Raw genomic sequence first — 55,936 nt, 5'->3', positions numbered from 1 at the left:
GTCAGCACCACGGCGCGGAATTCCTCCATCAGCGCGTTGATGCCGAGGACGATGGTGTCGCCCTCGGCCACGGCCAGCGCGCCGCCGGGGCAGAAGTCGTTCTGCATGTCGATGACGATCAATGCCTCGTTGGCGGGGCGCATGGGCTTTTCCTCCGGTCTTTCATCCGAGGTAAGCCCCCCGCCGCCCAGCGTCAAATGTCGCGCATCGCCGCCGCGATCGCGTCGGCCGCGCGTGTCAGCCCCTCGGCGTCGAGCGTCCCGGCCTCGACATGGGCGGCGAAGACCGGCGCATGCGCGGCGCGCGAGCGGGCATAGGCGGGGTCGTAATGCTCGACCATCAGCGCCGCCGACAGCTCGACCATGCGGCCCTCGGCCAGAAGCTTCTGCCAGCCATCGACCACCGCGTGACCGCGATGCGCGCGCAGCTGGTCGAGGAGATGCGACAGCCGCGCGGGATCGGCGCTGACATCCTCGTATTGCCGCGCGAGGAACTCGGCGCGTGCCCCGATCGGCGCGGTGATCTCGATGCGCGGCGCGCGGGTCATCAGCGCCCAGAGCGACGGCGGCAGGGTGATGCGGCCGATCTTGGAGCTTTCGGCCTCGACCAGCACCGGGCGTTCGGGGTCGAGCCGGGCCAGACGCGCCGCCAGCGCGCTCTCGAAACCCTTCTGCGCGGGCTGCTCGTCCGGATCGCCCCCGAGGAGCGAGCCGCGATGGTTGGCCAGCCCCTCGAGGTCGAGCACCTGCCCGCCCCGCGCCTCGACCAGCGGCAGCAACGCCGTCTTGGCGGTGCCGGTGAAGCCGTCGAGCAGCACGAGACGATGCGGCAACGCCGTCTCGTAGAGCGCATCATGCACCAGCCTGCGCCATGTCTGGTAGCCGCCCTCGACCACCTCGGCGCGCCAGCCGATCTGGGTCAGGATCGAGGCGAAGGAGTTCGACCGCTGCCCGCCGCGCCAACAATAGACCAAGGGCTTCCAGCGATATTCCCGGTCCGCCAGCGGCCCCGCGATATGCGCGGCGGCGTTGCGCGCCACGATCGCCGCGCCGATCTTGCGCGCGTCGAAGGGCGAGACCTGCTTGTAGATCGTGCCGACCTCGGCGCGCTCGGCGTTGGACAGCACCGGCAGGCTGATCGCGCCGGGCACGTGGTCCTCGGCGAATTCGGCGGGGCTGCGCACGTCGATCACGTCGTCGAAGCCGTGATCGAGAAAGGCGGGGATGGTGTCGAAGCGGGTGCTCATGCGGGTCTCTCTACAGCCCTCGCGTTCAGGCGGGAAGCGGCGCGCCGACCGCGAGGGCGGGATCTGCGTATCTGGAGACAGATGAACCGAGAAGCGCGCCTCCCCTTTCATCTTTCTTCAAATACGCAATCCGGAACACAGGGGTCGGGAACGACGAAGGGGCCGCGGCGTGCAACCGCAGCCCCCCCCTGCCCCCGTCCCTCGCGGGCGGATTATTCCTCGACGTCGAAGGTCAGCGCCTTTACCTGCTGGAACTTGCCGGTGTCGCGCAGCTTCTGCAGCACCTCCTCGGAGACCGCCTCGTCGGCGTAGAGGATGGCGATGGCCTCGCCCGCGCGCTGGTTCCGGCCGAGGGTGAAGTTGGCGATGTTGACGCCGTTCTCGCCCATCATGGTGCCCAGCACGCCGATGATGCCCGGCACGTCCTGATTGGTGGTGTAGACCATGTGGCGGCCGATCTCGGCGTCGATGTTGATGCCCTTGATCTGGATGAAGCGCGGCTTGCCGTCCGAGAACACCGTGCCCGCGACCGAGCGCTCGCGCTTTTCGGTGACGACCGTGACCTTGACGTAGCCTTCGAAGGTGCCGGACTGGTCCTGCTTGGTGGTCGAGATCTGGATGCCGCGTTCCTTGGCGATCACCGGGGCGGAGACCATGTTCACGTCCGGATTCACCTTGCGCATGATGCCCGCGACCAGCGCCGAGTTCAGCGCCGCGAGGTTCATCTCCGAGACGACGCCGTCATAGAGGATGTTGATCGCCTTGATCGGCTCATCGGTCATCTGGCCGATGAAGTTGCCCAGATGGCCCGACAGGCCGATCCACGGGCCCATGATCTTCGCTTCCTCGGCGGTGATCGAGGGCATGTTGATCGCGTTGGTGACGGCACCGGTCAGCAAATAGTCCGACATCTGCTCGGCCACTTGCAGCGCCACGTTCTCCTGCGCCTCGGTGGTGGCGGCACCCAGATGCGGGGTAACGACGACGTTGGGCAGGTTGAACAGCGGCGAGTTCGTCGCCGGCTCCTCGGCGAAGACGTCGAAGGCAGCGCCGGCGACGCGGCCTTCGGTGATCGCCTCGGCCAGAGCCGCCTCGTCGACGAGACCGCCGCGGGCGCAGTTGACGATGCGCACGCCGGGCTTGAGCTTGGCGATGTTTTCCTTGGACAGGATGTTCTTCGTCTGATCGGTCAGCGGCACATGCAGCGTGATGAAGTCGGCGCGCTTGAGCAGCTCGTCCAGTTCCAGCTTCTCGACGCCGATCTCGGTGGCGCGCTCTTCCGACAGGAAGGGGTCATAGGCCACGACCTTCATCTTGAGGCCATGCGCGCGGTCGATCACGATCGAGCCGATATTGCCGGCGCCGATCACGCCCAGCGTCTTGCCGGTGACCTCGACGCCCATGAAGCGCGACTTTTCCCACTTGCCCGCATGGGTCGAGGCGTTGGCCTCGGGGATCTGGCGGGCGACGGCCATCAGCATCGAGATCGCGTGCTCGGCGGTGGTGATCGAGTTGCCGAAGGGCGTGTTCATCACGATGATGCCCTTCTTCGACGCCGCCGGGATGTCGACATTGTCGACGCCGATGCCGGCGCGGCCGATCACCTTGAGGTTGGTCGCGGCCTCGATCAGCTTCTCGGTGGCCTTGGTGGCCGAACGGATCGCGAGGCCGTCGTAGTTGCCGATGATCTCGGCCAGCTTTTCCTTGTCCTTGCCGAGCTTCGGCTGGAAATCGACCTCGATGCCGCGATCGCGGAAAATCTGCACGGCGGCGTCGGAGAGGGCGTCGGAGATGAGAACCTTGGGCATGGAATGCTCCTGTGGCGGTCGGACGGCTGGCGTCCGGGGAATAGGGAAGAAGGGGGCGCGTCAGCACGCCCCCGAAGGGGATCAGGCGGCTTCGGCCTGCGCCGCGATCTCGGCCTCGAAGGCCCAGTCGAGCCAGGGCATCAACGCCTCGAGATCGGCGGTCTCGACCGTGGCGCCGCACCAGATGCGCAGGCCCGCGGGCGCGTCGCGATAGGCGCCGATGTCGAGGGCCACGCCCTCCTTCTCGAGCCGCTTGGCGACGGCCTTGGCAAAAGCGGCCCCGTCCTTGATGCGCTCATCGGTGAATTTCAGGCAGACCGAGGTATTCGAGCGGGTCGCCTCGTCCTCGGCGAGGTTGGCGATCCACGGCCGCGCGTCGCAGAAATCCCAGATCACCTTGGCGTTGGCGTCGGCGCGGGCCTTCAGCCCCTCCAGCCCGCCGACCTCACGACCCCAGGCCAGCGCCACGAGGTAATCCTCGACGCAGAGCATCGACGGCGTGTTGATGGTTTCGCCCTTGAAGATGCCCTCGATCAGCTTGCCGCCCTTGGTCATGCGGAAGATCTTCGGCAGCGGCCAAGCGGGGGTGTAGCTCTCCAGCCGCTCGACGGCGCGGGGGCTCAGGATCAGCATGCCATGCGCCGCTTCGCCGCCCATCACCTTCTGCCAGGAGAAGGTGGTGACGTCGAGCTTGTCCCAGGGCAGGTCCTGCGCGAAGGCGGCCGAGGTGGCGTCGCAGATGGTCAGGCCCGCGCGATCCGCCGGGATCGCGTCGCCGTTCGGTACCCGCACGCCCGAGGTGGTGCCGTTCCAGGTGAAGACGACGTCGGTGTCGTAATCGAGCGCGGCCATGTCGACGATCTGGCCGTAATCGGCGGTCTTCACCTCGGCGTCGATCTTGAGCTGCTTCACGACGTCGGTGACCCATCCCGCGCCGAAGCTTTCCCAGGCGACCATCGTGGCCTTGCGGGCGCCGAGCAACGACCACATCGCCATTTCGACGGCGCCGGTGTCCGAGGCGGGCACGATGCCGATGCGGTAATCGGCGGGCACGCCGAGGATCTCGCGCGTTTCCTCGATCGCGGCGGCGAGCTTAGACTTGCCGATGGCGGCGCGGTGCGAACGGCCGAGCGGTGCGTCGGAGAGCTTGTCGAGGCTCCAATGAGGGGGTTTGGCGCAGGGGCCGGAGGAAAAACGCGGATTCGACGGACGGGCGTCCGGAGTCGTTTTGACCATTGCTGGTATCCTTGCAGATAAGCGCCTCTCGTTGGGGAGAGGTGTCCCGCCGCCGCAGATACGCCCCCTCATGCGCTTTCACAACGGGGAAATTGCCGTTAAGGCAGCGCCAAACGTCGCAAGCGGGCCGTCCCGCGCCACTATCGGAAACTTTTCCCCATGTTCACCGCGCTCCTCCTCTCCGCCCCCGGCACCCGGCTCGACACGATTCTCGCCGAGAACCTGCGCAGCGCCTGGGGCGGCAGCGCGCTCGACTGGTTGTCGCCCGGCGAAGCGGCGGAGTTCGGTCTCCCGGCGATGCCGGACAATCGCTGGGACGTCTGGGCCGATCTGCAGCAGGCGCGCGTCGATCTGGTGATCCAGAAGACCGAGGGCCGCCGCAAGAAGATGCTGCTCGCCGACATGGACAGCACGATGATCCAGCAGGAATGCATCGATGAGCTGGCCGCCGAGGCCGGCGTCGGCGAACGCGTGGCCGAGATCACCAAGCGGGCGATGAATGGCGAGCTCGATTTCAAGGGCGCGCTGATCGAGCGCGTGGGCCTGCTCAAGGATCTCGACGAGGCGGTGATCGCCCGGGTGCTGGAAAGCCGCATCACCCATATGCCCGGCGGCCGCGAGCTGATCGCGACGATGAAGGCCCATGGCGGCCACGCGGCGCTGGTCTCCGGCGGCTTCACGGCCTTTACCGAGGTGGTGGCCGAGGCGCTGGGCTTTCACGAGCATCGCGCCAACACGCTGCTTGCCACGGGCGGCAAGCTCACCGGCGACGTGGCCCGTCCGATTCTCGGGCGCGAGGCCAAGGTGCAGGCGCTGCACGAGATCACCGCGCGGCTCGGCATCACGCCCGATGACGTCATCGCCGTGGGTGACGGGGCCAACGATCTCGGCATGCTCGGCCTCGCCGGGACCGGGGTGGCGCTGCACGCCAAGCCGGTGGTGGCCGAGCAATGCGAGGTCCGGGTGAACCACGGCGACCTGACGGCGCTGCTTTATATCCAGGGTTATCGCCGCGCCGAGTTCTCTGCCTGAGGGCACGGTTCTCCGCTCGGGCGCACAACCAAAGTTCACGTTTTGATCTTGCTCGAATCGCCGTCTCGTCGGAGACTGGGGGGCAAGGCAGGATCGGGCGTCGAAACCGGCGGGCAGCAGCCACCACAAGGGGGAAGATGGCCATGGCCGACAAGCGTTTCATGTATATCTATCACGGCGGCAGCGACATGCGGCAGCCAGAGACGGAAGAGGCCCGCAACGCTGAGATGGCACGCTGGCAAAGCTGGATGGACGGCATCCGCGACCATATCGCCGACGAGGGCGCGCCGGCCGGGAAATCGCACACGGTCAGCCGTGACGGCGTTGCCCATGACGGCGGACCGAACCCGGTCTTCGGCTACACGCTGGTCAATGCCACCGATATCGACGAGGCGATCGCGATGGCAAAGGATTGCCCGATGGTGCTCGACGGCGGCAGCATCGAGGTCTGCGAGGCGATGCAGATGTGAGCCTTGCGGCCGGCCCGGCGCTGTACGGGGCCGGCCGCGCGCGGTACGACCGCCGGGATTTGCGTATTTCCGGAACAAAGTTGCCGGCGATGGCCCTTCGGGCTGTCGCCGGGCGCTCTGGCTCAGCCAAGCAGCGCGGGCGCCGGGCGGATCGCGCCGACCTCGGTGCCGCGCCAGTTCCTGAGCATCGGCCGCATCCGCCTGACCGTGGCCGGATGCGCGGGATCGAGCACGCCGAGCCGTACCAGCAGCGCCGCGATGGCGCATTCGCTGGCCCGTGTGGTGCCGTCGGTGATCTTCACCGCGACCCCGAGCCGCTGCGCCGGGAGAATCGCCACGAAGACCCCCTCGGCCCCGGTCTTGATCGCAACGCCGTCCATCGCGCGCATCAACTCGGTGCAGGCGCGGCCCTCGCCCGCCACCAGTTCGGGATGCGCGACCATCGCCTCGCGCAGCCGCACCATCGCGCGCTCGCGGGCATCGCCACCGGGCCGCGCGGCGGAAAATCGCGCCATGGCACGTGCCAGCCCGGTCATCGATGTGGCGAAGTTTGGCGCCGAGCAGCCATCGATGCCGTAGAACGGGCTCGGTTCGCCGGTCACCTCCTCGAAGGCGGCGCGCACCGCCTGCTGCACCGGGTGATCGGGCCGCTCGTAATCCGGGCCGCCCCGGAGATGGCGGTTCAGGGTGAGAAAGCCCGCATGTTTGCCGGAGCAGTTGTTGTGAATCTGCCGGGGCGCGCCATGGGCGCGGATCAGCGCCTCGCGGGTCGGCTTGTCGCGCGGCGTCTCGGCGCCGCAGCGGTAATCCTCATCCGCGAATCCCTGACGCGCCAGCCATTCCGAGATCGGCCCGGAATGGATCGCCGCGCCCTGATGGCTGGCGCAGGCCAGCGCCAGTTCGCGCGGACCCAGCCCCGCCGCATCCGCCGCGCCGCTTTCGATCAGCGGCAGCGCCTGGATCATCTTGCACGACGAGCGCGGATAGATGATCGCCTGCGGATCACCCAGCGACCACGACACCCGGCCGTCGGCGTCGCAGATCACCGCATGCCCGCGATGCACGCTCTCGACGCGGTCGCCGCGCGTGACCTCCACCAGAACCGCGTCGTTCCGTGCAGGGCTTTCGATTTCGTGGTCGATCGGTTCCGTACCAAGCATCTGGTCCTCCGGCCATGAGCCACCCCGTGACAAATGCGCCACGGTTCCGGTCACGGAGGATCGCGCCCCTGTTTGGGCGGAGATCCGCGCAGACATGTGACCGCGCGGGGCTTTCCCACGGGACGGGAATCTTGATAAGCCTCTGGCTATCGAGTTGAACCCGCCCCTTCCAGTCGAAAAGGCGCCGGGGGCATCCACGAGGCCAGACAGCTGGAGGCTGCTAAATGATGTCACGACTTTTCCGCGCGTTCGGGTCCCTGACGGCAGGTGCGCTCATCGCCGCCGCCGCCACGAGCGCCGTCGCGCAGGAGGCGTCGAACCGCGTCGCCGCGGAAACCGATTGGAGCGTGTTTCAGGAAACCGATCCGGTCGAGTGCTTCGGCGTCTCGGCCCCCAAGAGCCAGCTCAATACCAAGGATGGCCAGCCGGTCACCGTCAATCGCGGCGAGACGCTGCTCTTCGTGTTCTACCGTCCGGCGCAGGGCGTGAACGGGCAGGTGACCTTCACCGGTGGTTACCCCTTCGCCTCCGGCTCCACCGTGACGCTCGAGGTGGGTGGGCAGGACTTCCAGCTCTTCACCGAGGGCGACTGGGCCTGGCCCGCGACGCCGCAGGACGACGCGGCCATCGTCGCGGCGATGAAGCGCGGCGCCGAGGCGACGCTGACCGGCATGTCGGGCCGCGGCACCCAGACCAAGGACACCTTCTCGCTCCTGGGCTTCACCGCCGCGGTGGACGAGGCGGCGAAACGCTGCACCAGCTGATTCCACGCCCTCCGGGGCATGGCATGTTATACAGAAGCGGGGCCGGTTTTCCTTGATGACCGGGCCCGCTTTCCCATATGAGCCGGGCACCCCCGGCCCCGAGGTACCCCGATGACCGCAACCGCCCCGATCACCCAGGACGTGATGACCATCCCGCGCAAGGCCGCCGAAGGGCTGCCGAACCTCGTCGGCATGCGCCGCGAGACGATGCGCGACGCGCTGATCGCGGCGGGCACGCCCGAGAAACAGGCGAAGATGCGGGTGAACCAGATCTGGCAGTGGATCTATCACTGGGGTGTGCGCAGCTTCGACGAGATGACCAACCTCGCCAAGCCCTATCGCGAGCTTCTGGCCGCCAACTTCACCATCGGCCTGCCCGAGATCGTCTCCAAGCAGGTTTCGACCGACGGCACCCGCAAATACCTCGTCCGGATCGCCGGGGGGCACGAGGTCGAGACCGTCTACATCCCCGAGGACGAGCGCGGCACGCTGTGCATCTCGTCTCAGGTGGGCTGCACCCTGACCTGCTCGTTCTGCCACACCGGCACCCAGAAGCTGGTGCGCAACCTGACGCCCGGCGAGATCATCGGCCAGGTGATGCTGGTGCGCGACGACCTCGCCGAGTGGCCGCGCCCCGGCGTGCCCAAGGAGGAGCGGCGGCTTCTGTCGAACATCGTGCTGATGGGCATGGGCGAGCCGCTCTACAATTTCGAAGGCGTGCGCGACGCGATGAAGATCGCCATGGATGGCGAGGGCATCGCCCTGTCACGCCGCCGGATCACGCTGTCGACCTCCGGCGTCGTGCCCGAGATCGCCCGCACCGCCGAAGAGATCGGCTGCATGCTCGCGGTCAGCTTCCACGCCACCACCGACGAGGTGCGCGACAAGCTGGTGCCGATCAACAAGAAGTGGAACATCGAGAAGCTCCTGGAGGCGCTCAGGGCCTATCCCAAGCTGTCGAACTCCGAGCGCATCACCTTCGAATACGTGATGCTCAAGGACGTGAACGACAGCGACGAGGATGCGCGGCGGCTGGTGAAGCTGATCGAGGGCATCCCGGCCAAGATCAACCTGATCCCCTTCAACGAATGGCCCGGCTCCCCCTATGAGCGGTCGTCCAACAACCGGATCCGCGCCTTCGCCGACATCATCTACAAGGCGGGCTATGCCAGCCCGATCCGCACGCCGCGCGGCGAGGACATCATGGCCGCCTGCGGCCAGCTCAAATCCGCGACCGAGCGCGCCCGCAAGAGCCGCGCCGAGATCGCGGCCGAAGTTCAGGGATAAGGCGCCGGACACACCGCGCCACGAGGGGAGAGAGCAGTGCAGATCAAGCTCAACGGGATCGAGTTCGAGGTGGCGGCGGTGGAGGGGAGCCTGCGCGAGGCGATCCTTTCCGACCCGGTGATCGCCAAGGCGGTCTGGCGCGACGTCTACGCCTGGGACGCAGGGGCGCAAGAGGGCAAGTTCACCGGCCCGGTGACCCAGACCGGAGCGATCCCGCTTGCCAACGGCATCTCCTTCTACGTGGCCCGCGGCGACGTGCTCGAGAAGAACGAGAGCGCGTCGAAAACCTCCGGCGAGCGGTTCCTGAAGGCGCTTGGCGTGAAATCGACCCTCGACGTGCTCAAGGCGATGGCGCGACTTCTGGGGATGCCGCAAAAGACCCTGCCCAAGGAGTTCGACCCGCTCAAGCCGGTGGCCTCCTACGCGCTCAAGATGCATGTGGAGCATTCGGTGCTGCGGCTGCGCAATGCCAGCCGCAACCTGCAGGCCTATCTGCTGCTGCCCGGCCAGGTCGGCTTTCACCACGAGATCACGGCGATCAAGGACCAAGAGGGCTATGACGCGCTGGTGGCCGAAAAGCCCGAATTGAAGACGCTGACGCCGCTGTTCCTCGTTCCTGCCCGCTCCAAGGCCAACCGCGAGATGCGCGCCACGGCGCTGATGGCGCAGACACGCGAACTGGCCGCGCAGGCGCAGGGCAAGACACCCGAAGAGTTGCCAGAGGCGCTGCGTATGCGGATCGGCCGCAATCAGGCCGAATTGCGCATGCTGTCGCAGGCCGCGGCGCAGGCGCGGGCCCAAGGCGGGCAGCAACCGGTGCGCCGCGCGACCGCCTGAGGCGGGAACATCCCTATCGTCGGGCCGTTGGCCGTGCATCCGTAACAGGAGGCACGGCCATGAGCTATTCCGAGGGCGACAAGGTGAAGTGGAACTGGGGCAACGGCACCGGGACCGGCAAGATCACCAAGGTCTATCACCAGAAGATCACCAAAACGATCTCGGGGGCCGAGATCACCCGGAACGCCAGCGAAGACGACCCCGCCTACCTGATCGAGCAGGAGGATGGCGACGAGGTGCTCAAGGGCCACTCCGAGGTTTCCAAGGCCTGAGGGGCGCGCGCATGGCCAATGCGACGCCATGCGTATTCTTGGAAAGATGAATTTGGGAGGCGCGCCCTATCCCGGGAGCGCCGCACCCTTTCATATTTCTTCAAATACGCAAATCCTGCGACTGGCCCCTACTCGTCCCGGCCCGGGATGTGTTCGCGACGCTCACCTGCATGGGTCCATGTGCGCATCGCCTCGAAGGCCTCCTCGGCGGTCTCCACGAACTTGAACAGCTGCAGGTCCTCGTCGGCGATGGTGCCGGCATCGGCCAGCGCCTGCCAGTCGACGATCTTCTCCCAGAAGGCACGGCCGAACAGCAGGAACGGCACCCGCTTCATCCGCCCGGTCTGGATCAGCGTCAGCGCCTCGAACAGCTCGTCGAGCGTGCCGAAGCCACCGGGGAACACGCACACCGCCTTGGCGCGCATCAGGAAATGCATCTTGCGGATCGCGAAGTAGTGGAAGTTGAACGCCAGCTCCGGCGTCACATAGGGGTTCGGCGCCTGCTCGTGCGGCAGCACGATGTTGAGGCCGACCGAACGGCCCCCCGCCTCCTGCGCGCCGCGATTGCCCGCCTCCATCACGCCGGGACCGCCGCCCGTGACGATGACGTTCTCGGTGCCGCCCGATTGCAGGGACCACTCGGTGACCCGGCGCGCGAATAGCCGCGCCTCCTCGTAGAAGGCCGACAGCTCCGCCAGCGTCTCGGTGCGGGCGGTGTGCTTCTTCGCGGGCTCGGGAATGCGGGCGCCGCCGAACAGCACCACGGTGGAGTTCACCCCGGCCTCGTTCATCAGCAGTTCGGGCTTGAGAAGCTCGAGCTGCCAGCGCACCGGGCGCAGATCGTCGCGCAGCAGGAACTGCTCGTCGGCAAAGGCCAGACGGTAGGAGGGCGACATGGTCTGCGGCGTCTGGGGCACCTGTCCTGCGGTGCGCTGGTCCTCTTGGCTGTCGCGCATCAGGTGTCGTCTGTCCTTGGTCATGCCGTTCCCTTACCCTGGGGCGCGTTGCGCCGATTGCCGCATCCGGTCTATAGCCGCCCCCGAGCCGCATCACAAACCGGAGCCCGCCCCATGGCCGATACGAACACTGCCCAGCTCGAAACCGCGATCGAGGCCGCCTGGGAGGCGCGCGACACGATCACCCCCGCGACCGGCGGTGAAACCCGCGAAGCCATCCTCGACACGCTCGACGCGCTGGATTCGGGCACGCTGCGGGTCGCCGAAAAGCGCGGCGACGACTGGCACGTGAACCAGTGGGCCAAGAAGGCGGTGCTCCTGGGCTTCCGCATCAAGGACATGGAAATGCAGCCCGGCGGCCCGCAGGGCAGCGGCTGGTGGGACAAGGTCGACAGCAAGTTCGCCGGCTGGGGCGAGAACCGTTGGCGCGATGCGGGCTTTCGCGCCGTGCCCAACGCCGTTGTCCGCAAATCGGCCTATATCGCGCCGGGCGTGGTGCTGATGCCCTCCTTCGTGAACCTCGGCGCCTATGTCGATTCGGGCACGATGGTCGACACTTGGGCCACGGTCGGCTCCTGCGCCCAGATCGGCAAGAACGTGCACCTGTCCGGCGGCGTCGGCATCGGCGGCGTGCTCGAGCCGCTGCAGGCCGACCCGACCATCATCGAGGACAACTGCTTCATCGGCGCCCGCTCCGAGGTGGTCGAGGGCTGCATCGTGCGCGAGGGCTCGGTGCTGGGCATGGGCGTCTATATCGGCAAGTCGACCAAGATCTTCGACCGCGAGACCGGCGAGGTCTCCTATGGCGAGATCCCGCCCTATTCGGTCGTGGTCTCGGGCTCGCTGCCCTCGAAGGGCGGCGTGAACCTTTACTGCGCCGTGATCGTCAAGAAGGTCGATGCCCAGACCCGCTCCAAGACCGGCATCAACGAACTGCTGCGCGACTGATCCCGGGATCGCGGTGGCGGGGTGGAACCGCGCCGCCGCCGCGACCCTTGGGAGGGCATGATCCAGAACCTGCCCCTGCCCTATCTGCTGGCCGTCTTCGCTCTCGCGGGGGCGGCCGTCATCTATTCATCGATCCGCGCCACGCGGCTCGCCGACATCATCGCCGACCGCACCTCCATGGGCGAGGCGATGGCCGGCGGCATCATTCTCGGCGGCGCGACCTCGCTGGCGGGGGTGGTGGTCTCGATCAACGCCGCGCTGGACGGCGACGCCTCCTTCGCCTTCTCGAACGCGGTCGGGGGGATCGCGGCGCAGACCCTGTTTCTCGCCATCGCCGACCTGATCTATCGCCGCGCCAATCTCGAGCATGCGGCGGCCGAGCCCGCCAACCTGATCCAGGCGGTGATGCTGATGGTCCTGCTCAGCCTGCCGCTTTGCGCCATCGCCGGGCCGAACATCTCCTATCTCGGGGTACACCCGGTCTCGGTAGCGCTGTTCCTCGCCTATCTCTACGGGGTGCGGCTCTCGGCCCAGGTGTCGGAGCACCCGATGTGGCGCCCGGTAATGACCTCCGAGACCCGCACCGACGAGCCCGAGGACGAGGACGAGGCGAACCGCTCCGTCACCGGCCCGGCCCTGCGCTTCGCGGCGCTGGTGGCGGTGATGGGCCTTGGCGGCTGGGTCATCAGCCAGGTCGGCGGCGCCTTCATCGAGCGCTTCGGCCTGCGCTCCAGCCTTGTCGGGTCGCTGATCACCGCCGTCGTCACCTCGCTGCCCGAGTTCGTCACCACGATCGTCGCGGTGCGGCGCGGCGCTTTGCAGCTCGCGGTGGGCGGCATCATCGGCGGCAACACCTTCGACACGCTGTTCCTCGTGGCCTCCGACCTGAGTTTCCGCGAGGGGTCGCTCTACCACGCGGTGGGCACCACGGACCTTTACTGGCTCGGCACCGGGTTGCTGATGACCGGGATCCTGCTGGCCGGCCTGATCGCCCGGCAACGCGAGGGCCCGGCCCGGATAGGCTTCGAGAGCGTCGCCATGCTGGGGGTCTACGCGATAGCCGCGACGATCGAAGTGATTGGTTGAGGTCGAGCGGGGCGCGGAACGCATCCTCACCTTCGCGTGTTCAGACCCTGAAGGGCCGGGGGGACCGGTCGGAATACTGGAGTGGACGACATGAGCGGTGTGGGTTGGTTCACGGCGATCATCATCGGCGCGATCGCCGGGTGGTTGGCCGAAAAATTCATGAAGGCCGATATGGGCCTGCTGATGAACATCATCCTCGGCATTCTCGGGGCGATGCTGTTCAATTTCCTCCTCGGTCTCGTGGGCGCCGGGCTCACAGGATTCTGGGGTTCGCTGATCGCCGGCTTCATCGGCGCCTGCATCCTGATCGGCATCGCGCGGATGATCCGCGGCAGGAAGCACGGCTGATCCGCAGTCTCGACGAGACCTTCTGGACCCCGCGCCGGTGGCGCGGGGTCTTGCGCATCGCGCGCATGGGTGCCACCTGCGTCGGGACGGGAACGGAGACGATCATGGCCCAGAAGCAGGACAAGCCCAGGCGCACCCAGCAGGTCTACACGCTGCTGGTCGAGGTCGGCCGCAGGACCGGCGACGGTCTGCCCGAAGGCGCCACCGGCGCCGCGCTGATGTGCTACGCCTCGGGCGTCGACGAGGCCGAGGCGGTGCGCGAGACCGTCGCCATCCTCAAGCAGGCCGACCTCGCGCCGCTCGACGTCACCGGCTACGGCACGCTCGACGAGCGGCTGGCCGAAGGGCACGACATCGACGACGACGAGCGGGCGCTGATGGGCCGCGCGCTCGAGGAGAACTCGGTGATCGTGGCGCAGATGACGCCGTTCTTCGAGGACGCCAAGGGCGGCACGGACACGCTGCACTAGCCCCGATTGAAACCGTCCTTCCCCCGCGCTACCCCTTCCTCAACCGAAGGAGCGACCGGATGTCCCAGACCACAGACCCCGCCGATCTGACCGCGCGGCTGATCCGCTGCGCCTCCGTCACCCCGGAGGAGGGCGGCGCGCTGGTGCTGCTGCAGGGGATGCTGGAGGCGGCCGGTTTCGACTGTACCCGCGTCGATCGCGGCGGCATCGCCAACCTCTTCGCCCGCTGGGGCGAAAAGGGCGCGGCGCGGAGCTTCGGCTTCAACGGCCATACCGACGTGGTGCCGGTGGGCAATCGCGACGATTGGTCGGTCGATCCCTTCGGTGCCGAGGAGAAGGACGGCCAGCTCTACGGGCGCGGCGCCTGCGACATGAAATCCGGCGTCGCGGCCTTTGTCGCGGCCGCCATCGACTTCGTGCGGGACACGCCCCCCGACGGCGCGGTGATCCTCGCCATCACCGGCGACGAGGAGGGCGAGGGCGTCGACGGCACCCGGGCGCTGCTCGACTGGATGGCCGAGACCGGCGAGAGGATGGATCTGTGCCTCGTCGGCGAGCCGACCTGCCCCGAGCGTTTCGGCGACATGATCAAGATCGGTCGGCGCGGCTCGCTCAACGCCTTCCTGACGGTGACCGGCACGCAGGGGCATTCCGCCTATCCGCACCGGGCGAACAACCCGATCCCGGCGATGGCGCGGCTGGTGGACCGGCTGTCGAGCCACCCGCTCGATCAGGGCACCGACCATTTCGACGCCTCGACGCTGGCGGTAGTGACGATGGACACCGGCAACCCCGCCACCAACGTGATCCCGCGCCAGACCCGCGCCACGCTCAACATCCGCTTCAACGACCTGCACTCGGGCGCCAAGCTGACCGAGTGGCTGCGCGCCGAGGCCGATTGGGTGGCCGAGGAGTTCGGCGTCGAGATCGGCGTCGAGGTGAAGATCTCGGGCGAATCCTTCCTGACGCCGCCGGGACCGCTGTCGGATCTGGTTGCGGCGGCGGTCGAGGCCGAGACCGGGCTGCGGCCGGAGCTCTCGACCACGGGCGGCACCTCGGATGCGCGCTTCGTCAAGGAGCACTGCCCGGTGGTCGAGTTCGGGCTGGTCGGCCAGACCATGCACCAGGTCGACGAGCGGGTGGAGATCGCACAGATCCACCGGCTGAAATCCGTCTATGCCCGGATCCTCAAGGACTACTTCACGTGAAACACGAGATCACCGAGACCACCGACCTCACCCATTGCCACGCGCTGCGCCGTACCGTCTTCATCGAGGAGCAGAACGTCTCCGAGGCGGACGAGATGGACGGGCTCGACGCCGAGGCGATCCATCTCATCGCCACCTGCGACGGCAAGCCCGCCGGCACCGCGCGGCTGCTGATCCGCGGCGAGACCGGCAAGATCGGTCGCGTCGCGGTGCTGCGCGAGCATCGCGGCACGGGCTTGGGCGCGGCGATCATGCGGCAGGCCGAAGAGGCGCTGCGCTCGCGCCCGGGCGTGACGCGGCTCTATCTCTCGGCCCAGACCCACGCCCTGCCCTTCTACGAAAAGCTCGGCTATGTCGCCTATGGCCCGGAATACGACGACGCCGGCATCCCGCATCGCGACATGGAGAAGCGGCTGGACCGCTAGGGCGGGTCACCTGATCGCGTGACGACCCCCCATGCGCGTGCTACCTGCTGCACATGAACAGATTGCCCTCCCGCGAGGAGGTCCTGCAATGGATCTCCGACAACCCGACCCAGACCGCGAAACGCGACATCGCCCGTGCCTTCGGCATCAAAGGCGCGGCGCGGATCGACCTCAAGCGCCTGCTGCGCGAGCTCGAGGACGAAGGGCACCTGCAGAAGAAGCGCAAGACCTACCGCGACCCGGACCGGCTGCCGCCGGTCTCGGTGCTTTCGGTACTGCCGCCCGATGCCGATGGCGATCTCTGGGCCCGACCGCTCGAATGGCATGGCGACGGCGAGGAGCCCAAGGTTCTGATCCTGACGCGCGAAAGCGACGCGGGTCTGGGCGCGGGCGACCGCATCCTCGCCAAGCTCACCGCCACGCCAGGCGAGGAGCACGACTATACCGCGCGGCTGATCCGCAAGATCGGCACCAACCCGCTGCGCATCCTCGGCATCTTCAAGAAGGCCAGCGAGGGCGGGCGCATCGTGCCGATCGACAAGGGCGTCGACAAGCAGTGGATCGTTCCCGAAGGCGCCGAGCACGGCGCCAAGGACGGTGAGCTGGTCGAGGCCGAGCAGTCGGGACCCAAGGGCCGCCTCGGCCTGCCCAAGGCGCGCGTGATGTCGCGGCTGGGCGATCCCACCGCGCCGCGCGCCGTCTCGCTCATCGCGATCCACCAGCACGGCATCCCGGACCACTTCTCCGACGCGGTGCTGGCCGAGGCCGATGGCAAGAAGCCCGCCGGGCTCAAGGGGCGCACCGATCTGCGCGAGCTGCCGCTGATCACCATCGACCCCAGCGACGCGCGCGACCACGACGACGCGGTGCTGGCGCAACCCGACGACGCGCCCGACAACGAGGGCGGCCATATCCTCTGGGTCGCCATCGCCGACGTCGCCCATTACGTGACGCCGGGCTCCGAGCTCGACCGCGAGGCGCGCAAGCGCGGCAACTCCACCTATTTCCCCGACCGGGTCGTGCCGATGCTGCCCGATCGGCTCTCGGGCGACCTGTGCTCGCTGCACGAAGGTGTGCCGCGCGCGGTGATCGCGGTGCGCATCCGCATCGACGCGAATGGCGAGAAGATCGGCCACCGCTTCGAGCGGGCGCTGATGCGCTCGGCCGCCTCGATGTCCTACGAAGAGGCGCAGAGCGCGATCGACGGCCAGCCCACCGACCGCGCCGCCACCATGCTGGACGAGGTGCTGCGCCCGCTCTGGGCCGCCTATGGCGCGCTCAAGAAGGCACGCGAGCGGCGCCAGCCCCTGGAACTCGACCTGCCCGAGCGGCGGATCGAGCTGAACGAGATGGGACAGGTCACCTCGATCTCCTTCAAGGACCGGCTCGACGCGCACCGGCTGATCGAGGAATTCATGGTGCTGGCCAATGTCTGCGCCGCCGAGACGCTGATCGCCAAGCGCCAGCCGCTGCTGTTCCGGGTCCACGAGGAGCCCAACCCCGACAAGCTCGACGCGCTGCGCGAGGTGGTGAAGGGCTCGGGGCTGACGCTGGCCAAGGGTCAGGTGCTCAAGACCGCGCATCTTAACCAGCTTCTGGCGCAGGCCGAGGGCACCGAGCAGGACGAGCTGATCAACCTCGCGACGCTGCGCTCGATGACGCAGGCCTATTACAACGCCGAGAATTTCGGCCATTTCGGCCTCGCGCTCAGGGACTACGCGCATTTCACCTCGCCGATCCGGCGCTATTCCGACCTGATCGTGCATCGCGGCCTGATCTCGGCGCATGGCTGGGGCAAGGTCGGTCTCAGCGACACCGATCTCGAACGGCTCGACGAGACCGCCAAGCAGATCTCCGACACCGAGCGCCGCTCGATGCTGGCCGAGCGCGACACCACCGACCGCTACCTCGCGGCCTTCATGTCCGAACGGATCGGCGCCGAGCTTCCGGGAAGGATCAGCGGCATCGCCCGCTTCGGCGTTTTCGTGAAGCTCGACGAGACCGGCGCCGACGCGCTGGTGCCGATCCGCTCGCTCGGGAACGAGTTCTTCCACTTCGATGCCGAAAGCCAGACGCTGATGGGCTCGGATAGCGGCCGGGTGATCGGGCTGGGGCAGCGCGTCACCGCGCGCTTGGTGGAGGCGGCGCCGATCTCCGGCGGGCTGATCGCCGAGCTGGTCGAGATCGATGGCGCGACGATGCCGCGCGGCCCCTCGCGCCGCCCCGGCAAGCCGCCGCGCCGCAAGGCGGGCGTCGCCAAGAAGAAGGCGGCCGTGCGCGCCAAGAAGGAAAAGCGCAAGGTCACGCGCAAGCGCTGATCCGTTCCGCGTGGAACTCTCCCACCCTTCGCCGGTTCGCCCAGTGGGAAACCGGCGGAGGGACGATCATGGCACGGCACGATATCGGCGCGCTCGAGGATCTCGAGGAGAACCGCCCGCTCAAGGTCATGGCCGGCGAGACCGCGATCCTCGTGATCCGGCGCGGATCGGAGGTCACCGCGCTGGCCCATGCCTGCCCGCATTTCGGCCTGCCGCTCTCCAAGGGTCATCTCGACGGCGACCGGCTGATCTGCGCCTTTCACCACGCCTGTTTCGACGTTTCCTCGGGCAAGCAGACCCAGCCGCCGGGCCATGGCGACCTGCGCCGCTACGCGGTGGAGCAGCGCGATGGCCACGTCTTCGTGGAGATGCCGGAGGCGGCCGACCCCCACCCCGCTCCGGCGCATGTCCGGCGCGGCAAGGAAACGCGCCGCATCGTCATCGCTGGCACCGGAGCGGCGGCCGATGCCTGTGCCCTGACGCTGCGCGAAGAAGGCTTCGAGGGATCGATCTCGATGATCTCGCCGGAGGGGCAACCGCCCTATGACCGGACGCTGCTCAGCAAGGGAGTGCTGGCGAGCGGCGAGTTGCCGCGCCATCTTACCCTCACCCCGCCCGAGGCGCTGGCCGAGCGCGATATCGACCTCGTCGAAGGACGCGTGGCAGCGATCGACGCCGCCGCGAAGGAGGTCCACACCGAGACCGGCGCGACCCATGGCTATGATGCGTTGCTGATCGCCACCGGCGGCACCGCCAACCTGCTCGACCTGCCCGGCGCCGATCTCGGCAGGCTGTACCACCTGCGCTCGCGGCAGGAGGCCGAGATCCTCACTCGCGCCGCCGGCGAGGCCAAGCGCGCGGTGGTGGTCGGCGGTGGCTTCACCGGGCTGGAAGCGGCGCTGAGCTTCGCCAAGCGCGGGCTGGAGGTGACGGTGGCGCTGCGCGAGGAGACGCCCCTCGCGAAGATCGTCGGCGAGGAGGTCGGCCGCGCGATCCGGGCCGAGCACGAGGCCAAGGGCGTGCGCTTCGTCACCGGCGCCAATGTCGCGGGCTTCGAGGGCGAGGGGCGCCTCTCGGCGGTGCGGCTCGAAAACGGCGAGCGGTTGGAGAGCGATCTGGTATTGCTCGCGATCGGCGTCCGCCCGGCCACCGCGATCGAGGGGCTGTCGCCCGATGAGGATGGCGGGCTGCGCACCGGGCCGGACCTCGCCATTGAGGCTCTCGATGGCGTCTGGGCCGCCGGCGACGTGGCGCGCGTACCGACGCCATGGGGCCGGGTCCGGATCGAGCATTGGCGGGTCGCGCGTCAGCACGGCGCCCGCGCGGCCCGCGCCATGCTCGGCAAGCCCGCGAGCGAGATCGACGTCCCCTTCTTCTGGACCGCTCTGGGGCGGCAATACCGCTATCTCGGCCATGCCCAGGACTGGGACGAGATCCGTATCGACGGCGACCCCACCGCCGATTTCACCGCCCGCTACGTCAAGGACGGCCGGGTGATGGCGCTGCTCGGTGCCGGGCGCGACGCCGAGATCGCGCGCGCCCATGCCGAGATGATCCGGGCCGCCGGTCCGCTGCCCGGTTGAGCCGCGCGACTGAGCGGTTTCCCGCCGCCCCGCCCGTCCCCCCTGTGGCGACTCACCCGCATCGCGGTAGTGCTGCCACAAACGAAAAGGAGCAGTCGGTGCGGATCTTGACGACACTTCCACGGGCGGGCCTTCTGGGCCTCGCACTCGCGGCCTTGGCATCATGCGGGGCGGTCTCGGGCCCTCTCGACAGTTCGCCTCGCCCTCCGGCCCGTGCGGAACAGATGGACGAGAACATGCGCCCCCGCCCCAATTCCGGCTTTTCCAACTGGGTCGCGGGCTATCGCCCCCGCGCGCTCTCGGCTGGCGTCTCCGGCACCACATTCGACCGCGCCTTCGCCTCCGCCGGCTACATCCCCGGTGTGATCGAGAAGGATCGCAACCAGGCCGAATTCACCAAGACGCTCGGCGAATACCTCTCCACCGCCGCCTCCGACACGCGCGTCGAGACGGGCCGCGCGATGCTGTCGCAATATGCGAGCCTGCTGTCCGAAATCGAGGCTCGTTACGGCGTCGACCGGCAGACCGTGCTCGCGGTCTGGGGCATGGAGAGCAATTTCGGCAAGCGGCGCGGCGACGTGCCGGTGGTCTCGGCTCTGGCGACGCTGGCATATGAGGGGCGGCGCGGTCGCTTCTTCGAGCAGCAGCTCACCTCGGCGCTGAAGATCCTGCAGAACGGCGATGTCAGCCCCGAGAACATGAAGGGCAGCTGGGCCGGGGCGATGGGCCACACCCAGTTCATCCCCACGAGCTACGAGGCCTATGCCGCCGATTTCCGGGGCGACGGCCGCCGCGACATCTGGTCCGACGACCCGACCGACGGGCTCGCCTCGACGGCCAAGTACCTGTCGAATTTCGGCTGGCGCAAGGGCCAGCCCTGGGGGGTCGAGGTGGTGCTGCCGCAAGGCTTCAACTACGGTCTCGCGGGCGGCACCAAGAAGAGCGCGGCCGAGTGGCAGAGCCTGGGCGTGCAGGCCGCCAGCGGCGGGCGGATCGGCGATTTCGGCGCGGCCGAGATCCTCGTGCCCGAGGGCGCGCAGGGCGCGGCCTTCATGACCTTCCGCAATTTCGACGTGATCAAGCGCTACAACGCCGCCGACGCCTACGCGATCGGCGTGGGCCATCTGGGCGACCGGATCGCCGGTGCCGGGCCGCTCAGGACCAAGATGGCGACGGGCCGGGCGCTCAAGCGCGCCGAGCGGGCCGAGATCCAGAGCCGCCTGACCGCGCTAGGCTATAACACTGGCGGCGCCGACGGCATCATCGGCCCGAACTCGATCGAGGCGATCCGCGCCTACCAGCGGGCCAACGGCCTGCCAGTGGACGGCTTCGCCTCCGAGAGCCTGCTGAAACGGCTGCGCTGAGCGCGCGGCGGGCTCAGCCCGCCGCCCCCTCCTCGGGCCAGACCAGCCCCATGATCAGCAGGTCGTCGAACACGCCATCGACATAGTAGGCCGCCACCTTCCGGCCCTCGTGGCGAAACCCCATGCGCTCGTAGAGGGCGATCGCGGATCCGTTGCGGGCCCGCACGTCGAGCTCCACCCGGCGCAGCCCCGCCGCGCGCGCTGCCGCGAGCGTCGCGCGCAGCAGCGCCCGGCCAATCCCGGCACCGCGGCGATCGGCGACGACGCCCATGCCCAGGACGCCGCAATGCGTGTGGACCGGCCGGACCGACCTCTTGATGTCGCACCATCCGACGATGCGGTCGCCCTCATGCGCCACGAATTGCGGGTTGCCCTCGTGCAGGTTCGCCTCGACGAAGGCCCGCGCGGCGTCGAGCGGCGGGGCCTCGAAGGAGGCGAGGAAGCGCCGCTCGCGCGCCACTCCGTCGAGCGCGGCATGGAAGCCCTCGACGTCGTCGAGGGTGATCGGCGCGATCCGTGCCGCCATGGCCTCATCCTTCATTCGACCGCCCTGCAATCTTCGCCGCGCATGCAGGCGGCCAGCCTTTCGCGCATGGCGGCGTCCGGCGCGGCCTGCACCTTGCCCGGGCAGGGGTCGAGATCGACGATGAGCCGCCCGTCCTCGACCCGCGCGAAGACCAGCACCTCGTCGCCCGGCGCGAGGCTGCCGCACCACGGGCCCGCGCAGGAGGGTTGCAGCACCATCGCCGTCTCGACCGGCGTGTCGAAACCGGTGGGGCCCAGCTGGTGGCCTGTGAAATCGGCGGGCACCGGGTTCGGCGTGGCGCTCACCGGTTGGGAGAGGTCCTGCATGGGCGGCAGCTTCGATGCGTCGAACGCGAACCGTCCGACATAGGCGCGGTAGGTCTCGGGCGCGGCATGGATCTCGGCGAAGCTCCGCACCGGGTCGGGCACGAGGCAGGAGAGCGCCGAGGCCGGGCCGGCGGCGAGGAGCGCCAGCCCGGCGGCGATCAGATGAGCGGCCCGAGCCGCTCCAGCACCTGCTCGTAGACGTGGCGCTTGAACGGCACGATGGCCTCGGGCAGCTCGGCGGGGTCGATCCATTTCCATGCGCTGAACTCCGGGTGCTTGGTGGCGATGTCGATGTCGCGCGCCTCGCCCCGAAAGCGCGCCAGAACCCAGGTCTGGGCCTGGCCGCGATAGCGCCCGCCCCAGATATGCGGCACCACCTCCATCGGCAGGTCGTAGCGCAACGGCTCCTCGGTCTGGGCCACGATGTCGACCTTGTCGGCGGTGATGCCGGTCTCCTCCTCGAGCTCGCGCAGCGCCGCGGCGCGGGCGTCCTCGCCCGCGTCGATGCCGCCCTGTGGCATCTGCCAGGCCTCCTGGTCGCGGTCGATCCGCTGGCCGACGAAGACCCGGCCCTCTTCGTTGACCAGCATGACGCCCACGCAGGGGCGGAACGGCAGTGCGGCGATGCTGGCAGGCCTCACTGAGCCGCCTCCCCCGCCGCCTCGGCGCGTTTCTCGGGATCGGCCAGCGCGCGGGGACCGAGCGCCGAGAGCCCCTTGAGGATGTCGATCGCATAGGCGAGTTGGTAGTCCTGCTCGCGCAGCTCGGCGGCCTTCTCGGCGCGCTCGCGATCCGCCTCGAGCTGCTTCAGCTCGTCCTCCGAGAGGCTGTCATTGTCGAGACTGCCGCGCAGGTCGGCCTCCGAACGCAGCGGCCGCGCCGTCGTGTCCTCCTCGGTCTCCTCCACGGGCGCGGGGCGCGGCTGCTCGACGATGATGTCGGGCGAGATGCCCAGCGCCTGGATCGAGCGCCCCGAGGGCGTGTAGTAGCGCGCCGTGGTCAGGCGCATCGCGCCCTCGCCCCTGAGCGGCATCACCGTCTGCACCGAGCCCTTGCCGAAGCTCTGCGTGCCCACGACGATGGCCCGGCGATGATCCTGCAGCGCGCCGGCGACGATCTCCGAGGCCGAGGCCGAACCGCTGTTGATCAGCACCACCATCGGCTTGCCCTCGATCAGGTCGCCGGGCGTGGCGTTGTTGCGGTCCGATTGCTCGACGTCGCGGCCACGGGTCGAGACGATCTCGCCCGCCTCGAGGAAGGCGTCGGAGACGTAGATCGCCTGGTTCAGCAGACCGCCGGGGTTGTTGCGCAGATCGAGCACCACGCCGTTGACGTTCTCGAGCCCGCCCGCCTTCTCGATCTCCTCGGCCAGACCCTTCTTCAGGTCCGGGAAGGTCTGGTCGTTGAAGGTGGTGACGCGCATCACGATGGTGTCGCCTTCGATGCGCGCGCGCACCGCATTGAGCTTGATCGTGTCGCGGATGATCGAGACGTCGAAGGGCTCGTCCTCGCCGTCGCGCACCACGGTGATGACGATCTCCGAGCCGACCGGCCCGCGCATCAGGTCCACCGCCTCGTCGAGGGTCAGGCCCAGAACGCTCTCGCCGTCGACGGCGGTGATGAAATCGCCCGCGAGGATGCCCGCCGCATCGGCCGGGGTGCCATCCATCGGCGAGACGACCTTGACGATCCCCTCTTCCTGCGTGACCTCGATGCCAAGCCCGCCGAACTCGCCGCGCGTCTGGGTGCGCATGTCGGCCGCGTCCTCGGGCGACAGGTAGCTCGAATGCGGGTCGAGCGAGGTCAACATGCCGTTGATCGCGGCCTCGATCAGGTCGCCCTCATCGACCTCCTCGACATATTCGGCGCGAATTCGCTCGAAGATGTCGCCGAACAGATCAAGCTGCTCATAGACGCTGGCATTGCGCTCGGCCTCCTGAGCGACGAGCGGTCCGGCCACCTGCGTCGTGACGATCAGTCCGAGCGCGGTTCCGCCAAGCGCCGCCAGTACCAGTTTCCTCATGCGCAACATTCCCTCTGCCTGCGGCCCGGGCCGCCTTTCGGGCGCGCGCCGGTCAGGCCGGCGCGAACCATGTTTCGGGGTCGACGGGGGCATCCCCCTCCCGTACTTCCAGATAAAGCGTTTCCGACCGCGGCGCGCCACCGCCCTGCGCCGTTTCGGTCAAGATTTCGTGCGGTGCGGGCGGGTCTCCGCCCATCAGGCCCAGCGCCGCGCCCGCCGGCAGGATCTCTCCGGTACGGCCATAGACCTCGGCCAGCCCGGCCAGGATCACCAGCACCCCCGCCGCCGGTTCGAGGATCGCGACATTGCCGTAATCGAGCAACTCGCCGCGAAACCGCAGCGTCGCCGCCACCGGGGTGGTGACGAGGCTGCGCGGCGCGGTGGCGATCACCAGACCGGGCCGGGTGACGCCCGCCGCATCCGCCTCGCCGAAACCGCGCAGCACCTGCCCCTGCACAGGGAGCGGGATCTGTCCCTTGAGACCGGTGGCGTCCGGCACCGTGCTCGACAGCTCGGCATCAATGGTCTGCGCCAAGCCCGAAGCAAAGCCGTCCAGCGTATCGGTCGACGCAATCAGCAGCGCCGTCGCCACCGGATTCTCGGTAAAGCGCATCGGCAGATCGGTACGCTCGGAGATCGCCTCGGACAATGCGCTGCGCGCGCTTTGCGCCCCCGAAAGCCCCTCCTCCAGCGTGGAAATCGCGCTTTGCTGCAGCGCCGCGAGATCGGCGGCCTCCTGCAGGTCGGCGCGCAGCCGCTCGGCTTCGGCCTGCAGCGCCGGCGTGACCTCCGAGGCGATCAGCCCGGCGCGTGCGGTGCCCAGCGGTCCGGCCGGGTGCAGCAGCAAGAGCGGTGCAGGGGCACGCGACATGGATTGCAGCGCGCCCAGCACCTCCGCGATCTCGTCGCGTCGCGCCTCCAGTTCCACCGCGATGGCCCGCTCGCGGATCGCGGCGCGGCGCAGCCCGTCGCGCAGCGCCGTCAGACCCGCCTCGTAGGCCCGCACCGTTTCGGTCAGCGCCGAGACCCGGTCGCGCGCGCCCTGCGCCGCGTCGAGCTGCTGCGAGGCGGCGGCGAGACGCTCGGCGGCGGCCCGCGCCGCCGCCGCCGTCTCCTGCGCGGTGGCCGGCGCGGCCATCAGCGCCAAGGCGAGGAAAAGCGCCGCCCTCATCCGATGAGGCTGCGCCCGGTCATCTCGGGCGGCAGGTCGAGGCCCATCAGGTCCAGAAGCGTCGGTGCCAGATCGGCAAGCCGACCGTCGCGCAAGCGTGCCCCCTCGGGGCCGCCGAACAGCGCGACGGGAACCGGGTTCAGCGTATGCGAGGTGTGCGGCCCGCCGGTTTCGGGGTCGATCATCATCTCGCAATTGCCGTGATCGGCGGTCACGATCATCGCGCCGCCCGCCTGTTCAAGCGCCGCGCAGACCTTGGCCAGGCCCTGATCCACCGCCTCGCAGGCACGGATCGCGGCATCGAGATCGCCGGTATGGCCGACCATGTCAGGGTTGGCGAAGTTGGTGACGATCAGGTCGTAGCCCTTGCCGATGGCCGCCACGAAGGCCTCGGTCACCTCGTCGGCCGACATCTCGGGCTGCATGTCATAGGTGGCGACATTGGGCGATTTCGGCATGAACCGGTCCTCGCCTTCCTCCGGCTCCTCCTTGCCGCCATTGAGAAAGAAGGTGACGTGCGGGTACTTCTCGGTCTCGGCGAGACGGAACTGCGTCAGCCCCTTGGAAGCGACCCAGGCGCCCAGCGTGTTGACGATGTCGCGCTTGGGGAACACCGTCTCGTACCAGGCGACGTGCTTGTCGGAATATTCGACCATGCCGAGCCTCGCGGCCAGCGCCGGGGCGTCACCGCGCTCGAAGCCGTCGAACGCCGGATCGGCGATGGCCGCGAGGATCTCGCGCGCCCGGTCGGCCCGGAAATTGAGGCAGAACAGCCCGTCCTGCGGCTGCATGCCGGCATAGTCGCCGATCACCGTGGCGGGGATGAATTCGTCGGTCTGGTCCGCATCCCAGGCGGCCTTCACCGCCGCCAGCGGATCGGCGGCCGCGTGGCCCTCGCCCTTGACGATGGCGTCATAGGCGGTCTTCACCCGGTCCCAGCGATTGTCGCGGTCCATGGCGAAGTAGCGGCCGATCACGGTCGCGATGCGAGTGCCCTCGGGCAGCTTCTCGATCAGGTCCTCGAGATAGGCATCCGCCGATTTCGGGGCGACGTCGCGCCCGTCGGTGATGGCGTGCACCGTCACCGCCACGTCGCGGTCGCGCAGTGCCCGGGCCGCGGCGACGATATGGTCGAGGTGACCATGCACGCCGCCATCCGAGACGACGCCGAACAGATGCGCAGTGCCGCCCGAATCCTGCAACGTCTTGGCGAAATCTGCGATCGCCTCGGCCTCGAGGAAGCTCCCGTCCTCGATCGCGAGATCGATCTGGCCGAGATCCATGGCGACGACCCGGCCTGCGCCGATATTGGTGTGACCGACCTCGGAATTGCCCATCTGCCCCGAGGGCAGGCCCACATCCGGCCCATGCGTGGTCAAGGTCGCGTGGGGGCCTTGCATGATCCGGTCGAAGGCCGGGGTGCGGGCCAGCGCCGGCGCGTTGCCTTCCGTTTCGGCGCGTAGCCCCCAGCCGTCGAGAATGCACAGGACCACGGGTTTGGGTGTCGCCATCGGGAAAGCCTCCTCGGGAACGTTTCGCGCCAGTCCTGAGCCAAAGCGTTCCGATTGTCCACTGACGCGGGGTCAGAGCATGCCGTCGGGCTCCATCTCAGACCCGGTGATAGGGCGCTCCGGCGAGGATCGAGGCGGCGCGGTAGAGCTGTTCGCTCAGCATCGCGCGCACCAGCATGTGCGGCCAGACCATCGGGCCGAAGGACAGCATGGCATCGGCGCGGGAACGCAGCGCCGGGTCGATGCCGTCGGCGCCGCCGATCACGAAGGCCACTTCCGCCCGGCCCTGGTCACGCCAGCTCGCCAGCATGTTCGCGAAATCGGGCGAGCTCATCTCGCGGCCGCGCTCGTCCATGGCGCAGATCACCGCGCCGCCGGGAATGGCGCGGTCGAGCAGCGCCGCCTCGGCGGCCATGCCTCCGCCCTTGCGGTCGTCGACCTCGGTGATCGTGAGCGGCCCGAGGCCCAGCGCCCGCCCGGTCCGTTCGAACCGGGTGGTGTAGTCCTCGACCAAGGCGCGCTCGGGGCCGGATTTCATCCGGCCCACCGCGCAGATCCTGACGCGCATCAGCGGAAGGCGTCGGCGGCCGCCCCCTGGGGCGCCCACATCTTCTCCAGCTGGTAGAACTCGCGCACCTCGGGTCGGAACACGTGCACGATCACGTCGCCGGTATCGATCAGCACCCAGTCGCCGGTCTCCTTGCCCTCGGTCTTCGAGAGCACGCCGTAATCCTGCTTGAGCTTGTCCGTCAGGTGTTCGGCGATGGCGGCGACCTGACGCGAGGAGCGGCCCGATGCGATCACCATGTAATCGCCCATCTCGGAGCGCCCGCGCAGATCGATCTGCACGACGTCTTCGGCCTTGTCGTCATCGAGGGAGACGAGGATCGCTGCCAGCAGCTTTTCGCTCGTCGCGGAGGGCGCCCCGGCCATCAGGCCCGCGCCCTGGGGAGCAGCTTGCGCCGCTTGGGTGGAAAGGGACAGGTCATCATCCTCCGGTTTCACGCCGCCGACTTTGCCCCGGCGCCGGGCATGTTCCAAATGTAGCAAGGGGGGGGGTCGTTTTCAACGATCCCGCACCTCGCATCCGATCACTCGGCGGTGGGTCGCGCGACACGCAGGGCGGAGCCGTCGAGCACCCGGACCTCGCGCTGCGGGAAGGGAATCGAGATGCCCTCGGCCTTGAACGCGTCCCACAGAGCGAGAAACACGTCGCCGCGGATATTGGTGAGCCCCGCCGTCGCGTCGTCGATCCAGAAGCGCAGCAGGTAGTTCACGCTCGAATCGCCGAAGGCGGTGATATGGCAGACCGGTGCCGGCTTTTCCAGAACCCGCCCGCAGCCCGCCGCCGCCGCGATCGCGACCCGGCGCACCAGATGCGGATCGTCGCCATAGGAGGTGCCGAAATCCAGATCGATCCGCACCGAGTTGTCGGAATGGGTCCAGTTCACCACCTGGGTGGTGATCAGGTCCTCGTTCGGGATCAGGTATTCCTTGCCGTCGCGGGTGACGACGGAGGCGTAGCGCGCGCCCAGCGTCGAGATCCAGCCGAAGGTCTGGCCGACCGAGATCACGTCGCCGGGCTTGATCGACTTGTCCATCAGGATGATCAGCCCCGAGACTAGGTTCGACACCACCTTCTGCAATCCGAAGCCGAGGCCGACGCCGATCGCGCCCGACAGCACCGCGAGGCCGGTGAGGTCCACCCCCACCGCGCGCAACCCGACGAAGACCGCGATGCCGTAAAACAGCAGCTGGCTGAGCTTGACCGCCAGCACCTGCATCGAAGGGCTGATCTCCCGGTTGCTCTCGATCCGGTGCGCCGAGCTGCGCGCCAGCAGCCGCGCCACGAAGAAGGCGACGCCCAGCACCAGCGCCGCCTTCAGCACCAAAAGCACCGAGATCCGCAGATCGCCGGCCTGGATCGCGAGCCCGTCGAGCAGCCGCGCCGTCTCGGTGGTCAGGTCGAGGATGCGCAGGGTGATCCAGGCCCATGCGCCGTAGCGTACGATGCCGCGCAACAGCGGATTGACGATCAGCCGCGACACCAGCGCCACGAAGAGCCAGCCGGTGGCGAGGTTGGCGGCGATCCGCAGCACCGCCGCGCCGGCTGGCGGGTCGAACTGCCGCACCGCCGCCACGGCGATCCACAGCAGCGTCACGAACAGCACCGCGCGCAGACGCCGGTGCAGCGTCACCGCATAGCGCATCCGCCAGCGCGGCCAGCCTTCGCGGTGCCGCATCCAGTCATGCAGCTTCGGCCCGAGCCAGGCACGACCCAGATGCGCCAGCGCGAAGGCCCCGAAGAGGATCAGCAACTGCCACGCGTTCCAGGGCTGCATCACGCCCTGCAGCACCCGCTCGGCATCGCTCAGCAGCCGATGGCCCAGATCCTCGGCCGCCTCGGCCAGAACCTCCGGCGCCTCGGCCGCCTGCGCCGCCATTTCGGCGGCGGCCGCCTCGGCCTCCACCGTGGCGGTCTCCGCCACCTCCTCCACCCCGGTTTCCGGCTCCATCGCGCGCACTACCCTCTCTTTTACGTGCAGAGCATGTAGCGCCGCCGCCCCCCGGTCCAGCCGCCGCAGGCTCTTGTGCCGAAGGGTCCGAGGGAGTATCTGAACGCCATGACTCGGGTCTTCGACATGGATGATCGCGCGCGCCTGCCCTGGCGGTTCTTCGGCGCAACCTGCACGATCCTCGCGCGGCTTTGACGCGGCGGGGCGCTCTGGCGCCCGCTCGACCCTTCGGCGCGCAGCCGCGCGCCCTGTCAGACATATCCAGCCGCAAGAGGACCACTCCATGACCGGCAAGACACTCTACGACAAGATCTGGGACGCGCATCTCGTCCATCAGGCCGAGGACGGCACCGGCCTGCTCTATATCGACCGCCACCTCGTGCACGAGGTCACCAGCCCGCAGGCCTTCGAGGGGCTGCGCATGGCCGGCCGCCAGGTGCGCGCGCCCGAAAAGACCATCGCCGTGCCGGACCACAACGTCCCCACCACCGAGGGCCGCGACAAGGTCATCGAGAACGAGGACAGCCGGATCCAGGTCGAGGCGCTCGACAAGAACGCCCGCGACTTCGGCATCAACTACTACCCGGTCTCGGACGTGCGTCAGGGCATCGTCCACATCGTCGGCCCCGAGCAGGGCTGGACCCTGCCCGGCATGACCGTGGTCTGCGGCGACAGCCACACCGCGACGCATGGCGCCTTCGGGGCGCTGGCGCATGGCATCGGCACCTCGGAGGTCGAGCACGTGCTCGCCACGCAGACGCTGATCCAGTCGAAGTCCAAGAACATGAAGGTGGAGATCACCGGCCAGCTGGCGCCGGGCGTCACCGCCAAGGACATCACCCTCTCGGTGATCGGCAAGACCGGCACCGCCGGCGGCACCGGCTACGTCATCGAGTATTGCGGCGAGGCGATCCGCTCGCTGTCGATGGAAGGCCGGATGACGGTCTGCAACATGGCGATCGAAGGCGGCGCCCGCGCCGGTCTGATCGCCCCCGACGAGACCACCTTCGCCTATGTGAAGGGCCGCCCGCACGCGCCGAAGGGTGCGCAGTGGGAAGCCGCCATGGAGTGGTGGAAGACGCTCTATTCCGATGACGACGCGCATTGGGACAAGGTCGTCACGATCCGTGGCGAGGACATCGCCCCGGTCGTCACCTGGGGCACCTCGCCCGAGGACGTTCTGCCGATCACCGATGTCGTGCCAGACCCGAGCGCCTTCAAGGGCGGCAAGGTCGAGGCGGCCAAGCGCGCGCTCGACTACATGGGGCTGACCGCCGGCACGCCGCTCAAGGAGATCAAGATCGACACGGTCTTCATCGGGTCCTGCACCAATGGCCGGATCGAGGATCTGCGCGCCGCCGCGGCGATCCTCAAGGGCAAGAAGATCAAGGACGGCATGCGTGCCATGGTCGTGCCGGGCTCGGGCCTCGTGCGCGCCCAGGCCGAGGAAGAGGGCCTCGCCGACATCTTCAAGGAGGCGGGCTTCGAGTGGCGCCTCGCCGGCTGCTCGATGTGCTTGGCGATGAACCCCGACCAGCTTGCCCCGGGCGAGCGCTGCGCCGCGACCTCGAACCGCAATTTCGAGGGGCGCCAGGGCAAGGGCGGGCGGACCCACCTGATGAGCCCGGCGATGGCGGCGGCCGCCGCGATCACCGGACACCTGACCGACGTGCGGGAGATGATGTGATGGACAAGTTCGAAAGCTTCTCGGGCGTCGCCGCCCCCATGCCGCTGGTCAACATCGACACGGACATGATCATCCCCAAGCAGTTCCTGAAGACCATCAAGCGGTCCGGGCTGGGCGTGAACCTGTTCGCCGAGATGCGTTATCTCGACGACGGGTCGGAGAACCCCGATTTCGTGCTCAACAACCCGGCCTACCGCAACGCCGAGATCATCGTCGCCGGCGACAATTTCGGCTGCGGCTCGTCGCGCGAGCACGCGCCTTGGGCGATCAAGGATTTCGGGATCAAATGCGTGATCTCGACCAGCTTCGCCGACATCTTCTTCAACAACTGCTTCAAGAACGGCATCCTGCCGATCGTGCTGCCCCAGGAGCAGGTCGACGTGCTGATGAAGGACGCCGAAAAGGGCTCGAACGCGCGGCTCGACATCGACCTCGAGAACCAGACCGTGACCACCTCCGAGGGCGAGAGCTTCCACTTCGAGGTCGACCCCTTCCGCAAGCACTGCCTGCTCGAGGGGCTCGACGACATCGGCCTGACGCTGGAAAAGGCAAGCGCCATCGACAGCTTCGAAAGCCAGGCGAGCCAGGCTCGACCCTGGGTCTGAGATCGAAGATTCGGACAGGAAAAGGGCGGCCCGGCGGGCCGCCCTTTTCGCATTGTGACGAGGGAGTGTTTCCCGTGCCGTAAGGTCACGCCTGCCCTACCCTGTCTGGTAGGACCTGCCCGAACAGCCACTATATACCCTCTCCAAAAGGCATAAGTTGCTGATCGAAGGCCCCATTATCGGTCCATTGCAGTGCCGACTCCGTCGCAAAAGCGCCGCAGTTCAAGCGCTTCTTGAGAACTATGCGTTGCCGCCTGAACTGGGAAAGGGCACAAATAGTGGCAGGATTGAGGCATGACGGCCCGCTTGGGCCGAAATTCGCCGGTAAAGAGCCGCGATATCAAAACGTGGCCGCCCGGCGCAGGAATGGGCAGACTATGGTCGCGCGACTGACAGGTGGACTCCTGCGGGCGGTGCTGATGATGTTGCTGATCGCAACACCATCGATGCTGCTGCAGACGGGCGGTTCCGGCACCCCGGAGATCGTGGCGCTGGTGGCGATCGCCGCGGGGCTGTTCACCGCGGTCGAATACACCTCGCTGTCGCCGAGCCTGGTCGAATTCCGCGATGCGCCGCCCTTCAACCGCATCCGTTTCGCCACGGCGGCGCTCTCGGTGTTCCTGCTGTCGCTGCTGGCGGGTCATGCCGACGACGCCTCCACCTTCACGGCGCTTGTCGCGGCGCTGACGGCGCCGCTGGGCCACGCGCTCGACATGCCCTATTCGCCGGTGCGGCTGGTGATGCTGACCCTGCCGGAAGGCACCTCCGGCGCGCTGGCCGACCAGGTCCGGGTCGGTGCCGCGCTGAGCTACCTGCTGTCGCTGGCGTCGCTGCTGATCTTCGTGGCGCTGCTGCGGTTCCGGGGCTGGCCGATGCGCTCGGGCAATTTCAATGTCTGGATCAACCTGCCGACTTTCGATCCGACCTCGGGCCCGGACGTGATCTGGCGCCTGCGTCGCGACGGGCAGGTCAACCTCGTGCTGGGCTTCCTGCTGCCCTTCATCGTGCCGGCCCTGTTCAACATCGGCGCGCCGATCTTCGGGCCGATCGACCTGTCGAACCCACATACGCTGATCTGGACCATGACCGGCTGGGCCTTCCTGCCAGCGAGCCTGCTGATGCGCGGCGTGGCGCTGCAGCGCGTCGCCGACATGATCGGCGCCCAGCGCGAGCGAGCCTCGGCGCGCGAAGCCGGGCTGATGCCCGCGTGAGCCTTGGGGCGCGCCTCGGTCGCGCCCTTCTCGCCGTCCTTCTTGCCGCCCCGCTCGCGCCTCTGGCGCCCCCCCTCTCGGCCGAACCCCTGCGGCTCGCCACCTACGCCCCGGCGCTGAGCCGCGACGGCCCCGGACTGCTGCTGCGTGACATCCGCCGGGGCGAGGCACAGGTCACGGCCGTTGCCCGCGTCATTACCGACACCGCTCCCGACATGCTGCTGCTTACCGGTTTCGACCGCGATGCCCGAGGTGTCGCGCTTGCGGCCTTCGCGGCGCTGCTGCGCGAGACGGGCGGACCGGATTACCCCTATCTCCTCGCCCCGCCCTCGAATGCCGGGCTGGCCTCCGGGCTGGATCTCGACGGCGATGGTCGCCGCGACCGGCCGCGCGACGCCCATGGCTATGGCCGCTTCACCGGCGACGGCGCGATGGCGCTGCTGTCGCGCTTTCCGGTCTCCCTCGTGCACGACTTCACCGGGTGGCTCTGGCGCGACCTGCCCGGCGCGGCGCAGCCCAAAACGGGCGACGCCCCCTTTCCATCGGCCGAGGCGCAGGCCGCGCGACGCCTGTCGAGCACCGGGCACTGGGTGGTGCTGGCCGAGACGCCGCAGGGGCCCCTCACCCTCATGGCCTTCGCCGCCACGCCGCCGGTCTTCGACGGGCCCGAGGATCTCAACGGGCTGCGCAATCGCGACGAGATCCGGCTCTGGATGCGGTTTCTGGACGGCGATCTCGGCCCACCACCGGCGCCGCCCTTCGCGATCATCGGCCTTGCCAATCTCGACCCGGCCGATGGCGAGGGCCGCCGCGCCGCGATGCGCGCCCTGCTCGCCGATCCGCGCCTCGTCGACCCCCAGCCCCGCAGCCCCGGCGGCCGCGCGAACGCCACGCCGGGCCAGGCGGGCGATCCGGCGCTCGATACCGCCGATTGGGAAGACCCGCCGGAGGGGCCGGGCAACCTGCGGGTCGATTACGTTCTGCCCTCGCGCGCAGGGCTGCGGGTCACCGGCGCCGGCGTGACCTGGCCCGTCACAGGCCCGCTGGCCGAAGCCGCGGCCAAGGCCTCGGCGCACCGGCTGGTCTGGGTCGACCTCGAACTGGAGTGAGCGCATCGGGTCGTCGGCGGGATTTGCGTATTTCAGGAAAGATGAACCAAGGGGGCGCGCCGCCTCGTCTGCCCTTCTCAGGTTCACACGGCATCCGGTCTCGGGTTGGCGCGCGGCATCGGGGGACGGGGCGCGAACTTGACCCTGCGGCGGCCACAGGCTACCGCATCGCCATTCCATTCGTTTCAATCCGGAGCCCGCAACGTGTCCAATCCTTCCCTTCTGATCCTCGCCGGCGACGGCATCGGTCCCGAAGTCATGAACGAGGTGAAGAAGATCATCGGCTGGTACGGCGAGAAGCGCGACCTCGCCTTCGACGTCGAAGAGGATCTCGTCGGCGGCGCCGCCTATGACGCGCATGGCACGCCGCTCACCGACGCGACGATGGAACGCGCGCAGAACGCCGACGCCGTGCTGCTCGGTGCCGTGGGCGGGCCGAAATACGACACGCTCGACTTCTCGGTGAAGCCCGAGCGCGGCCTGCTGCGCCTGCGCAAGGAAATGGACCTGTTCTCGAACCTGCGCCCGGCGCAGTGCTTCGACGCGCTGGCCGACTTCTCCTCGCTCAAGCGCGACGTGGTCGCCGGGCTCGACATCATGATCGTGCGCGAGCTGACCTCGGGCGTCTATTTCGGCGAGCCGCGCGGCATCCACAAGGAAGGCAACGAGCGCGTCGGCATCAACACCCAGCGCTATACCGAGAGCGAGATCGCCCGCGTCGCGCGCTCGGCCTTCGAGCTGGCCCGCCGCCGGGGCAACAAGGTCTGCTCGATGGAGAAGGCCAACGTCATGGAATCGGGCGTGCTCTGGCGCCAGGTGGTGACCGAGATCCACGAGGCCGAGTACCCGGACGTCGAGCTGAGCCACATGTATGCCGATGCCGGCGCCATGCAGCTCTGCCGCTGGCCCAAGCAGTTCGACGTGATCGTCACCGACAACCTGTTCGGCGACCTCCTTTCGGACGCCGCCGCGATGCTCACCGGTAGCTTGGGCATGCTGCCCTCTGCGAGCCTGGGCGCGCCGATGGCCAATGGCCGCCCCAAGGCGCTCTACGAGCCGGTGCACGGCTCGGCCCCCGACATCGCCGGTCAGGGCAAGGCGAACCCGATCGCCTGCATCCTGAGCTTCGCCATGGCGCTGCGCTACAGCTTCGACAAGGGCGACGAGGCGACCCGCCTCGAACAGGCCGTCGAGAAGGTGCTGGCCGATGGCAAGCGCACCGCCGACCTGCTCGGCCCCGAGGGCGGCACGCCGATCTCCACCGCCGAGATGGGCGACGCGATCATCGCCGCGCTCGACGCTTCGCTCTGATCCGCTTGCGGGCGGGGAAACCCGCCCGCAACGCTTGACCCCGGGTTGCATCGCACCCCGGGCTCGGCCATTGCTGGCGCTAACACCACCAGCCTGACCGGGAGAACGCGCATGGGCGACAATGCGAAAGGCGCGCTGCTGGCGCTTGTGTCCTTCGGCGTCTTCGCCACGCATGACGTGGTCATCAAGGTGCTGGGCAGCGGCTACTCGCCGGTGCAGTTGATCTTCTTCTCGGTGACGCTGGCCTTCCCGCTGGCGCTTGTGATGATCATCGGCGACCCCGAACCCGGCACGCTGCGCCCGCGCCACCCATGGTGGGTCGCGCTGCGCACCTGCGCCGGTTTCCTGACGGCGATCTGCGCCTTCTACGCCTTTTCGGTGCTGCCGCTGGCTCAGGTCTACGCGTTGATCTTCGCGACGCCGCTGCTGATCACCGTGCTGGCGATCCCGGTGCTGGGCGAGACCGTCGGCGCCCGCCGCTGGGCGGCGGTGCTGGTCGGCCTCGCCGGCGTGCTGATCGTGCTGCGCCCCGGCCAGACCGAGCTGTCGTTGGGCCATCTCGCGGCGCTTGGCGTCGCGGTCGGCGGCTCGACCGCCTCGATCGTGGTGCGCAAGATCGGCCATGACGAGCGGCCGGTGGTGCTGCTGCTCTACCCGATGGTCGCCAACTTCGTGCTGATGGGCGCGGCGCTGAGCTTCGTCTACAAGCCGATGCCGCTCGAGGATTTCGGGCTGATGGCGCTGATCGCGGTACTGGGCTGGACCGGCGGCCGTATCATGGTCGCGGCCTACTCCACCGGCGAGGCGGTGGTGGTCGCGCCGATGCAGTACAGCCAGATCATCTGGGCCACCGGCTACGGCGCGCTGTTCTTCGACGAATTGCCCGACGGGCCCACGGCGCTGGGCGCCGGCATCATCATCGCCTCGGGCATCTACATCGTGGCGCGCGAGGGCCGCGGCGGCAACTCGGCGCACCGTCCCGTCTCGCAGACCCGGCTGCGCTACGAGACCGGATCGGCGCCGCGCGCCAGCGTGCTCAAGCGGTTCCTGCGGCCCGGGCGTTTCCGCGCGGAATGAACGCGGCCCCTCTTGCAAAGCCGCAAACAAGGCGTTAGGTCGGCGCCACGGTCGGAGTGTAGCGCAGCCTGGTAGCGCACCTGCTTCGGGAGCAGGGGGTCGGAGGTTCGAATCCTCTCACTCCGACCAGTTTTTCCCCGCATGACAGCTTTGAACCGCCTGCGGGCGCTTTCCCTTCCGTCGCGAAACGTGTAGGGACCGCTCGAACTTTCAGGAGGCTCCAGAACATGGGCTACAAGGTCGTCGTCGTCGGCGCCACGGGCAACGTGGGTCGCGAAATGCTCAACATCCTGGACGAGCGCGCGTTTCCGATTGAGGAAATCGCCGTTCTCGCCAGCCGCCGCTCGCTCGGCACCGAGGTGAGCTTCGGCGATCGAACTTTGAAAACCCAGGACCTCGCCGCCTTCGACTTCACCGGCTGGGACATCGCGCTCTTCGCCGTGGGCTCCGAGGCCACCAAGGAATACGCTCCCAAGGCCGCCTCGCAGGGCTGCGTGGTGATCGACAACTCGTCGCTCTACCGCATGGACCCCGAGGTGCCGCTGGTGGTGCCCGAGGTCAATGCCGACGCGGTGATGGGCTACACCAAGAAGAACATCATCGCGAACCCGAACTGCTCGACCGCGCAGATGGTCGTGGCGCTCAAGCCGCTGCATGACCGCGCCAAGATCAAGCGCGTCGTCGTCTCGACCTACCAGTCGGTCTCGGGCACCGGCAAGGACGCGATCGACGAGCTGTGGAACCAGACCAAGGGCATGTACGTGCCCGGCCAGGAGGTCGAGCCCTCGGTCTATCCGCGCCAGATCGCCTTCAACGTGATCCCGCATATCGACGTCTTCATGGAGGACGGCGGCACCAAGGAAGAGTGGAAGATGGTCGTCGAGACCAAGAAGATCCTCGACCCCGCCATCAAGCTCACCGCCACCTGCGTGCGGGTCCCGGTCTTCGTCGGCCATTCCGAGGCGCTCAACATCGAGTTCGAGGAGTTCCTCGACGAGGACGAGGCCCGCGACATCCTGCGCGAGGCCCCCGGCATCATGGTGATCGACAAGCGCGAGCCCGGTGGCTACGTGACGCCGGTCGAATGCGTCGGCGACTTCGCCACCTTCATCTCGCGCATTCGCCAGGACAGCACCGTCGAGAACGGCCTGAACCTGTGGTGCGTCTCCGACAACCTGCGCAAGGGCGCGGCGCTCAACGCGGTGCAGATCGCCGAAGTGCTGGGCCAGAAGGCCCTGAAGAAGGGCTGAGACGTCCCGAGGGGCGGCCCTCCCGGCCGCCCCTCTTTCGCTGCGGGACCGGTTCAGCGTTCCGCCGGATGCGGCAGTTTCTCGAAGGTGACGAGACCCGAATAGGAGTGCAGCACCGCGACCCGTTCCTGCCCTTCGGAATCGCGGACCAGCATCCGTTCCTGCCCCTCCGACTGTCCCAGATGACCCGTTATCGTCCAGCCGAGGCTGGCGAAGTCCTGAACGCGCTGCGGCACCCGCGCCGCCTGCGCGCTGGCGATCGAGCCCGCGACCAGCAGGCCGATCACGATGGTGATGCGAATGGTCGATTTCATATTAGTTTCCTCCCTTGCGCCTTGATCGATCAACGGTCGAGCAGCCTGACGTAGTCCCAGGTCTCGATGCTCCCATCGCGCGGATGAATGGTCAGTGATACCTCGCTGCCCGTGGCGTCGAAGGCGACGATCCGGCGCGCCTCCGCATTGACGAGCCGGGCGTCGCGATAGCCATTTTCCGTGAGCTTGGAGATGACGCCGTCGAAATAGGTCGGAGTTTTCTGCGCTGCCATTTGGCCCGAGGATAAAGATGGAATTATCAGAGCGGCACAAAACAGACCGCTCGCCAGAAGCAACGTTTTCATGGCGTTTCCAATCATTTATTAAAGGACGACTTCCCCGTTCCGACGCGTGACCGGGGGAAAGCCATCTAACGGTGAATGAACCGAAGGCAACGCCGCTTAAATAGGCTTACGCTGCGTCATCGGTAGGCTCAAACTACTATTTTTTGGCGAATTTCGCAACAATGCGACCATTCGAGGCTGAATTTCTGTAACATTGTTATGCCCGGTCCGCAGGACGCTGCACTCTAAGTTTTTGTCAGCAGGTTGGTTTTCGCGGAACGATTGCAATGACATTTGCCGGCGAATGCCGCGAAATGAAAACGGGCAACTCAACCATAAGGAATTTCGTTTCGCTGATCGGGATAACCGCGAGTTGCAGCTGAGCGAAAGCGCGATTCGTCCGAACGCTCAGACGGTCGCGAGCGCCTCGACCAAGGCGCGCCGGATCACGGCGAGGTCGCAGGGTTTTTCCAGTACCGGCGCGCCGATATTGGTGATCGTCTCGCCGAGGCGCTGCACATCGCCCGAATGCAGCACGAAGGGCACGCCCCGCGCCCGCAACCTCTCGACGATCGGAAGGCAGGTCTCCGAATGCCCGAGCGAGACGTCGAGCAGGGCGACGTCGATCGGCTGTTCCACCCGCTCGAGCCCCTGTCGCAGGTTGCGGCCATAGACCACCCGCGCGCCCGCCTCTTCTAGGCTCTCGTTGATGTCCATCGCGATCAGCACCTCGTCCTCGACCACGAGGATGGTCTTGCCCGAAAGGCTGGCGCGGCCGGCATCGGTCGAGCGGTCCATCATGTTCATTACAGCCTCAGATACTGGTCGGGAATTGGATGTCGACGCGCAACCCCTCGGCGCGCCAGTCGTAGCGGATCTCGCCCTCGCCCATGGCGAGCATTCGACCGATGATCGTCATGCCGACACCGTAGCGCTCCGGCCCGGGGCCCGGATCGGCACCGCCGGTCTCGGTCCAGAGCAGCCGCAGCCGCCCGTCTCCATCGGAACCGTCGATCACCTGCCATTCCAGCGACACGTGCCCCTCCTGCGCGGCGAAGGCCCCATGCTTGACCGCGTTGATCGCCAGCTCGTGCAGCGTCAGCGCCAGCACCGAGACCACGTTGCTGTCGAGCGGCACCTTGCCCCCGCTCAGCGTCAGGCTGTCCCGCCCCTGCGGCGCATAGGGGGTCAGGAGATCCTCGAACAGCTTGCGCGGATCGGTCGGCCCTTCGGTGAAGGAGACCTCGAGCATCGCCTCGTGCGCGCGGCCCAGCGACCTGATCCGCGCGTTGATCTTCTCGGCCAGCCCCTCGGCCCCGTCGAGCTTGCCGGTCATGGTGACGATCGAGGAGATCACCGCGAACATGTTCTTCATGCGGTGGCTGATCTCGCGCTCCATCATCCGCGCGTGCTTCTCGTCGGCCCGCGCCGCATGGACATCGGTCACGTCCCATTGCGAGCCGAAGAGATAGCGGACCGAGCCGTCCTCGTTGTAGATCGGCCCCAGATGCAGCGCGTTCCAGAAGGTGCTGCCATCCTTGCGGTAGTTCAGCAGCTCCACCACCACCACGTCCTCGGAGGCGATCGCCTCGCGCAGCTTGCGCACCTGCGCCGGGTCGGTCCCGGGGCCCTGCAGGAACCGGCAGTTGCGGCCGACGATCTCGTCCTCCTCATAGCCGGTCAGCTCGCGGAAGGCGCGGTTGACGAAGACGATCGGCTGATCTTCCTGGTTGGGGTCGGCCAGGCAGATCGCCATGCGCGTCTGCGCCATCGCCTGCTCGAACAGCACCCCGGATTCGGCGTGGATCTGCATGCGCTGCGCCTGCTCGCGGGCCCGATCGAAGTCGTTCCCGCGCTCGGTTTCCCGATCACTTGCCGTCCGATGCGCCTGATCGCTCATCTCTCACCCATCCGTCTCGGTCGCATACGCCATGGCCAATCGCTGAGATCGAAAATTAGTTCACTTGAAGGGCCGATCCAGAGCCATGGCCCCGAACCTTACGGAACCGGCCCCGGCCCGCCGGGCAGAAATCGGTAGCGATGCCCAGCATCGACCCTACGACACTGCGGGTCGATGCGATGGTACCTTCGGCCTCGGTTGGGACATTCGCTCCAGACGCGTGATGCCTCCCGCGGCCGTGGTCTAGAGCATTCCCGCATCCCCCAACCGGCACGAAAGCCTATTTCCGGAAAGACCAGGATGCTTCAACCGGAGCACGGCTCGGGCTTGAAGGCGCCCCGCATCCATTATCCCGTCTCCAATCCGTATATGACCCAAGGCCCCTTGCCCGTGCCAGCATGGACGAAGTGACAGGCTTCCAACTTCGATCATTCGGCGCTGCCTGCCTTCGATCCGCTTCCAGATTCGGGCCGCGGTGAAGGTCTTGGTTGGATGCCTGCAGTCAATCATCGGACACCACCGAGACCGAGCCGTTTCTCTCGATATAGGCCAGCGGCACATCTTCGATACGGGCATATCCCTGACCACGGATCTTCTGCTCAAGATCACGCCGTCCCATCTGGGCATGACGTAGCACGGCTTCGTCCACCGTCCCGTTTCGGATCACTTCGAGAGGCCTTCCCTTCAACAGCCGTGAGAACACCTCGCTGTGGATCGCGAGCCAGCCCATCGCGACCCAGAGCCCCCCAAGGACAATGCAGGCCACCATCACGGGCCCAAGCGGAGCATTACCCGTCAAAGCGCGGCTCAAGCTGGAGCCGATCAGCACGGTCAGCACCACGTCGATGACCGAGGTGTTGGCAAGCGACTTCCGGGGCAGGAGGCGGAACAGGGCGACGGCGAAAACGAAGACCACAATGGCTCGCAGGCCCAGCTGAAAGGCCGTCAGGTCCGACGAGGCGTCGCCGAGAAGGTTCGTGAGATCCATGGCAGGAAGATAGTGCCTGCCGTGGGCGCGTCTATCAGGCCCGGTTCCCCGCAGGGGGCATATCTCCGTCCACGCATCTCCAGCCGATCCCGAGGCGGCTTTCAAGGCCCCGGAGAGGCGCTCTCCTCCTCATCCTCCTGCGGCTTGTTCGCCATCACGGGTCGAACGCATGGGGAGCGGTTCCTGACCATCCCGCAGGGGGGGCTGCCTTCCTCTCCAATGCGGTGGCCCATCGGAAGAAACGCCGAGCCGATCCGCTTCGTCCTGTCCAACGAGAGCGGCGGTCGGCTCTCGCGATCCAACGAGAGCGGGTATGGGTGGTGCCCGGCGATGGTCCCGAGCGCGGGAACTCAGCCCGCCGGCAGGGCTTTCGCCCACGGCCATTCATCTCCTTCGGCACAGCGTTTCCCGCGTCATTCGGGCTTAGGAACTGGTGGCTCCCCCCGCAGGTTGTTGCGGCAAAGGAAGCATCGAAACCTGCCATGCCTCGACAATTCGAAAAAGAGCCGAGACGAGGCGCGCCCGATGAGGGCGGTGTTGACCGGTCCTTGCAGTCGCGTCTGGAGCAGGCGGCGCAGCGTGATTTCGATGAAGCGGTACATCTTCTGCGCTGTGCCGGCCTTCTTGAGGCAGCGGACTGGAAAGCCGCGGCGCGGGCCATGCGCCGGATCGGTGAGGCCGACCTGTCGCTCGGCCGGCTCTACGAGGGCCATGTGAATGCCCGCCACCTCATCGAGACCTATGCCGACCCGGAGCTACGGTCGGAATGCCGGGCGCAGATGGAGGCGGGATGGCTGTTCGGGGTATGGGGCGCCGACGGTGCCAAATCCGTCACGGAAACCGGCGATCGGCTCTCGGGTGCCAAGCGCTTTGCCTCCGGGCTGGGCCATGTCGACCGCGCCATCGTGAGTGCGGCATCACCGGAAGGGCAGCGGCTGTTCATTGTCGATGCCCGGGATGCGACGCGCCATGATCCGGGCGCCTGGCGCATGTCCGGCATGCAGGACAGCCGCTCCGGAGGCTTCGATTGCGAAGGGCTGCCGGGGCGGCCGCTCGGCGGGCCGGATGTCTACACGCGTGAGCCGCATTTCCTCGGCGGCACCTGGCGTATCGCCGCCGTGACGCTGGGCGGGATCGTGGGGCTGCTGGAACGGGCGTCCGATGCGTTGCGGGCTCGCGGTCAGGAGGAAGCCGAAGCGCATCTGTTGCGGCTGGCGCCGATCGCCGGCCGCGTGGTCTCGGCCTGGCCCGCCATCCTGCGCGCCGGTGAGATCGCCTGCGGAGACGAAGGGATCGCGGCGCCGGAAGTGGCCGCGACGCGTTCGCTGTCGGTGCGGCTTCTCGGCGAGGAGATCGGCCAAGACGCGATCGCGGCGGTCGAGCGCTCGGTGGGCCTGTCGATGTTCGACGAAGCGGACCGGGTCGGACGCATGGCCCGCGACCTCGCCTGCTACATGCGCCAGGCGGCGCGAGACGCCTTCTCGGTGAAGGTCGGGCGCGCATTTCTGATGGGGAACAGGCCGTTGGGAGACTGGCTCGATGGCTGATCTCATGCGCAAGGCGAACCTCCATGACCTGACCGAGGGCCGCCCTCCGGTCGTGCTCGCGCCGCATCCCGATGACGAGTCGCTGGGCTGCGGCGCGCTGCTGGCCAAGGCCTTCGCGGGACCGGGCGCGCGTGTGATCTGCATGACAGATGGCGGTGCCTCGCATCCGGGGTCTCTCGAATGGCCCCGGGCGCGGCTGGCCGGGCTGCGGGCGCGCGAACTCGAGGCAGCGATCGCGGCGCTCGGCGGCGATCCGGCCCGCGTTACCCGGCTCGGGTTGCCCGATGCGGGCATGGCCGGGCTCGCACACCGCTTCGACGAAATCGCCGAAGCGGTAGTGGAAATCATTCATGCGGCAGCTGCCCGGGTTCTCATCGCGCCCGCCCCGACCGACCCGCATTGCGATCACGAGGCCACGGCCGAGATTGCCCGCATCGCCGCCCTGCGCGCGGGCACGCGGCTGCTGTTCTATCCCGTCTGGTCGGGCTGGCACGATCCCTCCTACCGGGCACGCCTGCCGCATCGCATCGAGCATCGCTTCGACATCTCCGCATCGCGCGAGGCAAAGGCCGCGGCCATCGCCGCGCATCGCAGCCAACTCGGGCAGGTGGTGCAGGACGATCCCGACGGCTTCGTCCTGCCCGAATCCTTCCGCACGCAATTCGAAACCGGCGACGAAATCTACTTCGAGGGGGCGGCATGACCGCGGTGTCATGCGATCAGCTGGAACGGATCTACGCTGTAGGCGACGATCCGTGGTCGTTTCGCACCAGCGCCTACGAGCAGGCCAAGTTCCGCGCCACCTGCGCAGCTTTGCCGCGACGCACCTACCGTTCCGCGCTGGAACTGGGCTGCGGCAATGGCGAGCTGGCGCGCCATGTCGCACCACGCTGCGCGGCCTATACCGGTGTCGACGCGGTGCAGACGGCGCTCGACGCCGCCAGGCAGATTATCCCGGAAGGGCGTTTTCACCGGCTATTCCTGCCGGCCCCGCTGCCGGGAGGAGACTATGACCTGCTGCTGCTGTCGGAAGTGCTCTACTTCCTCGACCCTCCGGGACTTGTCGCCCTCGCGCAGCAGATCGACCGGCGCTGGCCTGCCGCCGATCTGGTCTGCGTGACCTGGCTGGGGCCGAGCGGCAATGCGCTTCAGGGAGAGGAAGCGCTCGAGATTTTCCGCGCCAGTAGCCGCAGGGCGTTGCGGTGCGTGACCTCGACCGACCGCTACCGCATCGACGTGGCGGAGGAAGGGCGATGAAACCGGTCTGCGAGGTCTTCGGCCACGACGCGGTCGCGACCGCCGGTGCGGTGGTGGTCATCCCCGCCTGCAACGAGGCCGAGCGCATCGGCGCCTGTCTCGATGCGCTGGCGGCGCAGGAGGGGCGGCGGGATTGTGCCTTCCATGTCTGCGTGAACAACACCGAGGACGACACGGCGGCGATCGTCCGCGACCGCGCCCGTCAGCATGGGCTGGCCCTGATGCTGAGCGAAATTTGGTTACCGCGCGGCGGCGTCGGGCGGGCGCGTCGGCTCGGGCATCTCCTGGCGATGCGGTTCAGCCCGCAAGCCACGGCCTTTCTATCCACCGATGCCGACTGCCAAGCGGAGCCGGGCTGGATCGGCGCCATGAGAGCCGCGCTCGAGACGCATCCGGCGGTGCTGGGCCGCATCGAGGGGCTCGACGACCTGCCTCCGGAGATGCTCGAGAAGGTGCGGCGCGGCGGCCAGATCGAGGACGATTACATGCGGCTCTCGATGGAGTTCGCGCGCCTCGTCTCGGAGGACGAAACGACCTCGATCGGGCTCAACACCGCCGGCGGGGCCAATCTCGGAATACGCCGGGCGGTCTATCGCGCGGTCGGTGGTTTCCGCGCTCTGCCAAGCCGCGAGGACCGCGACCTGATCGACCGGGTAATGGCGGCGGGCTATCGGCCTGCCCGAGCCGAGGAAGCCGTGGTTCGGGCGTCAATGCGCCCGGAGGGGCGGGCCCCCAGTGGCATGGCGGACAAGATCGCCGAACGCCTTACCGGTGCCGCGACATCGCTCGACACGGCCTTGGTTCCGATCAGCGCCATGCTGGCAAGGCTTTCACGCGGCGGCAGGCAGCCATTCGAGTTCTCCCTGTCCCGGGCGGCAGAGGATCTGCCGATCCTCGCGGCGCATGTGGAGCAGCTTCGGCACAAGAGTGGCCCCGACGAGCGGCACCGATACCTACAATCGGTCGGAAGCCTGGACTGAACCTGCTTATCGGACGCGCGGATCGGTCCGTCGCGCGTGATGCTGATGATCCGGAGGGTCACGCGGAAAGCCGAACCTCGCAGCATTCGGGATAAATGTCCGCTTCTTGGATATGACCGCGTGAAAGGCGGCCGAGGCCGGTTCGCCAATCGGGTCGTCCGGGCGCGTCTCCCATCAAGCAGTTCCTTGCCGCGCCCGGCGCCCATAGTAGTTTGTACGTTTGCGGCGTGCTACATCGCCCGAACAGGAGGGACGTGCTGCTTTCAGGTGCCGATGAACGACTGATGTTCCTCGAGGGCGGGGGCGAAGTCGGGGGCGATGATCGAGGCATGGGGGTGGCATGGGCACCCCCTCGGGTCTCCGTGTGACTGGCCGCAAAGCCTCAAGACGGCACTACAGATCATGCTGGCATCTCCCCTGCCGAGCTGGATGTGCTGGGGCCCCGAGCAGCACCTGTTCTACAATGACGCCTACCGCCCACTGCTTGGCACGGCGCATCCCGAGGCTCTCGGACAGCCGGCGGCGCAGGGCCTCGCGGCGTTCTGGAGCAACATAGAGCCGGTTCTGGCCGGGGTCACGGAAGGGGTAAAAGCGGCCCGGCTGAAGTTGTCATCTCCCCCTGTCCACGGCAGTCCCGCCCTGACGAACGAAATGTCGCTCGCACCTGTCGCGGACGATCACGGCCGACCGGCGGGAGTGCTCTGCACGATCCTCGATGCGTCGGTCACGGAACCCGCCGAAGAGAAAACCGACGAACGGCAGGTTCTCCAGCACAAGCTTCTGGAATTGACGCTGCAGGAGCGGCCCCTCGAACTGATCCTCGACGAGCTGATGCGGGCGGTTCAGAACTTCGTTGGCCGGGAGGCCGCCTGCTCGATCCTTCTGACCGACAAGGAGGGCGGCAGGCTCTACCACGGCGCCGCAATCGGCTTGGCCAAGTCCTATACCGACGCCATCGACGGTGTCGCGGTCGGGCCGGCGGTCGGGTCCTGCGGCACCGCCGCCTATGAAGGTGCTCCGGTCCACGTCGCCGATATCGCGACCGACCCGCTCTGGAAGGATTTCCGCGATCTGGCCCTGCCGCATGGCCTGCGCGCCTGCTGGTCGCATCCGGTCGTGGGCGCCAAGGGCAAGGTGCTGGGCACCTTCGCGATCTACAGTCCCAAACCCGGCCTGCCGACGAGGCGAGAGGATGATTTTCTCGACCTGGTGGCCCGGATCACGGCCCTGATCCTGGAGAGATACTCGGTCCAGGAAGCGCTGAACGATCAGGCACGGCTCTTGGAAACCTTGAACCGGACCGGGGCGGGAGTGGCGGCCGAGCTGGATCACGAGGCGCTGGTGCAGATGGTCACCGATGCCGGGGTCGAGCTCACCGGTGCCCAGTTCGGCGCGTTCTTCTACAACGTCGTCGGGGCCTCCGGCGAAAGCTACATGCTTTATACGCTGTCGGGTGTCGACCGCATGGCGTTCAGCAACTTTCCGATGCCGCGCAACACCAAGGTCTTTGCCCCGACTTTCGCGGGGGATGGCATCGTGCGCTCCGACGACATCACCACCGACCCGCGCTATGGAGACAACGCGCCCTATCGCGGCATGCCCGAAGGCCATCTACCGGTGCGCAGCTATCTGGCCGTCCCGGTGATTTCGCGATCGGGAGAGGTGCTCGGGGGGCTTTTCTTCGGCCACGCCGAGCCCGGTCGGTTTTCCACCCATCACGAAAAGCTTATGGATGGCCTCGCGGGTCAGGCGGCGATCGCGCTGGACAACGCACGCCTCTACCGCTCCGCGCAGCGCGAGATCGAGGAACGGCGACGCGCCGAAAGCGATCTGCTCAGGACCAAGAAGGATCTGGAGGTCGCTCAGGAACGTATCGAGCTGGCTCTGGCCGCCGGGGCGATCGTCGGCACCTGGATCTGGCATATCCCGACCGATACCGTCACCGCGGACGAACGGTTTGCTCGCGCCTTCGGTCTGCCCCCCGAGCGGTGCCGGGCCGGCATGCCGATCGCGGAGGCGGCGGCGTCCATTCATCCGGAGGACTGGGACCGCGTGCGCGGGTTGATCGACAAGGCGGTCCGCGATGGCGGCTCATACCGCGCCGAATACAGGGCGCGGCACAGCAACGGCTGCTATCGCTGGGTCGAGGCGGTCGGATTTTGCGAGCACGACGCCGCCGGACAGGCGCTCCGCTTCCCCGGCGTCCTGACGGATATCGAGCAAAGACGCCGGATCGAGAGCGACCTCGAACGCCGCGAGGCCGATCTGGCGCTGCTGCTCGATGCCACGGCGGACGGGTTCTATGCCGTCGACAGGAACGGCTACACGACGCGGTGCAACGCGGCCTTCCTGCGCATGCTCGGCTTCGAAAAGGAAGAGGACGTCATCGGCAAGCAATTGCACGAGATCATCCACCACTCCCGCGCCGATGGCACGCCCTACCCGCGTGAACATTGTCCGATCTATCATGTCGCCGCGACCGGCGAGATGGCCCATGTCGATGACGAGGTCTTCCATCGCACCGACGGCAGCTCCTTCCCGGTGGAATACTGGGTCCGCCCGGTAATCTGGCAGGGGGAACTGCAGGGCGCGGTCTGCAATATTCTCGACATCAGCGAGCGCAAGCGCGCCGAAGAGGCGCGCCAGCTGCTGATGCGCGAGCTGAACCACCGCGTGAAGAACCTGTTCTCGATCACGGCCGGCATGATCAAGATGACCGCGCGCCATGCCAACAACGTGGACGAGCTGTCGGCCGCGCTCACCGGCCGCGTGATGGCGCTCGCCCGCGCGCATGAGTTGATCGGCAGCTCGATCACCGCGCGCCAGAGCCCCGAAGCGACCGGCGGGCTCGACAAGCTGATCGAGGTGGTGATGGAGCCGCATATCGACGGGCGGGACGGGGCGATCGAACTCGACGGCCCACCGGTGGAACTCGGCCCCACCGCCACGACGGGGCTTGCGCTCATCCTGCACGAGTTGGCCACCAATGCCGCCAAATACGGCGCGCTTTCCGCCCCCGAAGGCCGGGTGACGGTTTATTGGACCACGGATGGAGATGCGCTTTCCCTGCGTTGGGCCGAGACCGGTGGCCCGGAATTGATGGGACCGCCGCACCGAAGCGGATTCGGCAGCCAATTGGCGCGCCTCAGTGCCACGGGCCAGCTCGGCGGCACGATCGAACATGATTGGAGCCGGGAGGGCGTCAAGATCCACCTGACCGCGATGCTCGAACGGCTGTCACAGTAAAAGGGATGGAGCGGCGTCTTGACCGAACCTGATCGATATCTTCATGGCCTCAGGGTCCTGGTCGTGGAAGACGAGCCCTTCATCGCGCTTGATCTCTCGCTCGGTGTCGAGGATGCCGGCGGCACGGCCCTCGGACCGGCATCGACCGTGGCACATGCCTTGGCTCTGATCGAGACCGCACGACCCGATGCGGCGATCGTCGACGTCGATCTGCCCGATGGCGATATCGGCCCGGTGCTGGACGTGCTCCGTCCCGAGGTGCCGGTGGTCGTGCATACCGGGGTGGGCCTGCCGGATCACCTGCGCCGGGCGCATCCCGAGGTGCAGGTCTGCATCAAGCCAACCTCACCGTCCGAGCTTGCGGAACGGCTCCATCATGAGTTCGAAATCCGGCGCTGCGGCGGCCTCAGGCCTACACCTGAGGAGACGTAAGCAGAAGCGGGAGAGCCCGAGACAAAGCCGCAAAGCTGTCTACAGGGGCTAGCGGACCGGTGGTTTAGAGGGCTTTCAGGAGCAAGAGCGGATCTTGGTTGGAAAAGCCGCTGTACGATCCCTAGCAGGCAAGCCCCATGGGCAAATCGCGCAAGAGCGTGAGGATCGCGCATGATGATGCGCGATCCTACGAGGCTTCAGAAGTCGAGATGCTCGACGTTGAGGGCGTTCTGCTGGATGAACTCGCGGCGCGGCTCGACCACGTCACCCATCAGCTTGGTGAAGAGGTCGTCGGCCTCGAGCGAATCCTCGATCTTCACCTGCAGCAGCGTCCGCGCCTCGGGATCCAGCGTGGTTTCCCACAGCTGGTCGGGGTTCATCTCGCCCAGACCCTTGTAGCGTTGCAGCGTCAGGCCGCGCTGGCCCTCTTCGAGGATCGCGGCCAAGAGATCGAGCGGGCCGTGGATCAGCTGGGTCCGGTCCTTGCGCACCAGCGTCGCGGGCAGGTCGTAGATCTCCTGCAGCGACTTGGTGAAGCTGCCGGTCTTGCGCGCCTCGCCCGAGCGCAGCATCGGCCCGTCCAACGTGCGCACCTCCTCGACCCCGCGCAGGATGCGCGCCAGCCGGATGCCGTGATCCTGGGTGATCCGACCATGCCAGCCACGCTCGTATTCGAGCGCGATCAGGTCGAGCCGCTTGGCGACCTTGTCGGCCACGCCCTGCAGGTCGGCATCGACCGCGCCGGGCACGAAGGCGCCCGAGATCGCGGCCTGTTCGAGGATGTGGCGCGGGTAATGGGTCGGGAAGGCGTCGAGCACGCGCTTGAGCTGGCGCGCCTCCTCGACCACGCGGCGCAGGTCGTTGCCGGTGATCTCCTCGCCGGTGCCTAGCCTGAGCGCGGTGCCGTCGGTGCCCTGATGGATCAGGTACTCGTCCATCGCGGCCTGATCCTTGAGATAGACCTCGGACTTGCCGCGCGACACCTTGTAGAGCGGCGGCTGCGCGATGTAGAGATGCCCGCCCTCGATCAGCTCCGGCATCTGCCGGAAGAAGAAGGTCAGAAGCAGCGTCCGGATATGCGCGCCGTCCACGTCGGCGTCGGTCATGATGACGATCTTGTGGTAGCGCAGCTTCTTGATGTCGAACTCGTCGCGGCCGATGCCGGTGCCGAGCGCCATCACGAGGTTGCCGATCTCCTGGCTCGACAGCATCCGGTCGAAGCGCGCCCGCTCGACGTTGAGGATCTTGCCCTTGAGCGGCAGGATCGCCTGGGTGCCGCGATCGCGGCCGGTCTGGGCCGAGCCGCCCGCGGAATCACCCTCGACGAGGAAGACCTCGGTCTTGGAGGGGTCCTTCTCGGAGCAGTCCTTGAGTTTGCCGGCGAGGAAGTTGACGTCCATCGCGGTCTTGCGGCGGGTCAGCTCGCGGGCCTTGCGCGCGGCCTCGCGGGCCAGCGCCGCCTCGACGATCTTGCCGACGATCTGCTTGGCGATGTTGGGGTTTTCCTCGAACCACTCGGCGAGCTTTTCGCCGACGAGGTTCTCGACCGCCGGGCGCACCTCCGAGGAGACCAGCTTGTCCTTGGTCTGGGACGAGAACTTGGGGTCCGGCACCTTGACCGAAAGGACGCAGGTCAGCCCCTCGCGGGCGTCGTCGCCGGTGAAGGAGACCTTCTCCTTCTTGGCGATGCCGGAGGTCTGCGCGTAGTTGTTGATGGTCCGGGTCAGCGCGCCGCGAAAGCCCGCCATGTGAGTGCCGCCGTCGCGCTGCGGGATGTTGTTGGTGAAGGGCAGCACGGTCTCGTGATAGGTGTCGTTCCACCACATCGCGACCTCGATGCCGATGCCGTCCTTCTCGCCCTCGATCCAGATCGGTTCGGGCATGACGGCGTGCTTGGAGCGGTCGAGATACTTCACGAATTCGCGCACCCCGCCCTCGTAGAACAGCTCGGTATGCAGCGGCTGCGCCGGGCGGTCATCCTCGAGGATGATGCGCACGCCGGAGTTCAGGAAGGCCAGCTCGCGCAGGCGCTTTTCCAATGTCGCGAAATCGTAGTCGAGGTTCGAGAAGGTGTCGGTCGAGGCGAGGAAGCGCACCTCGGTGCCGGTCTGATCGGTCGGGCCCACCACCTCGAGATGCTTGACGGTATCGCCGCGCTCGAAGCGGGCGACATGCTCCTTGCCGTCACGCCAGATCCGCAGTTCGAGCCAGTCCGACAGCGCGTTGACCACCGAGACGCCGACGCCGTGCAGGCCGCCGGACACCTTGTAGGAATTCTGGTCGAACTTACCGCCGGCATGCAGCTGGGTCATGATGACCTCGGCCGCCGAGACGCCCTCTTCCTTGTGCATGTCGGTCGGAATGCCGCGACCGTTGTCGCGCACGCTGACCGAGTTGTCGGCATGGATCTTGACCTGCACGAAATCGGCATGACCGGCCAGCGCCTCGTCGATGCCGTTATCGACGACCTCATAGACCATGTGGTGCAGGCCCGAGCCGTCATCGGTGTCGCCGATATACATCCCCGGACGCTTGCGGACCGCATCCAGGCCCTTGAGAACCTTGATGGAATCGGCGCCGTAGACGTTGGGTTGCAGAGCGGGTTCAGCCATGGGGGAAATCCTCGGGACGTTACCGGCGGAATATACGAATACTGGTGGGGGATGTCACGGTTTTCCCCCATATTTTGCGCTATAGCAGGGGAATGAGCAGCCCGATGCCGACCAGCATCACCGCCGCCGCGCGGTTGGTCCGGCGCAGCGCCGGCGGCGAGGTCAAAAGCGCCCGCGCCCGGTCGATCGAGGCCGCCAGAACGAGGTTTCCCGCAAGCGGCACGACGAAGGAGATCGCGCAGATCGCGGCGATGTCGGGCACGGTCAGACCCGACAGGTCGAAGAAGCCGGGCAGCATCCCCATGTAGAACAGGATCGCCTTGGGATTGCCCAGGATCACCGCCAGACCGGCCGCGAAACCGGCCCACATGCCGGGCCGCGTCAGGCGGCTGTCGCGGGCGATGGAGGCGTCGGCATGGCGCCACAGCAGAACGCCCATGGTCACGAACATCGCGGCCGCGACCCAGCGCAGCAATTCCAGAAACCCGCCATAGACCGAGAGCACCCAGCTCACGCCGAGGATGGCGAGCAGCGGCCAGAGCACGTCGCCCACCACCACGCCGAGCGCCAGCGGCCAAGCTGCGTGAAACCCGCCCGACAGCGCCCGGGCGGTCAGCGCCACCCAGACCGGGCCGGGCGTCAGGAACAGCACGAAAAGCGCGCCCGCATAGAGCGCGAGGTCATGCGCGGCGAGGGTCATGCCGGGTCGGGCAGCGTCAGCGACCCGTCCGCGGCCAGCGGCCAGAACGGGTTGTGGGCGATCTCCCAGACATGGCCGTCGGGATCGGCGTAATAGCCGGAATAGCCGCCCCAGAACACCTCTTTGGGCGCCTTCAGCGCCGTCGCGCCCGCATCGAGGGCCCGGCGCCACGCGGCATCGACCGCGGCGCGGGTCTCGAAGTTCTGCGCCAGCGTCATCGCCCCGGTGCCGAGATCGGCGCCGGCCCGCCCCTGATCCTTGGCGAGATCGGCCCGGCCGAACAGCCCCAGCACCGATCCGTGCATCTGGTAGAAGGTCACGGAAGGCTGGCTCGACGGGTGCGGCGACCAGCCCAGAGCCTCGTAGAAAGCGCAGGCGCGCGCCATCTCGTCCACGCCGAGGGTGATGAGCGTCACGCGCTGTGGGGTCATGTCTCGCTCCCGATCCTCGAGACGCCGGCGGTTTCGGTCACCTCGATGCGTTGCGCGCGCTCGCCCAGAGCCTCGAACAGCCCCGGCTCGGTGCCGGTCATGAAGGCCTGCAGCCCCAGCGCGCAGATCTCGTCATAAAGCGCCGCGCGGCGGCGCGTGTCCAGATGCGCCGCCACCTCGTCGAGCAGCAGAACCGGCGGCGCGCCCCCGGTGGCGGCCAGCGCCCGGGCATTGGCGAGAATCAGCGAGATCAGCAACGCCTTCTGCTCGCCGGTCGAGGCGTCGCGCGCCGCCACCCCCTTGGCGCGCCACAAAGCATCGAGGTCGGCGCGGTGCGGCCCGATCAGGGTGCGGCCCGCCGCCATGTCGCGGCCGCGCATCGCCGCGAAGGCCGCTCCGAGTTCCCCGACCTCCTCGGGCGTCTCGTCGGGATAGGTAAGCGCCAGATCGGCTGTGGGAAACGCGGTCTCGGTCTCGTCCTGCGCGCCGGCAAGGCGCTCGATCGCGGCGCGGCGCGCGGTGGAGATGACCGCGCCCGCCTCGGCCATCCGGCCCTCCAGCGCGCCGTACCAATGCGGATCGCGCACCCCGTCCTTCAGCAGACGGTTGCGCTCCCGCATCGCCTTTTCGTAATCGAGCACCCGCTCGGCATGGCCGGGATCGAAGCTCAGCACCGCCCGGTCGAGGAATCGCCGCCGCCCCTCGGCCGCCTCGATCCAGAGCCGGTCCATCGAGGGCACCAGCCACAGCACCCGGAGCACCCGCGCCAGCGCCACCTGCGGCACGGTCTTGCCGTCGATCTGCACGGTGCGGCTCTGCCCGGCCTCGGCGCGGGTCTCGATCTCGTGCGGCGCGCCCTCGGCCTCGACCTCGGCCCAGACCTTCCAGCCCAGCCGCTCGGGCCGCCGCGCGATCTCCTCGGCCCCGGCGCGGCGCATGCCCCGCCCCGGCGACAGCAGCGATATCGCCTCGATCAGGTTGGTCTTGCCGGCGCCGTTGGGACCGAAGATCGCCACCGGCCGCCCGTCGAGCGCCAGCTTCGCCCGCTTGTGCGAGCGGAAATGCGACAGCTCGAGCGCGGTGACGGCCGCCTTCACGCGCGGCCCTCACCGACTTTGTTCTTCAAATACGCAAATCCCGCCCGCGTCACACGCGCATCGGCATGACGACATAGACCGCCGACTGGTCGTCGCCCTCGCGCATCAGGGTCGGATCGCCGGAGGAGTTGAACAGGAACACCGCGTTCTCGCGGTCCACTTGGCTCGCGATCTCCTGCAGGTACTTGGCATTGAACCCGATCTCGAGCCGCTCGTCGCCATAGGCCACGGCCAGCTCCTCCTCGGCCGCTCCCGAATCCGGCGCATTCACCGAGAGCACCAGCCGGTCTTCCTCCAGCGACAGCTTCACCGCGCGCGAGCGCTCGGAACTGACAGTGGCGACCCGGTCCACCGCGCGGGCGAACTCGGTCGCGTCGACCTCGAGCCGCTTGCGGTTGTTTTGCGGAATCACCCGGCTGTAGTCGGGGAAGGTGCCATCGATGACCTTGGAGGTCAGGGTGATGTTCGGCGTGGTGAAACGGATCTTCGTCTCGCTCACCGACACCTCGATCAGCGCCTCGTCGTCGTCGAGCAGCTTGCGCAGCTCGTTCACGGTCTTGCGCGGCACGATGACGCCGGCCATCGTCTCGGCCCCCTCGGGCAGCTCGGCGTCGATCCGCGCGAGCCGGTGCCCGTCGGTCGCGACGCAGCGCAGCACGCGGCCCTGCTCGCCCTCGGCCACATGCATGTAGACGCCGTTGAGGTAGTAGCGCGTCTCTTCGGTGGAGATCGCGAACTTCGCCTTGTCGAACAGCCGGCGCAGCACCGGCGCGGGCGCGGTGAAGCTGGCCTCGTATTCCGAGGAGGCCATCACCGGGAAGTCCTCCTTCGGCAGCGTCGCGAGCTGGAAGTTCGAGCGCCCCGCCTCGATCGACAGGCGGCCGTTGCCGCCCTGATCGGTCAGCGTCACCAGCGCCCCGTCGGGCAGCTTGCGCACGATCTCGTTGAGCAGCACGGCGGCGACGGTGGTGGCGCCCGCGGCCTCGACCGTCGCCGGGGCGCGGTCGACCACCTCGATATCGAGATCGGTGGCGCGGAAGCGGACCGTGTCGCCCTCGGCCTCGATCAGCACGTTGGCGAGAATCGGGATGGTGTTGCGGCGCTCGACCACCGACTGGGCCTGGGCGACGGCCTTGAGCAGAACGCCGCGTTCGATCGAGAATTTCATGTGCATCGCTCCGCTGTTGTCGCCGACCGGGGCCGGGACTGGAAAACTACCTGTTTTCAGCCCGTCCTCAAGCATTTTCGGCGGCGGCGCGGCGTCACTCTTCGCGCCGGGGGCGCGGCCTATTCCTCGAGCGCGCGGCGCAGCAGTTCGAGGTCGTCGGCGATCTGGCTGTCGGTGGCCTTCAGCTCCTCGATCTTGCGCACCCCGTGCATCACCGTGGTGTGGTCGCGCCCGCCAAAGCGGCGGCCGATCTCGGGCAGCGAACGCGAGGTCAGCTTCTTCGACAGGTACATCGCCACCTGGCGCGGCCGGGCATAGCTGCGCAGCCGCTTCGGGCCGATCATGTCCGACAGGCGGATGTTGTAATGCTCCGACACCCGGCGCTGGATCTCCTCGACGGTGATCTTGCGATCGCTGGCGCGCAGGATGTCGGCGAGGCAGTCCTGCGTCATCTCGAGCGAGATTTCGCGGCCCACCAGCGAGGCAAAGGCAAAGAGCCGCGTCAGGGCCCCCTCGAGCACCCGCACGTTGTTGGAGATGCGATGCGCCAGGAACTCGTAGACGCCGGGCTGCACCACGATGCCGGGATATTGCGCGCGGTAGTAGTCGGCCTTGGCCTGCAGGATGCCGACGCGCAGTTCGAAATCGGTGGGGAACAGGTCCACGACGAGGCCGGAGCCCATGCGCGAGGTGATCCGCTCCTCGACATCCTTCATCGCGCCCGGCGCGCGATCGGCCGAGATGATGATCCGTTTGCCGGCGTCGATCAGCGCGTTGAAGGTGTGAAAGAACTCCTCCTGCGTCGAATCCTTGCCGCCGAGGAACTGGATGTCATCGACCATGAGCACGTCGACCGAGCGGAACAGCTGCTTGAAATCCATCATGCGCTTGTCGCGCAGCGCGGTGATGAAACGGTACATGAACTGCTCGGCGGAGGTGAGCACGACCTTCAGATGCGGCTGGCTGGCGCGCAGCTCGTGGCCGATCGCATGCATCAGGTGCGTCTTGCCCAAGCCCACACCGCCATAGAGGAACAGCGGGTTGAAGCCGAGGCTGCCGCCCTCGGCGATGCGGCGCGCGGCGGCATGGGCCATCTCGTTGGGCTTGCCGACGACGAAGCGGTCGAAGGTGAAGCGCGGGTCGAGCGTGGCCGAGGGGGTGGCGTCGTCATCCTCGAGCGCGAGATGGGCGGGGGCCGCGTCGGCTTTCGGCTGGGGCGCCGCGGGACGGGGCGCGGCGGCGGCGCTGGCGGACTGGGCGAAGATCAGGCGCTGCACGGTGAAGCCGGCGCGGGCCAGCTGCGTCAGGATCTGGTCGCCGAAATTCTGCAGCACGTAGTTGCCGTGGAAGGTGGTGGGCACGTGGAACCGGGCGACGCCGTCGACCAGCGCCTCGAAGCGCAGCGGCGCGATCCAGGTGGTGTGGTTGTTGGCGCCCACCGCCTGCTTGAGCTCTTCGCTTACCTGCGCCCAGATTTCGTTCGTCATGACCTGTCCCCGACCTGCCTTCATCGTCACCCGGGCGCGCCCGCCGCGCCCGGCCTTGCCATCCACATCCGGGCACAGGCGGTGCGGTCGCCGGCGCGCATGCGCCGACGCTGTTCCGCACCGGACTGACCTAACCTCCGGACCCGAACGGGGGCGGCCAAGGCCGCCGACCCGCTATCGCAGTTCGGCCCGGGATCGGGACATGACGGCATGTGACGCCCGCCGGATGGCGGTCGCAATGCAGACAAGCGCGGGACGGCCAATGGCACGGCCGAGGCCGTGCACCCGTCACGCTCCAGAGAGCAGGCACCCCGTTCGCGGTCCCGATCTGATCGGCCGTGCAGCTGGCCTT

The 55,936-nt window shown here is 67.8% G+C and carries 54 protein-coding genes and 1 tRNA gene (1 of these 55 cut by a window edge); 29 read left to right on the top strand and 26 right to left on the bottom strand.

What is annotated here, in order from left to right:
- The 4 genes from pncA to ACRAQ3_RS00260 form a co-directional block, all read right to left on the bottom strand.
- Window positions 1–143, bottom strand: the start of a protein-coding gene (pncA, locus tag ACRAQ3_RS00275) for a bifunctional nicotinamidase/pyrazinamidase (RefSeq protein ID WP_432255270.1). 460 nt of this gene lie to the left of the window's left edge; 143 of the gene's 603 nt are visible here — the first part of the coding sequence; it begins with the start codon at window positions 141–143; the stop codon falls past the left edge of the window.
- Window positions 144–193: 50 nt separating this feature from the next.
- A complete protein-coding gene (gene mnmH / locus ACRAQ3_RS00270) occupies window positions 194–1,246 on the bottom strand; it encodes a tRNA 2-selenouridine(34) synthase MnmH (RefSeq protein WP_269395460.1) in 1,053 nt (350 codons plus the stop codon).
- A 212-nt stretch (window positions 1,247–1,458) separates the two neighbouring features.
- Window positions 1,459–3,054, bottom strand: a complete 1,596-nt coding sequence (serA, locus tag ACRAQ3_RS00265) for a phosphoglycerate dehydrogenase (protein WP_085895111.1) — start codon at window positions 3,052–3,054, stop codon at window positions 1,459–1,461.
- Between the two features lie 81 nt (window positions 3,055–3,135).
- Window positions 3,136–4,290, bottom strand: coding sequence for a phosphoserine transaminase (locus ACRAQ3_RS00260; RefSeq protein ID WP_432255269.1), 1,155 nt, complete (start codon window positions 4,288–4,290; stop codon window positions 3,136–3,138).
- 159 nt (window positions 4,291–4,449) lie between these two features.
- Between ACRAQ3_RS00260 and serB the strand changes: the two genes are divergently transcribed.
- Both serB and ACRAQ3_RS00250 read left to right on the top strand, forming a co-directional pair.
- Window positions 4,450–5,322: a phosphoserine phosphatase SerB gene (gene serB, locus ACRAQ3_RS00255; RefSeq protein ID WP_432255268.1), complete on the top strand. Its 873-nt coding sequence runs from the start codon at window positions 4,450–4,452 to the stop codon at window positions 5,320–5,322.
- 143 nt (window positions 5,323–5,465) lie between these two features.
- On the top strand, window positions 5,466–5,792 hold the full coding sequence (locus ACRAQ3_RS00250; protein WP_432255267.1) for a YciI family protein: 327 nt from the start codon (window positions 5,466–5,468) through the stop codon (window positions 5,790–5,792).
- Between the two features lie 122 nt (window positions 5,793–5,914).
- On the opposite strand, the gene ACRAQ3_RS00245 is transcribed toward ACRAQ3_RS00250, so the two are convergent.
- A complete protein-coding gene (locus ACRAQ3_RS00245; protein ID WP_432255266.1) occupies window positions 5,915–6,952 on the bottom strand; it encodes an asparaginase in 1,038 nt (345 codons plus the stop codon).
- Window positions 6,953–7,176: 224 nt separating this feature from the next.
- On the opposite strand from ACRAQ3_RS00245, the gene ACRAQ3_RS00240 reads away from it, so the two are divergent.
- The 4 genes from ACRAQ3_RS00240 (at window position 7,177) to ACRAQ3_RS00225 (ending at window position 10,112) form a co-directional block, all read left to right on the top strand.
- Window positions 7,177–7,716: an invasion associated locus B family protein gene (locus ACRAQ3_RS00240; RefSeq protein ID WP_269395455.1), complete on the top strand. Its 540-nt coding sequence runs from the start codon at window positions 7,177–7,179 to the stop codon at window positions 7,714–7,716.
- Window positions 7,717–7,827: 111 nt separating this feature from the next.
- Complete coding sequence (gene rlmN, locus ACRAQ3_RS00235) at window positions 7,828–9,003, top strand: 23S rRNA (adenine(2503)-C(2))-methyltransferase RlmN (protein ID WP_432255265.1); 1,176 nt, start codon at window positions 7,828–7,830, stop codon at window positions 9,001–9,003.
- A gap of 36 nt (window positions 9,004–9,039) precedes the next feature.
- On the top strand, window positions 9,040–9,840 hold the full coding sequence (locus ACRAQ3_RS00230) for a hypothetical protein (protein ID WP_432255264.1): 801 nt from the start codon (window positions 9,040–9,042) through the stop codon (window positions 9,838–9,840).
- A 59-nt stretch (window positions 9,841–9,899) separates the two neighbouring features.
- A complete protein-coding gene (locus tag ACRAQ3_RS00225; RefSeq protein ID WP_432255263.1) occupies window positions 9,900–10,112 on the top strand; it encodes a DUF2945 domain-containing protein in 213 nt (70 codons plus the stop codon).
- Between the two features lie 128 nt (window positions 10,113–10,240).
- Here ACRAQ3_RS00225 and ACRAQ3_RS00220 read toward each other — a convergent pair whose 3' ends face one another.
- Window positions 10,241–11,092, bottom strand: a complete 852-nt coding sequence (locus ACRAQ3_RS00220; protein WP_085895119.1) for a TIGR00730 family Rossman fold protein — start codon at window positions 11,090–11,092, stop codon at window positions 10,241–10,243.
- A gap of 90 nt (window positions 11,093–11,182) precedes the next feature.
- On the opposite strand from ACRAQ3_RS00220, the gene dapD reads away from it, so the two are divergent.
- The 9 genes from dapD (at window position 11,183) to ACRAQ3_RS00175 (ending at window position 20,818) form a co-directional block, all read left to right on the top strand.
- Window positions 11,183–12,016, top strand: coding sequence for a 2,3,4,5-tetrahydropyridine-2,6-dicarboxylate N-succinyltransferase (gene dapD / locus ACRAQ3_RS00215; RefSeq protein WP_432255262.1), 834 nt, complete (start codon window positions 11,183–11,185; stop codon window positions 12,014–12,016).
- Window positions 12,017–12,073: 57 nt separating this feature from the next.
- Complete coding sequence (locus ACRAQ3_RS00210) at window positions 12,074–13,102, top strand: sodium:calcium antiporter (protein ID WP_432256306.1); 1,029 nt, start codon at window positions 12,074–12,076, stop codon at window positions 13,100–13,102.
- Between the two features lie 90 nt (window positions 13,103–13,192).
- Window positions 13,193–13,450: a GlsB/YeaQ/YmgE family stress response membrane protein gene (locus ACRAQ3_RS00205; RefSeq protein ID WP_269395450.1), complete on the top strand. Its 258-nt coding sequence runs from the start codon at window positions 13,193–13,195 to the stop codon at window positions 13,448–13,450.
- A 104-nt stretch (window positions 13,451–13,554) separates the two neighbouring features.
- The gene (locus ACRAQ3_RS00200; protein WP_269395449.1) at window positions 13,555–13,920 is read left to right on the top strand and encodes a hypothetical protein; all 366 of its coding nucleotides are present in this window, start codon (window positions 13,555–13,557) and stop codon (window positions 13,918–13,920) included.
- A gap of 59 nt (window positions 13,921–13,979) precedes the next feature.
- Window positions 13,980–15,128 carry a succinyl-diaminopimelate desuccinylase gene (gene dapE, locus ACRAQ3_RS00195; RefSeq protein WP_432255261.1) on the top strand — a complete coding sequence of 383 codons (1,149 nt, stop codon included), beginning with the start codon at window positions 13,980–13,982 and terminating at the stop codon, window positions 15,126–15,128.
- On the top strand, window positions 15,125–15,553 hold the full coding sequence (locus ACRAQ3_RS00190; protein ID WP_269395447.1) for a GNAT family N-acetyltransferase: 429 nt from the start codon (window positions 15,125–15,127) through the stop codon (window positions 15,551–15,553). The genes dapE and ACRAQ3_RS00190 overlap by 4 nt, the downstream gene beginning before the upstream one ends.
- A 53-nt stretch (window positions 15,554–15,606) precedes the next feature.
- Window positions 15,607–17,871: a ribonuclease R gene (rnr, locus tag ACRAQ3_RS00185; RefSeq protein WP_432255260.1), complete on the top strand. Its 2,265-nt coding sequence runs from the start codon at window positions 15,607–15,609 to the stop codon at window positions 17,869–17,871.
- Between the two features lie 68 nt (window positions 17,872–17,939).
- Complete coding sequence (locus tag ACRAQ3_RS00180) at window positions 17,940–19,454, top strand: FAD-dependent oxidoreductase (RefSeq protein WP_432255259.1); 1,515 nt, start codon at window positions 17,940–17,942, stop codon at window positions 19,452–19,454.
- Between the two features lie 107 nt (window positions 19,455–19,561).
- On the top strand, window positions 19,562–20,818 hold the full coding sequence (locus ACRAQ3_RS00175) for a lytic murein transglycosylase (protein ID WP_432256305.1): 1,257 nt from the start codon (window positions 19,562–19,564) through the stop codon (window positions 20,816–20,818).
- 13 nt (window positions 20,819–20,831) lie between these two features.
- Here ACRAQ3_RS00175 and ACRAQ3_RS00170 read toward each other — a convergent pair whose 3' ends face one another.
- The 9 genes from ACRAQ3_RS00170 to ACRAQ3_RS00130 all read right to left on the bottom strand — a co-directional run bounded on the left by ACRAQ3_RS00170 (window position 20,832) and on the right by ACRAQ3_RS00130 (window position 28,891).
- On the bottom strand, window positions 20,832–21,344 hold the full coding sequence (locus ACRAQ3_RS00170; protein ID WP_432255258.1) for an N-acetyltransferase family protein: 513 nt from the start codon (window positions 21,342–21,344) through the stop codon (window positions 20,832–20,834).
- 11 nt (window positions 21,345–21,355) lie between these two features.
- On the bottom strand, window positions 21,356–21,772 hold the full coding sequence (locus tag ACRAQ3_RS00165; RefSeq protein ID WP_432255257.1) for a hypothetical protein: 417 nt from the start codon (window positions 21,770–21,772) through the stop codon (window positions 21,356–21,358).
- A 56-nt stretch (window positions 21,773–21,828) separates the two neighbouring features.
- Window positions 21,829–22,311, bottom strand: coding sequence for an RNA pyrophosphohydrolase (locus ACRAQ3_RS00160; RefSeq protein WP_269395441.1), 483 nt, complete (start codon window positions 22,309–22,311; stop codon window positions 21,829–21,831).
- Window positions 22,308–23,693 carry a S41 family peptidase gene (locus tag ACRAQ3_RS00155; RefSeq protein WP_432255256.1) on the bottom strand — a complete coding sequence of 462 codons (1,386 nt, stop codon included), beginning with the start codon at window positions 23,691–23,693 and terminating at the stop codon, window positions 22,308–22,310. Before ACRAQ3_RS00155 ends, ACRAQ3_RS00160 begins: the two co-directional genes overlap by 4 nt.
- Window positions 23,694–23,745: 52 nt before the next feature.
- Window positions 23,746–24,864: a murein hydrolase activator EnvC family protein gene (locus ACRAQ3_RS00150; protein WP_432255255.1), complete on the bottom strand. Its 1,119-nt coding sequence runs from the start codon at window positions 24,862–24,864 to the stop codon at window positions 23,746–23,748.
- Window positions 24,861–26,375: a 2,3-bisphosphoglycerate-independent phosphoglycerate mutase gene (gpmI, locus tag ACRAQ3_RS00145; RefSeq protein WP_432255254.1), complete on the bottom strand. Its 1,515-nt coding sequence runs from the start codon at window positions 26,373–26,375 to the stop codon at window positions 24,861–24,863. Before gpmI ends, ACRAQ3_RS00150 begins: the two co-directional genes overlap by 4 nt.
- 97 nt (window positions 26,376–26,472) lie before the next feature.
- Window positions 26,473–26,943, bottom strand: coding sequence for a 23S rRNA (pseudouridine(1915)-N(3))-methyltransferase RlmH (rlmH, locus tag ACRAQ3_RS00140; RefSeq protein ID WP_432255253.1), 471 nt, complete (start codon window positions 26,941–26,943; stop codon window positions 26,473–26,475).
- Complete coding sequence (rsfS, locus tag ACRAQ3_RS00135; protein ID WP_085895134.1) at window positions 26,943–27,308, bottom strand: ribosome silencing factor; 366 nt, start codon at window positions 27,306–27,308, stop codon at window positions 26,943–26,945. The genes rlmH and rsfS overlap by 1 nt, the downstream gene beginning before the upstream one ends.
- Window positions 27,309–27,466: 158 nt before the next feature.
- Complete coding sequence (locus tag ACRAQ3_RS00130; RefSeq protein WP_432255252.1) at window positions 27,467–28,891, bottom strand: mechanosensitive ion channel family protein; 1,425 nt, start codon at window positions 28,889–28,891, stop codon at window positions 27,467–27,469.
- A gap of 283 nt (window positions 28,892–29,174) precedes the next feature.
- Between ACRAQ3_RS00130 and leuC the strand changes: the two genes are divergently transcribed.
- The 8 genes from leuC (at window position 29,175) to ACRAQ3_RS00090 (ending at window position 37,141) form a co-directional block, all read left to right on the top strand.
- Window positions 29,175–30,578, top strand: coding sequence for a 3-isopropylmalate dehydratase large subunit (gene leuC, locus ACRAQ3_RS00125; protein WP_432255251.1), 1,404 nt, complete (start codon window positions 29,175–29,177; stop codon window positions 30,576–30,578).
- Complete coding sequence (gene leuD / locus ACRAQ3_RS00120; RefSeq protein WP_269395434.1) at window positions 30,578–31,183, top strand: 3-isopropylmalate dehydratase small subunit; 606 nt, start codon at window positions 30,578–30,580, stop codon at window positions 31,181–31,183. Before leuC ends, leuD begins: the two co-directional genes overlap by 1 nt.
- 419 nt (window positions 31,184–31,602) lie before the next feature.
- Window positions 31,603–32,394 carry a hypothetical protein gene (locus tag ACRAQ3_RS00115; protein ID WP_269395433.1) on the top strand — a complete coding sequence of 264 codons (792 nt, stop codon included), beginning with the start codon at window positions 31,603–31,605 and terminating at the stop codon, window positions 32,392–32,394.
- On the top strand, window positions 32,391–33,503 hold the full coding sequence (locus ACRAQ3_RS00110; RefSeq protein WP_432255250.1) for an endonuclease/exonuclease/phosphatase family protein: 1,113 nt from the start codon (window positions 32,391–32,393) through the stop codon (window positions 33,501–33,503). The genes ACRAQ3_RS00115 and ACRAQ3_RS00110 overlap by 4 nt, the downstream gene beginning before the upstream one ends.
- A 204-nt stretch (window positions 33,504–33,707) precedes the next feature.
- Entirely contained in the window at window positions 33,708–34,814 is a 1,107-nt protein-coding gene (gene leuB, locus ACRAQ3_RS00105) for a 3-isopropylmalate dehydrogenase (protein WP_269395431.1), read from the top strand.
- 111 nt (window positions 34,815–34,925) lie between these two features.
- On the top strand, window positions 34,926–35,891 hold the full coding sequence (locus ACRAQ3_RS00100) for a DMT family transporter (protein WP_269395430.1): 966 nt from the start codon (window positions 34,926–34,928) through the stop codon (window positions 35,889–35,891).
- A 52-nt stretch (window positions 35,892–35,943) separates the two neighbouring features.
- A tRNA-Pro gene (locus tag ACRAQ3_RS00095) sits at window positions 35,944–36,020 on the top strand.
- A gap of 98 nt (window positions 36,021–36,118) precedes the next feature.
- Window positions 36,119–37,141: an aspartate-semialdehyde dehydrogenase gene (locus ACRAQ3_RS00090; RefSeq protein WP_432255249.1), complete on the top strand. Its 1,023-nt coding sequence runs from the start codon at window positions 36,119–36,121 to the stop codon at window positions 37,139–37,141.
- 53 nt (window positions 37,142–37,194) lie between these two features.
- Here the strand turns inward: ACRAQ3_RS00090 and ACRAQ3_RS00085 are convergent, their stop codons facing one another.
- The 5 genes from ACRAQ3_RS00085 to ACRAQ3_RS00065 form a co-directional block, all read right to left on the bottom strand.
- Window positions 37,195–37,455 (bottom strand): hypothetical protein, encoded by a 261-nt coding sequence (locus ACRAQ3_RS00085; protein WP_269395428.1) that lies wholly within the window; start codon window positions 37,453–37,455, stop codon window positions 37,195–37,197.
- A gap of 29 nt (window positions 37,456–37,484) precedes the next feature.
- Window positions 37,485–37,760: a hypothetical protein gene (locus ACRAQ3_RS00080; RefSeq protein ID WP_432255248.1), complete on the bottom strand. Its 276-nt coding sequence runs from the start codon at window positions 37,758–37,760 to the stop codon at window positions 37,485–37,487.
- 387 nt (window positions 37,761–38,147) lie between these two features.
- The gene (locus ACRAQ3_RS00075) at window positions 38,148–38,537 is read right to left on the bottom strand and encodes a response regulator (RefSeq protein WP_269395426.1); all 390 of its coding nucleotides are present in this window, start codon (window positions 38,535–38,537) and stop codon (window positions 38,148–38,150) included.
- 16 nt (window positions 38,538–38,553) lie between these two features.
- The gene (locus ACRAQ3_RS00070) at window positions 38,554–39,639 is read right to left on the bottom strand and encodes a PAS domain-containing protein (protein ID WP_269395425.1); all 1,086 of its coding nucleotides are present in this window, start codon (window positions 39,637–39,639) and stop codon (window positions 38,554–38,556) included.
- Window positions 39,640–40,141: 502 nt separating this feature from the next.
- A complete protein-coding gene (locus ACRAQ3_RS00065) occupies window positions 40,142–40,627 on the bottom strand; it encodes a DUF421 domain-containing protein (RefSeq protein ID WP_432255247.1) in 486 nt (161 codons plus the stop codon).
- Window positions 40,628–41,286: 659 nt separating this feature from the next.
- Between ACRAQ3_RS00065 and ACRAQ3_RS00060 the strand changes: the two genes are divergently transcribed.
- The 6 genes from ACRAQ3_RS00060 (at window position 41,287) to ACRAQ3_RS00035 (ending at window position 48,089) form a co-directional block, all read left to right on the top strand.
- Window positions 41,287–42,174, top strand: coding sequence for an acyl-CoA dehydrogenase (locus ACRAQ3_RS00060; RefSeq protein ID WP_432255246.1), 888 nt, complete (start codon window positions 41,287–41,289; stop codon window positions 42,172–42,174).
- Window positions 42,167–42,877: a PIG-L deacetylase family protein gene (locus tag ACRAQ3_RS00055; protein WP_432255245.1), complete on the top strand. Its 711-nt coding sequence runs from the start codon at window positions 42,167–42,169 to the stop codon at window positions 42,875–42,877. The genes ACRAQ3_RS00060 and ACRAQ3_RS00055 overlap by 8 nt, the downstream gene beginning before the upstream one ends.
- Window positions 42,874–43,431, top strand: a complete 558-nt coding sequence (locus ACRAQ3_RS00050; protein WP_432255244.1) for a class I SAM-dependent methyltransferase — start codon at window positions 42,874–42,876, stop codon at window positions 43,429–43,431. Before ACRAQ3_RS00055 ends, ACRAQ3_RS00050 begins: the two co-directional genes overlap by 4 nt.
- On the top strand, window positions 43,428–44,411 hold the full coding sequence (locus ACRAQ3_RS00045) for a glycosyltransferase (RefSeq protein ID WP_432255243.1): 984 nt from the start codon (window positions 43,428–43,430) through the stop codon (window positions 44,409–44,411). Before ACRAQ3_RS00050 ends, ACRAQ3_RS00045 begins: the two co-directional genes overlap by 4 nt.
- Before the next feature lie 402 nt (window positions 44,412–44,813).
- On the top strand, window positions 44,814–47,657 hold the full coding sequence (locus tag ACRAQ3_RS00040; protein ID WP_432255242.1) for a GAF domain-containing protein: 2,844 nt from the start codon (window positions 44,814–44,816) through the stop codon (window positions 47,655–47,657).
- Window positions 47,658–47,720: 63 nt separating this feature from the next.
- Entirely contained in the window at window positions 47,721–48,089 is a 369-nt protein-coding gene (locus ACRAQ3_RS00035) for a response regulator (RefSeq protein WP_432255241.1), read from the top strand.
- Window positions 48,090–48,286: 197 nt separating this feature from the next.
- On the opposite strand, the gene gyrB is transcribed toward ACRAQ3_RS00035, so the two are convergent.
- From gyrB to dnaA, 6 genes are all read right to left on the bottom strand, one after another.
- Complete coding sequence (gene gyrB, locus ACRAQ3_RS00030) at window positions 48,287–50,701, bottom strand: DNA topoisomerase (ATP-hydrolyzing) subunit B (protein WP_269397410.1); 2,415 nt, start codon at window positions 50,699–50,701, stop codon at window positions 48,287–48,289.
- 79 nt (window positions 50,702–50,780) lie between these two features.
- Window positions 50,781–51,401 (bottom strand): LysE family translocator, encoded by a 621-nt coding sequence (locus ACRAQ3_RS00025; protein ID WP_269397409.1) that lies wholly within the window; start codon window positions 51,399–51,401, stop codon window positions 50,781–50,783.
- Window positions 51,398–51,832 carry a VOC family protein gene (locus ACRAQ3_RS00020; RefSeq protein ID WP_432255240.1) on the bottom strand — a complete coding sequence of 145 codons (435 nt, stop codon included), beginning with the start codon at window positions 51,830–51,832 and terminating at the stop codon, window positions 51,398–51,400. The genes ACRAQ3_RS00025 and ACRAQ3_RS00020 overlap by 4 nt, the downstream gene beginning before the upstream one ends.
- Window positions 51,829–52,929, bottom strand: a complete 1,101-nt coding sequence (gene recF / locus ACRAQ3_RS00015) for a DNA replication/repair protein RecF (RefSeq protein ID WP_432255239.1) — start codon at window positions 52,927–52,929, stop codon at window positions 51,829–51,831. Before recF ends, ACRAQ3_RS00020 begins: the two co-directional genes overlap by 4 nt.
- Window positions 52,930–52,978: 49 nt before the next feature.
- The gene (gene dnaN, locus ACRAQ3_RS00010; protein ID WP_269397406.1) at window positions 52,979–54,097 is read right to left on the bottom strand and encodes a DNA polymerase III subunit beta; all 1,119 of its coding nucleotides are present in this window, start codon (window positions 54,095–54,097) and stop codon (window positions 52,979–52,981) included.
- A gap of 119 nt (window positions 54,098–54,216) precedes the next feature.
- Complete coding sequence (gene dnaA / locus ACRAQ3_RS00005) at window positions 54,217–55,584, bottom strand: chromosomal replication initiator protein DnaA (RefSeq protein WP_269397405.1); 1,368 nt, start codon at window positions 55,582–55,584, stop codon at window positions 54,217–54,219.
- Window positions 55,585–55,936 lie beyond the last annotated feature (352 nt).

This window comes from Limimaricola sp. AA108-03 (assembly GCF_050847355.1).
In the GTDB taxonomy this organism is placed as follows: Bacteria; Pseudomonadota; Alphaproteobacteria; order Rhodobacterales; family Rhodobacteraceae; genus Limimaricola.
The sequence above is the reverse complement of the archived record's forward strand: the minus strand, read 5'-3'. Positions and strand labels throughout refer to the sequence as shown.

Bases quoted from the DNA above. Each gene is read 5' to 3' on its own strand.
- serB (WP_432255268.1), top strand. From the start codon at position 4,450: ATGTTCACCGCGCTCCTCCTCTCCGCCCCCGGCACCCGGCTCGACACG.
- dnaA (WP_269397405.1), bottom strand. From the start codon at position 55,584: ATGACGAACGAAATCTGGGCGCAGGTAAGCGAAGAGCTCAAGCAGGCG.
- gpmI (WP_432255254.1), bottom strand. From the start codon at position 26,375: ATGGCGACACCCAAACCCGTGGTCCTGTGCATTCTCGACGGCTGGGGG.
- ACRAQ3_RS00050 (WP_432255244.1), top strand. From the start codon at position 42,874: ATGACCGCGGTGTCATGCGATCAGCTGGAACGGATCTACGCTGTAGGC.
- ACRAQ3_RS00060 (WP_432255246.1), top strand. From the start codon at position 41,287: ATGCGCCGGATCGGTGAGGCCGACCTGTCGCTCGGCCGGCTCTACGAG.
- ACRAQ3_RS00075 (WP_269395426.1), bottom strand. From the start codon at position 38,537: ATGGACCGCTCGACCGATGCCGGCCGCGCCAGCCTTTCGGGCAAGACC.
- ACRAQ3_RS00065 (WP_432255247.1), bottom strand. From the start codon at position 40,627: ATGGATCTCACGAACCTTCTCGGCGACGCCTCGTCGGACCTGACGGCC.
- ACRAQ3_RS00260 (WP_432255269.1), bottom strand. From the start codon at position 4,290: ATGGTCAAAACGACTCCGGACGCCCGTCCGTCGAATCCGCGTTTTTCC.
- ACRAQ3_RS00130 (WP_432255252.1), bottom strand. From the start codon at position 28,891: ATGGAGCCGGAAACCGGGGTGGAGGAGGTGGCGGAGACCGCCACGGTG.
- leuD (WP_269395434.1), top strand. From the start codon at position 30,578: ATGGACAAGTTCGAAAGCTTCTCGGGCGTCGCCGCCCCCATGCCGCTG.
- ACRAQ3_RS00225 (WP_432255263.1), top strand. From the start codon at position 9,900: ATGAGCTATTCCGAGGGCGACAAGGTGAAGTGGAACTGGGGCAACGGC.
- dapE (WP_432255261.1), top strand. From the start codon at position 13,980: ATGTCCCAGACCACAGACCCCGCCGATCTGACCGCGCGGCTGATCCGC.
- ACRAQ3_RS00170 (WP_432255258.1), bottom strand. From the start codon at position 21,344: ATGGCGGCACGGATCGCGCCGATCACCCTCGACGACGTCGAGGGCTTC.
- dapD (WP_432255262.1), top strand. From the start codon at position 11,183: ATGGCCGATACGAACACTGCCCAGCTCGAAACCGCGATCGAGGCCGCC.
- ACRAQ3_RS00180 (WP_432255259.1), top strand. From the start codon at position 17,940: ATGGCACGGCACGATATCGGCGCGCTCGAGGATCTCGAGGAGAACCGC.
- ACRAQ3_RS00090 (WP_432255249.1), top strand. From the start codon at position 36,119: ATGGGCTACAAGGTCGTCGTCGTCGGCGCCACGGGCAACGTGGGTCGC.
- ACRAQ3_RS00100 (WP_269395430.1), top strand. From the start codon at position 34,926: ATGGGCGACAATGCGAAAGGCGCGCTGCTGGCGCTTGTGTCCTTCGGC.
- ACRAQ3_RS00080 (WP_432255248.1), bottom strand. From the start codon at position 37,760: ATGAAAACGTTGCTTCTGGCGAGCGGTCTGTTTTGTGCCGCTCTGATA.
- ACRAQ3_RS00245 (WP_432255266.1), bottom strand. From the start codon at position 6,952: ATGCTTGGTACGGAACCGATCGACCACGAAATCGAAAGCCCTGCACGG.
- ACRAQ3_RS00205 (WP_269395450.1), top strand. From the start codon at position 13,193: ATGAGCGGTGTGGGTTGGTTCACGGCGATCATCATCGGCGCGATCGCC.
- leuC (WP_432255251.1), top strand. From the start codon at position 29,175: ATGACCGGCAAGACACTCTACGACAAGATCTGGGACGCGCATCTCGTC.
- ACRAQ3_RS00025 (WP_269397409.1), bottom strand. From the start codon at position 51,401: ATGACCCTCGCCGCGCATGACCTCGCGCTCTATGCGGGCGCGCTTTTC.
- gyrB (WP_269397410.1), bottom strand. From the start codon at position 50,701: ATGGCTGAACCCGCTCTGCAACCCAACGTCTACGGCGCCGATTCCATC.
- rlmN (WP_432255265.1), top strand. From the start codon at position 7,828: ATGACCGCAACCGCCCCGATCACCCAGGACGTGATGACCATCCCGCGC.
- serA (WP_085895111.1), bottom strand. From the start codon at position 3,054: ATGCCCAAGGTTCTCATCTCCGACGCCCTCTCCGACGCCGCCGTGCAG.
- ACRAQ3_RS00070 (WP_269395425.1), bottom strand. From the start codon at position 39,639: ATGAGCGATCAGGCGCATCGGACGGCAAGTGATCGGGAAACCGAGCGC.
- dnaN (WP_269397406.1), bottom strand. From the start codon at position 54,097: ATGAAATTCTCGATCGAACGCGGCGTTCTGCTCAAGGCCGTCGCCCAG.
- ACRAQ3_RS00220 (WP_085895119.1), bottom strand. From the start codon at position 11,092: ATGACCAAGGACAGACGACACCTGATGCGCGACAGCCAAGAGGACCAG.
- rsfS (WP_085895134.1), bottom strand. From the start codon at position 27,308: ATGGCCGGGGCGCCCTCCGCGACGAGCGAAAAGCTGCTGGCAGCGATC.
- ACRAQ3_RS00250 (WP_432255267.1), top strand. From the start codon at position 5,466: ATGGCCGACAAGCGTTTCATGTATATCTATCACGGCGGCAGCGACATG.
- ACRAQ3_RS00200 (WP_269395449.1), top strand. From the start codon at position 13,555: ATGGCCCAGAAGCAGGACAAGCCCAGGCGCACCCAGCAGGTCTACACG.
- rnr (WP_432255260.1), top strand. From the start codon at position 15,607: ATGAACAGATTGCCCTCCCGCGAGGAGGTCCTGCAATGGATCTCCGAC.
- mnmH (WP_269395460.1), bottom strand. From the start codon at position 1,246: ATGAGCACCCGCTTCGACACCATCCCCGCCTTTCTCGATCACGGCTTC.
- ACRAQ3_RS00045 (WP_432255243.1), top strand. From the start codon at position 43,428: ATGAAACCGGTCTGCGAGGTCTTCGGCCACGACGCGGTCGCGACCGCC.
- ACRAQ3_RS00115 (WP_269395433.1), top strand. From the start codon at position 31,603: ATGATGTTGCTGATCGCAACACCATCGATGCTGCTGCAGACGGGCGGT.
- rlmH (WP_432255253.1), bottom strand. From the start codon at position 26,943: ATGCGCGTCAGGATCTGCGCGGTGGGCCGGATGAAATCCGGCCCCGAG.
- ACRAQ3_RS00055 (WP_432255245.1), top strand. From the start codon at position 42,167: ATGGCTGATCTCATGCGCAAGGCGAACCTCCATGACCTGACCGAGGGC.
- ACRAQ3_RS00150 (WP_432255255.1), bottom strand. From the start codon at position 24,864: ATGAGGGCGGCGCTTTTCCTCGCCTTGGCGCTGATGGCCGCGCCGGCC.
- ACRAQ3_RS00155 (WP_432255256.1), bottom strand. From the start codon at position 23,693: ATGAGGAAACTGGTACTGGCGGCGCTTGGCGGAACCGCGCTCGGACTG.
- ACRAQ3_RS00040 (WP_432255242.1), top strand. From the start codon at position 44,814: ATGCTGGCATCTCCCCTGCCGAGCTGGATGTGCTGGGGCCCCGAGCAG.
- ACRAQ3_RS00085 (WP_269395428.1), bottom strand. From the start codon at position 37,455: ATGAAATCGACCATTCGCATCACCATCGTGATCGGCCTGCTGGTCGCG.
- ACRAQ3_RS00210 (WP_432256306.1), top strand. From the start codon at position 12,074: ATGATCCAGAACCTGCCCCTGCCCTATCTGCTGGCCGTCTTCGCTCTC.
- ACRAQ3_RS00020 (WP_432255240.1), bottom strand. From the start codon at position 51,832: ATGACCCCACAGCGCGTGACGCTCATCACCCTCGGCGTGGACGAGATG.
- ACRAQ3_RS00240 (WP_269395455.1), top strand. From the start codon at position 7,177: ATGATGTCACGACTTTTCCGCGCGTTCGGGTCCCTGACGGCAGGTGCG.